The organism is Sphingomonas sp. P3_C5 (assembly GCF_056402635.1).
On sequence record NZ_JBFUHA010000002.1, the window covers coordinates 223464 to 279749 of the forward strand.

The window sequence follows — 56286 nt, forward strand, 5'->3', positions numbered from 1 at the left end:
CGGTGCCACCACGATCCTGGCGAAAAGGAAAAACAGCAGGAAGAGCGGCCCGGCCACGAGCGAAGCGATCATCCTGCCAATGATCGGAGAAGAGAAGCGGCGCATGCCAGTCGGCTAACATGCGAGTCCAGCCCTGCCGATAGTGCCGGGCGTCCTGCACCGGAATTCCATCAAAGCCGCACCGGCCCTGCGCCGGCGCTGCACAATCGCCGCAGCAGGATCATTGAGGCGATGGCTCAAACGAAACATGGCGTCGACACGTCAGCGCGCAACAGGTGCCGGTGATGATCAGCACCATCGACGTCGGTACGGGCGTCGAGACGTCGATGAACACTATGGATATGGCCATCACCATGCCACCGCTGAGCGCCCACGCGGCCGGGTGGCGGGCCGGTGTGAAGCGTTTGCCCAGCCACGTCATTGCCGCAGCGCCGGCCAGATTGATCGGCAGCGAGATGATCACACGCATCACCATCGCCACCGCGGCAATCATAAGTAACGAAACGCCATCAATGGACAATGGACGGCTTGGGAATGGCTCGCTCAACACAGTGAGCGTGGAGCCGCAGAATGCGCAGAGCGGTCCCGCCAGCACCGTTGCCATGGCGACGCTGACAAGCCAGATGCGGCTCCGCGACACGCGTGGCCACGCCACCATCCACATCATGATGAGAAGGCCGGAGAACACCGGCACCGCCATTTCCGCGTTCATGCAAAACGCTCCCTTGCGAGCCGCCGCCGGCAGATCAATGCACAACAGGCACCGGTGAAGACGAACGGCACGAGGTTATCGGGCGATGTTTCAGCCCAATCGACATTCAATGCAGCGATCGGAGCCGCAAAGGCGGTGGCACCGGCCAGCGCCCAGAAGACCGGAAGCCGCGCGCCGGCGTTGCGGTCACTCAGCCAGGTCATCGCCGCCGCGCCGACCGCGTTGGGCGGAAAGGCGATAATGCTGCCGAAGACCGACACCGCGATGAGTGAGACGGGTAACCCCACCACCATCATGCCGATGCTGGCCCCACCGACGTCGATATCGATCGGTATTGCGGCTGCGGGATTGCCGATCAGCACGCTGATCGCCGCACCCAGGACGAAGAGCGGGCCGGCCGCCAGCGTCGCTGCCACGACACCACCGAAGCGAATGGTCGTCCGTGCCATGGCCCGCTCCTCTCGCGCCATTTTATGCGGCCACGCCAGTCCGCAGACCGCGATCGTCAAGCCAGCCATTCACCTTGCGGCCGAACTGCGCGATCGCGCCCATGTTGAAGAAGTGCATCGCCCCGAGCACGATCACTGCGAGCCCCACCTTGCCGCTGAGGAAACGGATTGCGCCGGTGATCGTGGTCGGCTCGTTGCCGAGGCTGAGCGTCAGGGTGATGAAGCCGATATTGACGAGGTAGAAGCCAACCACGAGCAGGTGATTGGTGGAGCGTGCCAGCGTCTCGTTCTGGCCGAAGCATTGGATCAGGAACACCACGCCGTTCGTCGACAAGGTTCGCGCGACCCAGATCGTGATCGCCAGGGCGATCGCGAGGTAGAGGATATAGGCGGTCTCAACCATGTTCGTATCCTTTTGTACCTGAAATTACTGGAATTAGAGAAATCGATGAACATGCGCAGGCAGGTGGGGTAGCGGCATCAAGCCTCATTTCTCAGCTCTGGTCGGTCTTGGGCTTCGCCCCGGGAATGAACCGCGCGACCTTGGCGCCGAGCTTCATCAGCGTGACGAGGGTAGGCTTGGGCAGGGTGCGGACCTGATCATACCAGCCGCCGAGCGTCGCAATGAACTCGTGCATCCGCGTCACCCGCTCGCGGACATGCGCGGGAGCGGCCGTGTCGTTCTTCAACCGCTCCGAAAGCTCGGCGAGAAGTGCGAGGGTCGGGTCGATCTCACGGCGCTTGCGCTCTGCGGTGATGCGCATCAGCATCTCCCACAGATCGGTTTCCGCCACGAAATGATCGCGCCGGTCGCCCTCGACATGGACTCTGCGGACGATGCCGTAACCCTGCAGCTCCTTCAGCGCAGTCGAAACGTTCGAGCGGGCGAGGCCGAGCGCCTCGACGATCGCCTCGGCGTCGATCGGCCGGTCGGAAAGATAAAGCAGCGCATGGACCTGCGCGACTGAGCGGTTGACGCCCCATTGCGTCCCCATCTCGCCCCAATGGAGGATGAAAGCCTTAACGTCGGGATGATCCATCAAAGTCATATGTTTCTCGTTTCTGTAAAAACAGAAATAGGAGATATGGCGCGCTGCGTCAATGGGGTCGTTCACGCGTTGTAGCGCCACCATATCGGGAGAGGAGTGCAACATGCTCGATCATATCGGCCTGGCGGTGACGGACCTCGCCAGGTCCCGCGCCTTTTACGAGGCCGCGTTGGCGCCGCTCGGCATCACCGTTTTGCAGGTGATCGACGGAGCCGAGACCGAAAGCGGCGGCACCGCAGTGATGATGGGAGACAGCGAGCCGTTCTTCGTGTTCGCCGACAATGAACAGCCGGGCGAGGGCACGCATGTCGCGTTTCGCGCGGATTCGCGCGCGCAGGTCGATCGCTTCTACGAGGCCGCGATGGCGGCGGGCGGCAAGGACAATGGCGCGCCGGGCATCAGGCCGCACTATCATCCGACCTATTATGCTGCGTTCGTGCATGATCCCGACGGAATCAACGTCGAAGCGGTCTGTCACAAGCCCGGCTGATGCGGGTGGATTGCGCGATCTTTCGTCGGGCGCGATACCGTCATCATGACCGAGACCAGATTGCCGCCATTCCAGCATTTCCGGCTCTTCGTCGCGTCGGTCGTTGTGGGCATGACCTTTTGGGCGGCAAGCCATACGGGCGTGTCAGGCCCGCTCTTCATTGTCTGGAAGGGCGCGGGCGTGGGATTGCTGACGCTCTTCGCCGGCCTCGCCGCGCGCGAGCGCAACGGCTGGTTGATCACGGCGGTGTTTGCGCTTGGTATGCTGGGCGATGTGCTGCTCGAGACCTCCGGCATCGTCATCGGCGCGGCCGCCTTCCTGGCGGGGCATCTCGTTGCGATCCTCCTCTATCTGTTAAATCGCCGGCGTGATGGCGGGGCGGTGGCGATCGCAATCGCGGTGGCGGTTCCCGTTGCGGCCTTTGCCATCACGCATGATGTTACCGCGACATTCTATGCCGCCGGGCTGGGCGGGATGGCGGGTGCCGCATGGTATAGCCGTTTTCCAAGGAAGATCGTCGCGGTTGGGGCGTTGATGTTCGTCGCGTCCGATCTGTTGATCTTCGCCAGTCTCGGGCCGCTGAAGGGCTCCGCCCTGCCGGGCCTGACGATATGGCCGCTCTATTTCGCGGGTCAGGCACTAATCGCCTATGGGGTGGTCCGCACGCTTGAGGCGAGGAAACGCAATGAAGATCTTCACCATCGGTTATGAAGGCGCGACGATGGCCGATTTCCTTGCCGCACTCACCGCGGCGGGAGTCGAGCGGGTGATCGACGTCCGCGCGCTGCCATTGTCGCGTCGGCCCGGTTTCTCCAAATCAACGCTTGCCGCGTCGCTGGCCGAGGTCGGGATTGGCTATGTTCATCTGAAAGCGCTCGGTACGCCCAAACCGGGCCGCGACGCAGCGAAGAAGGGCGATCGGGCGACTCTCGAGGCCGTCTATGCCGGGCAACTCGAATTGCCGGAGGCCCAGGCGCAGGCGGCGCAGATGCTCGATCTGGCTGCCGAGAAACCGAGCGCGCTGCTCTGCTTCGAACGTGATCCGTGCCTCTGCCATCGGAGCTTGCTATTGAAGGCGGTGGGCCAGGGGGATGTGATCGATCTGTACGCCTGACTTTTACCGGGGGATAAGCGTGAGAAATCCGACGTTGACGATGGTGCTCGCCACAATGCTGGCGGCCTGCGGACAGACAGGAAGCGCGGGGCAGGCTGGTCCGACTCTGGCTGAGGCGCGCAAAGGCCATGTGACGGTGCTGGCGCAACGCACTCAGGACGGGCGAGAGGCCCCGCTACCGCCGAAAGATGTGCTCCAGCGAATCCACTATCCCGGGCCGCTCGGTTCCAACGTCGCCTATCTCACGCCTGCGCCCAAGACAGCTGGACGGCTCCCGGCGATCATCTGGATATCGGGCGGCGACAGCAACACGATCGATGATTTCTGGCATCCGGCGGATCCTGCCAACGACCAGACGGCATCGGCCTTTCGCGAGGCTGGGATCGTCACTTTATATCCCGCATTGCGCGGCGGCGATGACAATCCCGGGGTGCGCGAGGGTTTCTATGGAGAGATCGATGATATCCTCGCGGCGGCCGACTATCTCGCCAAGCTGGATTATGTCGATCCGGACCGCATCTACCTGGCCGGACACAGCACCGGCGGCACGATGGTGTTGTTGACTGCCGAGCTGAGTTCCCGCTTCCGCGACGTCTTCGCGTTCGGGCCGGTCTCGGACGTGCGCAACTATGGTGGCGACTTCCTCTTTTCCGATCTGAACAACGATCTCGAGATGAAGCTGCGCTCGCCGGGCTATTGGCTGAATTCAGTGCGGAGCCCGGTTTTCGTGTTCGAGGGAACCGGGCGCGGCAATATCGATGAGCTGGAGGCAATGCGGAAGACCAACCGCAACCCGAAGATCCAGTTCTTTGCGGTCGAGGGCAGGGACCATTTCAGTATCCTTGCCCCTTTGACGGCGTTGATCGCGAAAAAGATCGTCGCCGATGGAGCCGGAAGCGCAAGCATCAGCTTCGATCAGGCCTCTCTGAACGCCGCCGGGCGCTGATCGTCAGCCCGCTACCGGCAGTCTGATCCTGCCATCATCGTCATATTCGATCGGCCCATAGGCGATCACTGTCTCGAGCAGCAGCGGGCCGTAGATATGTGGGAACAGCGCGCCGCCGCGTGAGGCTTCCCAGCGCAGACAATCGCCCTGCGCCTCGAGATCGACTGCGGCGATATGGAGGTCGGTCTGGCCTGCGAAGTGCTTCGCCGCCGTCTCGTCGAGCTGCTCGTCAGTGGAGAGGTGAATATAGCCGTCGGCGATATCGATCGGCGCTCCGGGAAAGCTGCCGTCGCGTTCCAGAACCGCCATCTCGGCTCCGGTCAGAATCTTGTATGCGATGGTCGCTGCCATGGTTGATCGTCCCGAATGCCGTGCATCGGCCATGCCATGCTGGAGCACCCAGGTTCAAGGCGCTCTATGGCTCAGTCGGGCGCCATTGCGGCCGCCGCCTTATTCGGCGGCGACTGTCTCGGGTTGTTCGTTCCGGGAAAGCGCTTCGGCCCGGCGCTCATATTCCAGCGCAAGGTCGCGGTGCATGTTCGCGGCACAATGATTCCTGGCAGCGCGCGCGCGCTGGCGCTCCTCCGCGGCACGGCGTTCGTAATAAGCCCGGTCAGTCGGGTTCCGCATTTTTTCCGCCCCAATATAGCCCTGAAAGCCCTCCGCTCGCCGATCAAACACAGCGAGGCCCGGTTGGTTCCAATCCTTTTCAATGTTTTGGTAAACTATGCTGCGACGAGTCATCGACCAAAACGACACGTCCGCTGCGCCTCAGCTCGGCGGATCAGCGCCCGATCACGGCAGGCCGAGATCAGTGATCGAGATCGGAGACTCGCCGGGGCCGGCACGATGCTGCACGCTTGCCGCCCACTCGGCCAGCAGCTTGAACGGGAAAGCGATGTCAAACTGAATGCCGGCATGGTCGGCATCGCGCCAGCGGACCACGCCGGCGATCGCGGGCAGGCCTGTGACTGCGAGGACGACCGGTTGCCCCACTTCACCGAGATCGGGGGGCTGTATCTTCGCGCCGCCCTGCGAGATGTCGCACAGGGTGGCGGCGCGGTAGAAACCGCCGACCCGGACACGCGCTCGCAGCTTGATGCCGAGGCGCGGCGATCGCGCCTGATAGTTGTTTGACGCGACATCGTCGCCGGACAGAATTTTCTCCGCGTCCACCGGGGCGTCGAAGCTGATTCCAGCGGTCCCTTCACGGCGCCAGGATATAGTGCCAGGCGCAACGTGCCCCGATTTGAATTCGGCCGTCACCGCGTCTCCGACCTTCAGCTCGGAATAGATATGAGCCATGAGCCCGCCGGTGGAAATATCGCGGACGAGGCACAATTCCTCGCCATGCGGCGTGATAAGCTTGGCCACCCGCAGCACCGTGACGTGGCGCGCCTGCGTACGCCGGTCGGACGAGGGGGCGTCGTCCGATAGCGAGACGGCGGTTAATTCGCCTTTTTCAAACTGTTCGACCACATGGTGCCCCTGCAACTGGCAACCAGCCTGTCATCTGAATTGTCGGTCGTGCCGATCGCCCCGGAATCAACAGGTAGTTAATAGCATTGCTAATCATCTAAATTGATTACTCAAACGCTAAAAATGGCGGGAATCCTCGGTCGGCGACGTCAAATAAATCGCCGCCGGGCGCAAATGCGCAGCGGCACAGACCTCGGTTGAACGAGCGAGGCTGACGATCAGCCTTCGCCCGGATCCTGAACCTCGCCACCCTCCGGACCAGCCGCCAGATCCTCACCGGTGTCGCCATCGGGCGTCGGCTCGGTGGCCTGCGGACCGTCGGCCAGATCGACCTCGGCCTCTTCTTCCGATTCCTCGATTCGGGCGGCGGAGACGACATGCTCGTTGTCGGCGACGTCGAACAGCTTCACGCCGGCTGAGCCACGGCCGATCACGCGCAGATCGCCGAGCGACATGCGGATCAGCTTGGCCTGATCGGTCACCAGCATCAGCTGATGGCCCTTCGACGCAGGGAAGCTCGCGACCACCGGGCCGTTGCGCTTGATATTGTCGATATTGGTGATGCCCTGGCCACCGCGATTGGTGCGGCGATATTCATAGGCGCTCGACAGCTTGCCATAGCCGTTCGAGCAGACCGTCAGGATGAACTGCTCGCGCGCCATCAGCTCCTCGAAGCGCGCCTGCTCCATGCTCGGCTCGCCTTCCTTCTCCGGCTTCCAGGGGGCGAAGCGGAGATAATCCTCGCGCTCTTCCTGGCTGGTGCCGACACGGTGGAGGATCGACAGCGACATGACTTCGTCGCCGTCCTTGAGCGTCATGCCGCGCACGCCGGTCGAGGTGCGGCTCTGGAATTCGCGGACGTCATCGCCGGCGAAGCGGATCGCCTTGCCCTGGCGGGTGGCGAGCAGCACGTCGTCATGCTCGCTGAGCAGCGCGACGCCGATCAGCCGGTCATCGCTCTCGTCATCGAAGCGCATCGCGATCTTGCCGTTCGACGGCACGTTGGTGAACGCGTCCATCGAGTTGCGGCGGACCGTGCCACGAGCGGTCGCGAACATTACGTGGAGCGCACCCCATTCGGCCTCGTCCTCAGGCAAAGCGAGCACGGTCGAGATCGTCTCACCTTCCGCCAATGGCAGCAGGTTGACCATCGGCCGGCCACGGGTAGCGGCGCCGCCCTCGGGCAGGCGCCAGACCTTCATGCGGTAGACCTTGCCCGCGGTCGAGAAGAAGAGAACGGGCGTGTGCGTCGAGGTGACGAACAGCTCGGTGACGATATCCTCGTCCTTGGTCGCCATGCCGGCGCGGCCCTTGCCGCCGCGGCGCTGGGCGCGGAAGGTGTCGAGCGTGGTGCGCTTGATATAGCCCTGCATGGTCACCGTCACGACCATGTCCTCGCGCTCGATCAGGTCCTCGTCGTCGATGCCGTCAGCGGCAGCGGCGATCTCGGTCTTGCGCGGAGTGGCGAAGGCGAGGCGGACGGCGGCGAGCTCGTCCTTCATCACCGCATAAAGCTTCACCCGGTCAGCCAGGATCGCGAGCAATTCGGTGATCGATTCGGCGAGCGTCTTGAGCTCGTCGCCGATCTCGTCGCGGCCGAGCGCGGTGAGGCGGTGCAGGCGCAGATCCAGGATCGCGCGAACCTGGATATCGGAGAGGCGATAGCTATCGCCCTCGATCTCCTTTTCGACCGCTTCGACAAGCTTGATGTAGGGCGCGATCTCGGCGATCGGCCATTCGCGCGCCATCAGGGCGGCGCGGGCGACCGGCGGGCTCGACGAACCGCGGATGATCTTCACCATCTCGTCGAGATTGGTCGTCGCGACGACGAGGCCGAGCAAGATGTGCGCGCGCTCTCGGGCCTTGGCGAGCTCGAACTTCGAGCGTCTTGTGATGACCTCTTCGCGGAACTTGACGAAGGCCTCGATGATGTCGCGCAGGTTGAGCGTCTCGGGCCGGCCGCCGCGGATCGCGAGCATGTTGGCGGGGAAGCTCGATTGCGCCGGCGTGTGCCGCCAGAGCTGGTTGAGAACGACTTCCGGAGTGGCGTCGCGCTTCAGGTCGATGACGATGCGCACGCCGTGGCGGTTCGATTCATCGCGGATATCCGCGACGCCTTCGATGCGCTTGTCCTTGGCAGCTTCGGCGATCTTCTCGACAAGCGCGTTCTTGCCGGTCTGATAGGGGATTTCGGTCAGCACGATCGAGCGCTTGTCGCCCCGCGCTTCCTCGACGACGTGGCGCGAGCGCACCATGATCGAGCCGCGGCCCTCATGATAGGCGTTCTTGCAGCCGGTGCGGCCGAGGATGATGCCCCCGGTCGGGAAATCCGGACCCGGCACGATCTCCATCAGCTCGTCGATCGTGATCCCACCGTTCTCGATATAGGCGAGGCAGGCATCGACGACTTCGCCGAGATTGTGCGGGGGGATGTTGGTCGCCATGCCGACGGCGATACCGCCCGCGCCGTTGACGAGGATGTTCGGGAAGCGCGCCGGCAACACCAGCGGCTCCTGGCGCGAGCCATCATAGTTCGGCCCGAAATCGACCGTGTCCTTCTCGATATCCTCGAGCAGGGCCATCGCCGCCTTGGTCAGCCGCGCCTCGGTGTACCGCATCGAAGCCGGCATGTCGGGATCCATCGATCCGAAATTGCCCTGGCCGTCCATCAGCATCACGCGCATCGCCCAATCCTGGGCGAGGCGGGCGAGCGCCATATAGATCGAGCTGTCGCCGTGCGGATGGTAATTGCCCATCACGTCGCCGACGATCTTGGCGCATTTGCGATATGGCCGGCCGGGGACGAAGCCGCCTTCCTGGCTGGCATAGAGGATGCGGCGATGCACCGGTTTCAGTCCGTCGCGCACATCAGGCAGCGCACGGCTGACGATCACGCTCATCGCGTAATCGAGGTAGCTCGACCGCATCTCGTCAACGATCGAGATCGGGGAAATATCGGAAGGGTCGGCGAGGATGGTCTCGTCGGTCAAGTTTTCACGCTTTCGGAGTTGTATGTCGGTTGGATGACGGTTCTAGCGGGGCCGGCTGCATTTGTCACGCGTGCGCGCGTACGCGAGGGCGGTAATCGAGACTCTCAGGGCGCAATCTCGATTCCCTCGAAATCGAAGATCTTGCCGCTGTCGGGTGGGCGGAGCTCCTCGATCACATCGAGCAATTGCAGCGCCGCGCGCTCGGTATCGAACAGGCGGCCCGGCTGGACATTGCCCTGGAAGGGCCGCGACAGAGCGGTGTCAACCGTGCCGGGGTGAAGCGCGACGACGATGCCGCGATCATTGCGGCGCTTGTCCTCGATCGCCAGCGTCCTGACGAGCATGTTGAGCGCCGCCTTGGATGCGCGATAGCCGTACCAGCCGCCGAGCTTGTTGTCCGAGATGCTGCCGACCCGCGCGGAAAGGGCGGCGAATACCGACTTGCCGGTGCGGGGCATCAGCGGGAGGAAATGCTTCGCGACGATCGCCGGGCCGATGGCATTGACCGCGAAGTTTCGGGCGAGCCAGGCGGGGTCGAAATCCTTCAGCGATTTCTCGGGGCCATTATCGTCGGCGTGGAGCAACCCGGTCGCGACGATGACGAGCGAGGGGGCCGGGCCCTGCGCGACGATTGCCGCAGCGGCGGCTATGCTTGCCTCATCGGTGATGTCGATATGCTGTGCGTCGGATCGGCTGCGAGCAAAGCCGTGCACCACATCGAACGCAGCCTCGTCGATCAGCGCGGCTTCCAGCGCGCCGCCGATCCCACCGCTGGCGCCGATTATGACAGCGGCGCCGCTCACCTCTTGAACCTTTCTCGTTTCAGCGTTCGCGATGGGCAGGGCGGGGGGCTCGTTGGACTGACCTTCATTGGCCGCATCTGCGCGATCCGTGCTGCGATTTCCAGGCGCATATGGTCCAGCGTGACTGAATCACGGCGATCGATTTTGGGGCAGGGAGACTTCGTCGTCGTGCTCGGAATCGCCAATGCCGTCGTCCGCCAGGCTGATTTCGTTATTTCAACCTGCATGCCGACGGGCAGCTGCCCGCCAAACAGAAGCCTTGATAAGCATTTGAATAGATGATCAAACCAGGGCTTGGTGACATGGCTCGGGATGAAGGATCGTGGTGACTTACACTGGGACCGAGGGTCCAGACGTCTATACAGGCACCCCCGGCAACGATGTCATCAAAGGGTTCGGTGGCAATGATGAGCTGCATGGCGGTGACGGCGACGACCTGATCGAAGGCGATGACGGCGACGATATGCTCTATGGCGATGGCGGCAACGATACTCTCCAAGGCGGTATCGGCAATGATGTGATGTTCGGCGGCGATGGCAACGACACGCTCGTTGACGAAGAGGGAAATGATACGCTCAACGGCGAAGCCGGCAACGATACGGTGATTATCTACCTCCAATCTGGATTCTCCGCACTCGATCATGTCAGTGGCGGGACTGGAATCGATACACTCCAGGTGTTGGACTTTGCCGCCAGCATGGACTTCGACCAGCTGAACATTGCCGATGATTTCGAGCGGCTGAACGCCAGTTTCGTCACTATCGTGATCACCACCGAGCGACTGAGTCATTTCCAGTGGATTGACGTGGACGGTGTGCGGCTGACGACGGCGGGTTCTGTGACGCTCGGCGCCAGTTCCGCAGCCTCCGTCTTCACCCTCAGCGATTTCGGCAATTCGCTCGATTTGAGCGCAGGATCGTCTGCCCATCTCGTGATCGGCGGTGCCGGCAACGACATCATTCATGGCGGCAGCGGTGCCGATGATCTGAGCGGCGGCCGCGGGATGGATCTGATCGATGGCGGGGCCGGGAATGATATCCTGCACGTGCAAAACGGGGAAGTCTCCGCAGCCGGCGATCATTATATCGGCGGTTCCGGCGTCGATACGCTGTTCATCGATTTGCCGGACAATAACGGCATCACTGACATTTCCGCCGCGGTCATCGATAGCGACATCGAAAACCTGGATGGTGCAAACGTCCGGGGGACACGCGCGCAGATCGCCGGCTTCGCAACGATCGCAAATCACGAGGTTTATATCGCCGACGGGGGCGCACTTGACCTGACTGGCAAGTCCTTCGCCGGCAATTTGTATCTCAGCGACGCGGGAAATCAGGTCACCTTATCCAAAACTGCGACCTATGGTCAGGTCAAGGGCGGCAGCGGCGCAGATACGATCATCGGTGGCAATTACGGCACCATATATCGCAGCGTAGGCGGCGATGATCATGTGTATGGCGGCAGTGGCGCTGACTCCTTTTACGATGGGGCCGGCAACGACGTGTACGATGGCGGGGGCGGGAGCGATACTTTCTTCATTACTGCGCAGACGACGGCGGGCGATCAGTTCATCGGGGGCGCCGGAATTGATTTCGTCCAGTTTCTCGGTACCCCGATCGATCTGTCGACGTTCAACATCGGTGCCGATATCGAAGGGATCGCGGGAACCGATCTTCATCTGACCGTTGCGCAGGCCAACCGCTTCACTACGATCAAGAGCGACGTGCTGTCTCTCACGTCGGCAGGCACTGTCACCCTGCATGACGACAGCTTTGTCGGCCGCACGGTCAACCTCAGCGACGCAGGCAACGGCATCGATTTGTCGGGCGGCGGGCGGTCCTACACCGTCAACGGCGGAGCTGGCGCAGACACTATTATCGGCGACTTTGCGGGCAACTTTCTGAACGGCGGCGGCGGCGACGACGTGATCGTGGGCGGTGCAGGCTATGATCATATTGACGGCGGGAGCGGGACGGACAGGCTCTCGGGCGGCGGGGGTAATGACACCTACACCGTGGACAGCCAGGCCGATGTCGTAATCGAAAGCGCGGGGCAGGGGTACGACACGGTGCAAAGCACGGGCCCCGGCTATTATCTCGGTGCCAATATCGAAGCGCTTGCGTTAATGACCGAGGCAGGCGACGCCTTTGGCGTAGGCAACGAGCTCGACAATTTGATCAACGGCAATATTGGTTCGAATCAATTGTCCGGCGGCGCCGGTGCCGACCTGATTTACGGCAACGACGGCGCCGATTCCCTATTTGGTGAAGACGGCAACGACAGGCTCCTTGGCGGCGCGGGCAACGACTCGATCGACAGCGGTGCGGGTAACGACGTGCTCAACGGCCAGACCGGCAATGACGTGCTGTTCGGGGGAAGTGGTGCGGACATCTTCGTGTTCGAAAGCGGCACGGGCAGGGACCTGATCAGGGATTTTGAGACAGGCATCGACAAGATCGATCTGACCGGCCTCGGCTTTACGAGCTTTGCCGATGTCCAGGCACACATGCTCCAGAATAAGCACGCCACAGTGATCGACCTGGGGCATGGCGATACGTTGGTGGTGCAGGGCGTCTTCAATGCTGAATTCAGCCAGGGCGACTTCATCATCTGAGGGCGAAGCCGGGCAACGCCGGCGCGCCTATGCCCGCGAGAAGGTCCAGCGGTCGCCTTCGCTTGCGTGCGGGTCAAAGGCGTATCCGGCGCTGTCGAAGCCCTTCATTGCCTCAACCTCGTCGATACGGTGTTCGCACAGCCAGCGGGCCATCATGCCGCGTGCTTTCTTGGCGTGGAAGCTGACGAAGCGGGGGCCGTCGGGGCCGGGCTCGCGGAAGTCCACATCGATCACGCGGAGGCCGGTCAGTCTGTCGGCGACGGCGTGGAAATATTCCTGGCTGGCGAGGTTCAGCACCACGCCCGATCCCTCTTCGGCGACATCGCCCCGGACTGTCTCAGCGATCCGGTCGCCCCACCAGGCGTAGAGGCTCTTGCGGCGGGGTGCCCAGCGGGTGCCCATTTCGAGGCGATAGGGGCGCATCAGATCGAGCGGGCGAAGCAGGCCGTACAGCCCTGACAGCAGCCGGACATGATCCTGGGCGAAGGCAATGCCGGGTTCGTCAAGGGTGCGGGCTTCGAAGCCGGTGTACACATCGCCGGCAAAGGCAAAGAGCGCGGGCCGCTCGGGCTGCTCTTCGAAACCGCGAAAGCGATCGGTGTTGAGCTTCGCCAACTTGGGCGAAATGTCCATCAGCTCGGCGAGCCGCTTCTGCGTCAGGTTCGCTGCGGCTGCGGCCAGCACGCTCGCCTCGGCGGCGAAGCGCGGGGCGGTCGTGTCGAGCGGTGGAAGGGGCCGCTCATAGTCGAGCGTCTTGGCGGGGGAGAGGAGGGCGATCACCGCTGCCGGGTAGCGGGCAGGCTCGCCGCGGTCAAAGGCGACGGCCCGCTTGTTGGACATTGTGACATAATTCGGAAGCCGGTGCGCGGCAAAACCGCGATTTGGCAAGGGCGTAGCCGCCGAAACCAGCCTCTCTGTTGGATAATTATGTCACACCCTTCGGGGGGTGGCGCGCACCGGCATGGCATCCAGCCCAGCAGTTAGTCGTGCTTTCGTACCGACAAGTCGAACTTTCCTTTTCATATCCCATCAAATCAGTAGGAATAGAGTCGTTCGATGCTGAAGGGCGATAATCGCCTTTCCGCCGATCCGTTTTCACCCAGGCGAGGAGTCCGCAATGAAGCGTATCAGTTGCTTCCATCCGCCACCCGGCTGTCGAAGGACCACTCCGGCCTGATAGGCCACTAACACACTGAGAATAAAGCGTTGCGCCGCCTCCGGCGCCACGGATTCGCGCGCTCTTCAACCCGCGGCCGGTGCGGCTGCGGGAAGGCGGAGCCGTGCGCTCCGGGCCGGCGGCGACCTCTCCATGCAGTCTACCGAAATTATCCAACAAAGGGGCACGACCATAATGAATTCCGGCCATCTCGTTCGACTGACCGCGCTCTCCGGCGCCGCGACGATGGCGCTTCTCGCCCAGCCGGCGCTGGCGCAAATTGCGCCCGCCGGCCAGCAACTCGCCAGCCTCGACACCACCGCCCCCGAAGCCGCGACACCCGATGAGGCGCCGCTCCCGGAGATCCTCGTCACCGCCCGGCGCCGCAGCGAAAATGCGCAGGACGTGCCGATCGCGCTCAGTGTGGTCAGCGAGGATACGCTCAGGGTGCGCGGCGATTATACGCTCGGCGCGATCCAGCAGAGCGTGCCGAGCCTGCAGGTGTTCAGCTTCAACCCGCGCAACACCAATGTGAACATCCGCGGGCTCGGCTCGAACGTGGCGCTGACCAATGACGGGCTCGAGAATGGCGTCGGCATCTATATCGACCAGGTCTATTATGGCCGGCTCGGCCAGAGCCAGTTCGAGCTGGTCGACCTCGACCGGATCGAGGTGCTGCGCGGGCCGCAGGGCACCTTGTTCGGCAAGAACACCACCGCCGGCGCGATCAACATCAGCAGCAAGGCGCCGAGCTTCGACCTCGGCGGTTTCGGCGAGGCGACGCTTGGCGACTATGGCTTCCACCAGGTCCGCGGCTCCATCACCGGCGGGCTGATCGGCGGGCTGCTCGCTGCCCGGCTGAGCATCGGCGACACCCACCGCGACGGCTTCATCCGCAACGTGACCACTGGCCGCAAGGTGCATGATTTCGACAATTTCACCGCGCGCGGACAGCTGCTGCTGACCCCCGCTGCCGGGCTCAGCATCCGGGTGATCGGCGACTATGCCAAGCAGACCCAGAATTGCTGCATCGGCGTGCTCGCCGGCGCGATCACGACCTATGACAATGGCGCGCCGATCGTGAACAGCTTCACGGACAGGGTGACGCGCGCTGGCTATACGCCCTTGCCCTATACGCCCTTTGCCCGGCTGACCGATGCCGACGGGCATTTCCAGGCGAACATGAACAGCTGGGGCGTATCGGCCCAGGCCGACTGGGATGTCGGGCCGGTGACGGTCACCTCGGTTACCGCGTGGCGGCAATGGAACTGGCACCCGGCCAATGACGGCGATTCGATCGTGCTGCCCGAAATGCCAAAGGCGCAGCAGTCCAATTTCCAGCGCCAGTTCAGCCAGGAAGTGCGGATCGCCTCGAACGGCACGCACACCATCGATTATGTCGTCGGCGCCTATTATTTCCGGCAGATCATCAACGGCGAGGGCATTTCGCTTTACGGCCCGGCCGCGCCCAACTGGCTGTTCCCGGCGCAGAATGCCGCGGTTGCCAATGCCGCGGTCAATGGCTTCGAGGCGGATTCCACCTCCAACCCGGAGACGCACAGCTATGCGCTGTTCGGCCAGAGCGTCTGGCACATCAGCGATGCGCTGAGCCTGACCGCAGGTCTGCGCTACACGCACGAGAAAAAGGCCGGCAGCTTCACCCAGACCCAGGTGGCGGGGCCATCGCTCGCCGCGCTTTCGCCCGCGCAGCAGGCGGCGGCGCAGGGGCTTCGCAACCTGCTCAACCCCAATGTCTCGTACAGCGCGCAGACCAGCGACAACAGCCTGTCAGGCCTCGCCACGTTCAGCTGGAAGGCGGGCAGGGACGTGCTGCTCTACGCGACCTATGCCCGCGGCAATAAATCGGGCGGGCTCAATCTCTCGAACCTGCCGGCTGGGATCAGCGCTGTGGTCGCGCCCGAAAAGGTCGACAATTACGAGATCGGCCTGAAGACCCAGCTCTTCGACCGCGCCGTGACATTGAACGCAGCCGCCTTCTGGACCGACGTCGCCAATTACCAGACGGCGATCACGCAACAGATCGTCGGCACCACCAATTTCCGCAACTACATCACCAACATCCCGCTCGCGCGCTCGCGCGGCTTCGAGGCTGACGCGACCTGGTCAGTGACCAGCCGGGTCAGCCTGAATGTCTCAGGCGCCTATACCGACGCTTATTATGTCGATTATCGGGAGGGCCCGACGCCGGTCGAGGCGCTGAACCCGACCGCCGCCCAACCGGCCGGCTTCGCCTCGAGCGACCTGTCGGGCAGGCCGCTCGCCGGGGTGCCGAAATGGGCCTTTACCGGCCGCGTCGATGCGAGCCAGCCGCTTGCATTGCGTACCGAGCTTTACCTGCACGCCGATTATAGCTGGCGCTCGCCCTTCTACACAGCGGTCAGCGACAGCCGCTTCACGCTCGTGCCCTCCTACGGGGTCGGCAATGCGCGGCTCGGCGTGCGGTTCGATGACGGGCGCTACGACCTGTCGGTCTGGGCGAAGAACATCTTCGACAAACACTATTTCCAGACCCTGTCGATCGCCGCGACCGGCCTGATCACCGCCAATCTCGGTGACCCCCGCACCTTCGGCGCAACCTTCCGCGTGCGGATCTGAGGAGCTTCCTATGGCAACTCTCGCTTTCCATGATTTCCCGGCTGCAAAAGCAGAGAGAGCGGCGCCGGTATCGGACCGACCGGCCGCGCTCAGGCTGATCGGTTTCGCCTCGATGGCGGTTCCGATCGCCGGCGCCGGGCTGCCGCTCGCGCTGTTCGTGCCGCAGCTTTACGCGACGCATTTCGGCATGTCGCTCGCGACGATCGGGTTCATCTTCCTGCTCGGCCGGCTCTGGGATGTCGTTTCCGACCCGATCGTCGGGGTGCTGAGCGACCGCACCCGCAGCCGCTTCGGGCGCAGGCGGCCCTGGATAGCAGGTGGCGGCGTGCTGTTCGGGCTGGGATCGGCGCTGCTGTTCTTTCCGCCCGCGGCTTTGGTCGGGCCGCTCTATCTCGGGATCGTCCTGTTCGTCTTTTATCTGGGCTGGACGATGATCGGCGTGCCCTTCTCCGCCTGGGCGGGGGAGATCGACCGCGATTATCACGGCCGAACGCGCGTGGTGACCTATCAGCTCACGCTTCAATCGATCGGCCTGTTGCTGGTGCTGGTGCTGCCGACCCTGCTCGATCAGGTCCGGCCGGGCGATGCCGCGCTGAAGCTCCAAGTCGTCGGCGGGTTCATCCTCGCGACGCTGGTGCCTGCGCTTGTCGCCAGCCTGCTCGCCTTTCGCGAACCACCGCCGCCGGTGACGGTGAAGGCGCGGGTCGGCATCTGGCGCACGACGAAGATCGTCTTCTCCGACCGCCTGCTGCTGCGCGTGCTCGCTTCGGATGTCGCGGTGACGGCGGGGCAGAGCATCCGCGCCGGGCTGATCGTGTTCTTCGCGGTCAATTATATGCGCCTGCCGGGCTGGGCGAGCGGGCTCTATCTGCTGCAATTCGTGTTCGGCGTACTGGCCGGGCCGATCTGGCTGCGGATCGGCTATCGCCTCGGCAAGCGCCGCACCGCGATTGCCGGAGAGCTGACTCAGGCCGCGATTAATTTCGGGCTGCTGTTCGTCTTCCCCGGGATGCTCGCAGCGATGATCGCGCTCACCATCGCGCAGGGGCTGACGCAAGGGTCCGGCAACCTCATGCTGCGCGCGATGGTCGGCGATGTCGCTGACGTGCACCGGGCCGAGACCGGCCATGATCGCACCGGGCTGTTCTTCTCGGTGTTCAGCCTGTCGATGAAGCTCGGGCCTGCGCTCGGCATCGGCCTGGCCCTGCCGCTCGTCGCCTGGCTTGGCTTCAATCCCAAGGCGGCGAGCCAGCCCGAAGCGCTCGAAGCCTTGAAGTACGTCTTCGCGCTCGGTCCGGCGACTGCCCATGTCATTGCCGCATCGCTGATCTGGCGCTTCCCGCTCGACGAGGCGGCCCATGCCGACGTCGCCCGCACCCTTTCCACGCAATCCGCAACCTGAATTTACCACGAGGAGACCTGCCATGACTGCACTGATCCATCATTTCGACAATGTGACCGATGCTGAGAGCCCGCTCGATATCGTGCCCGTAGCGGGGCGGATCGGCGCCGAGATCCGCGATGTGCGGCTGGGCGGCGATCTCGACGATGACACGATCGCCGCGATCCGGGCGGCGCTGGCGCGGCACAAGGTGATCTTCTTCCGCCACCAGAACCAGCTCGACGATGAATCGCACGAAGCCTTCGCAGCGCGGCTCGGCGAGCCGATCGCGCACCCGACCGTGCCGGTCGCCGACGGATCGCGCTTCCTGCTCGAGCTGAACTCGCGCGAGGGCGAGGCGGCCTCGGCCTGGCACACCGACGTCACCTTCCTGCCGGCCTATCCTTCCGCTTCGATCCTGCGCGCGCTCGTCATTCCGCCGGCGGGGGGCGACACCCTTTGGGCGAATTGCGCGACGGCTTATTCGGATCTCTCGCCGCCGCTGAAGGCGCTGGTCGAGCGGCTGCGGGCGGTCCACACCAACGCCTATGATTATGCCGCGACGCGGCCCGAGGCATCGAACGACGAGATCAGGCGGCACCGCGAGATCTTCGCCTCGACGGTGTACGAGACCGAGCATCCGGTGGTGCATATTCATCCCGAGACTCAGGAGCGGGTGCTGCTGCTCGGCAATTTCGTGAAGTCGTTCGTGGGGATTGGACGCGACGATTTCGCGCGGATCTTCGGGTTGCTCCAGGACCAGATCACGAAGCCGGAGAACACGGTGCGCTGGCGCTGGTCGCCGGGCGACGTGGCGATCTGGGATAACCGCGCGACCCAGCACCGCGCGATCGCCGATTTCGGGAAGCAAAGGCGGTGGCTGCGGCGGGCGACGATTGCGGGCGTGGTGCCGGTTGCGGTGGATGGCGGACGGAGCCGGGTGGTGAAGCCTGAGCCTGAGTTGCTGGCGGCGGAGTAGCCACAATCAAGCCCCTCCCCTTCAGGGGAGGGGTTGGGGTGGGGGAGTCTGTCACCTCCACGACGCCACTTGAGGCACTGCCCCACCCCCAACCCCTCCCCTGAAGGGGAGGGGCTTAAAGAAGAGGTCCCGATGAAACCCACCATTATCCTCTCAGCAGCAATCGTCGCGATGGCGCCGTTGTTGCTGACTCACCCGGGCAGCCCGCTTCCAGCCGCGCTCGAAGAGCCCGCCGCGCCAAAGCCCAATATCCTGATCATCGTCGCCGACGATCTCGGCTATTCGGATGTCGGCGCGTTCGGGGGTGAGATCCGCACCCCGAACCTCGATGCGCTCGCCGCGCGGGGGCTCAGGCTTACCGGCTTCCACGCGGCGCCGACCTGCTCGCCGACGCGGTCGATGCTGCTCAGCGGTACCGACAATCATCTCGCCGGTCTCGGCAATATGGCCGAGATGCTTGCGCCCAATCAGAAAGGTCAGCGCGGATACGAGGGCTATCTGCCCGGCGATATCGTGACGCTCGCCGATCGGCTGCATGATCTTGGCTATGCCACGCTGATGGCGGGCAAATGGCATCTCGGCACGCGGCCAGAGGATACGCCGGCACGCCACGGGTTCGACCAGAGCTTCGATCTCGCCCAGGGTGGCGGCAATCATTATGGGCTCGATATCTCCAAAGCGCCGGGCGGCGCGGTTGGTAAGGGGGGCACGACCTATTGGGAGAATGGCGCGCAGTTGAAGACGCTGCCGGCCAATTTCTATTCGTCCGACACCTATGCCTCCAAGCTGATCGAGTTTCTCGGCAAGGCCGACAAGTCCAAGCCCTTCTTCGCTTATCTGACCTTCACCGCGCCGCATTGGCCGCTCCAGGCGCCCGAAGAGGATGTGGCGCGCTATCGCGGGAAATATGACGCCGGCTTCGAGGCGCTGCGCGAGCAGAGACTGGCGCGGATGAAGCAGCTCGGGCTGATCCCGGCCAATGTGTCGCCGCACCCGCTCGAGCTGAAAAAGGGCGCTGACTGGGCGAGTCTGACCCCCGAGCAAAAGCGCGAGCAGTCGCGCGCGATGGAGGTCTATGCGGCGATGGTCGACCGGATGGATCAGAATGTCGGCCGCGTGATCGCTCAGCTCAAGGCGAGCGGGCAGTATGATAACACGATCATCCTGTTCACCGCCGACAATGGCGCCGAGGGACTGGATGTCGCGCATGCCGAAATCCCGGGGATGACCGAGCGTGTGAAGGCGGCCGATAATCGTTTCGACAATATCGGCCGGCCCACATCCTATGTGGGTTACGGCCCGGGCTGGGCACAGGCGGCGACCGCGCCGTCCTGGCTCTACAAGGGCTATACGACCGAGGGCGGCACCCGCGTTGCCGCCTTCATCGACTGGCCGAACGGTGCGCGGACCGGCGTCTCCAACGTCTATGGCACCGTGATGGATGTGGTGCCGACGCTCGTCGAGGCGGCGGGCGGAGACTGGCGCGGCGCGACCTATGCCGGTCGCGCGGTGCAGCCGGTGCGCGGGGTGAGCTGGCTGCCCTTTCTGCTTGGCGCCAGTGAGCGCATCCATGCGCCTGACGAGCAAATCGGCAGCGAATTGTTCGGGCGGCGGGCAATCCGGCAGGGCGACTGGAAAGCCGTCAATCTCGGCGATGGCTGGAAGCTGTTCGATGTCGCCCATGATCCCGGCGAGACCAATGACCTTGCTAAGCGCGAGCCCAAAAGGGCGGCAACGCTCGCCGCTGCCTGGGACGCCTACGGCAAGCAGGTCGGCGTCGTGATGGCTTCGACGCCCGCCACCTACCCCTGAACTTCAAGGAGCAGACCCATGGCAACCATCCTCCGGCGCACGGTCGCGACCGATGATCCGCTCGTTCCCGTGATTTCCGGCCTTCGCGAGGCGCGGGAGGACTGGCGTGACGGCCATCAGCGCCACGCCGCCGCCGGCACCGCGCGCTTTCCGTCGAGCGTTGCGCTGAGCTTCATGCTCGAGCATCTCGAGGCGGCGCTCTATCCGCAGCGGCTCGGCCATTATGAGGGGACCGGCGAGGATGTCTTCGTCCGGCTGCGGCTCGATCAGGCGCTGGCGATCCTTAGCGACGAGGTCGCGCGCGAGCTGCGCTATTGGGAAGCCGAAGCCGGCGACAGCTTCGATGCCGACCATGGGCCGACCATCGTCCGGCTGTTCGCGGCGGCGCTGCCCGCGATCCGGCGGCTGATCGACAGCGATGTCGCCGCCGCCTTTCAGGGCGATCCGGCCGCGCGAAGCGTCGACGAGATATTGATCTGCTATCCGTGCGCGCTCGCGATCACCTATCACCGCTTCGCGCACCAGCTTTACGCGCTCGGCGCGCCGCTCGTGGCGCGGGTGATCTCCGAGATCGCCAATGGCCGGACGGGGATCGATATCCATCCCGGCGCGACGATCGGCCCGGGCTTCTTCATCGACCATGGCACTGGCGTGGTGATCGGCGAGACGACAATCATCGGCGCACGGGTGCGGCTCTATCAGCATGTGACGCTCGGCGCGCGGCGGCTGCCGCCCGAGCATGGCCACGGCGTTCGCGAGCGGTTCGCGCGGCATCCGATCGTCGAGGACGATGTCGTGATCTATGCCGGCGCGACGATCCTGGGCCGGGTCAGGATCGGCCGCGGCGCGACGGTGGGCGGGAATGTCTGGGTGACTGAGGATGTGCCCGCGGGCGGTCTCGTCATGCAGCCGCCGGCGTTGCAATTCGCAGCGGCTGCAGCGCCGGCGCTGTTTCGGGACGGGTGAGCTTGGCGGACGGTCCCGTCACCCGCGCGCATCCGGATTGAAACCGCTGGCATCGGCAGCATTGTAAAAGGTGCGAACGAGATCGCGTTCGGTGGCGTCGAGATGAGGGTTCCACACGTCGAAGATCAGGATGATGCGCGGCGAGTCACTGTCGTTCCAGGCTTCGTGTTCGATCGTATCGTCGAACGCAAAGGCCTCGCCCTCACGCCATTCGCGCGTTTCGCCGCCGACCCGGAAGCCGCAGCCGGGCGGCACGACCAATGGCAGATGCACGATCGCGCGCGTGTTGCTCACCCCGGTATGCGGTGGGATGCGGGTGTGCGGCTTGAGGATCGAGAAAAAGGCCGTCGGTGCCCGGTGTGGGAAATCCGCAAGCGGCAACAGGTCGAGCGCGGCCGCGGTGGCCGGGCAGGTTCGGCAGCCTTCCATCCGCTCGCCATATTTCCACAGATAATAGGCGCTCCAGTCAGTCGACCGATCAAGCGCGGTCCATTTGTTCGGCGGCGTGCCCGGCATCTGCTCGACATAGGGGGTGAGGCTGTGCTGTGAGTCGCTGAGCAGCCTCTCAACCTCGGCGCGGATCCGAGGGGCGTGCGCCTCGAGCGTTGCGAGCCAGGGGAAATGCTCGCGATCGAAAAATTCGTCGGCGGGCAGGAAGGGGTAGTGAAGCCCCTCGCAGATATTGTGGTGGATCGTCCGGCGCCCGAGTGCGGCGTCGAGACAGGCATCGAAGCGGCGTTTGGCGCGGCCATGCGTTGCCACCCGGGCTGCGGCGAGTTGTTCTTCGACCACATCGGCGAAGCGCCGCATATGGCGATCGACAAAGCCGCGTGCGCTCGCCAGCACGGCTTCGAGCTCGGCGCTACGGCTCGGCAGATGGGCAGCGAGCGTCAGCACCGAGGACCAGCGCGCCGAGGCCTGGGCGTCCTCGCCGAGGCGCTGGTGGAGCTCGGCGAGGCGGATCAGCGCCATGAAATCGGTCTGATCGATCCGCAGTGCGCCGAGGAGGCTTTCGCGTTCGCCCTCCGCGTCGCCTGCTCCGCGCTGGGCCTTGGCGAGATTCATCCATAACGGAATTGCGTGAGGGTCGGCGGCGACGGCTCTCGCGAGCAGGGCCTGCGCCGTGGCGAAATCTCCCGCCTCCATCGCCTTGATGCCGAGGGAATTCAGTGCGGCCGGATTGGCGGCCTGCGGGTTCTGCGATTTGGCATCAACGACACGCCCCGTGCTGCGAGCGTCGATTGCGACGTCCGTGCCCGCTGATATGCTTTTCATCCTGCCCATCCCCTGTGAGGCTCGCGGACCGCGACATGATGTTTTCCAGCGATGTCGCCGCGATCGCTCGCGATCCGCACTGGCTGCCGCATCGCTATGACCCGCAGTTCGATGCGGTCCATTTCGTGAAGCTGAGCCGGCACGATCACCGCGCTGCGACGTTCCTGATCGATGCGGAGCTGCCGGCGGATGCCGCCGCGCTCGTGCTGGAGCGCGGGCCGAGCCTGGCGGCAGCGCGGAGTACCGCCGCGCCCCTGCATTTCGTCTTTCATTCGGCTTATTGCTGCTCGACCCTGCTTGCCCGTGCGCTCGACCAGCCGGGCGTGTCGATGGCGTTGAAGGAGCCGGTCATCCTCAACGACATTGTCGGCTGGCGGAGGCGTGGCGGCGAGCCGGCGCGCGTCGTAGAGATGCTGGACAGCGCGATGACCTTGCTCGCCCAGCCCTTTTCGCCGGGGGAGGCGGTGGTGGTGAAGCCCTCCAACATCGTCAACGGCATGGCGCGCGCCGTGCTCGGGATGCGGCCGGACACCAACGCGCTGCTGCTCCACGCGCCGCTGCGCGTCTATCTCGCCTCGATCGCGAAGAAGGGGATGTGGGGCCGATTGTGGGTTCGCGAGTTCTTCGTCGCCCTGCTGCAGGACGGGATGGTCGATCTCGGCTTCGACGAGGCGCAATATCTCGGCCAGACCGATCTCCAGATCGCCGCCGCCGGCTGGCTTGCCCAGCATCATCTGTTTGCTTTGCTGGTACGCGAATTCGGGCCGGAGCGGGTGCGGGTGCTCGACAGCGAGACGCTGATGGCGCGGCCGGCGCCGGCGATGCGTGCGCTTGCCGATCTGTTCGGGCTGAACCTGAATGGCCCGATGATCGAGGATATCGTCGCGGGACCGGCTTTCTCGCGGCATTCGAAGTTCGACAAGGCGTTCAGCGCTGATGCCCGGATCGGGGAGCAGCGGGCGTCCGAAGCACTGCATGCCGAGGAGATCGAAAAGGTCGTCGTCTGGGCCGAGAAGGTCGCCGAGAGTCGCGGCATTTCGCTGGAACTCGAGGCGCCGTTGCTGGTTTGAGGCAGCGACCGGATTCATGCATTGCTGGGGCGCCTTCTTCCCCTCTCCTTTTAGGAGAGGGGCAAGCTGCGCAGCAGCGCGGGGTGAGGTTGAGCGCGAGACGCTCATATTCTGGTCACCCTCACCCTTCCCGTGCTTCGCACGGGCCCCTTCCCTCTCCCGCTGGGAGAGGGAGAAACAGAAAGGGCGGCGCCGGAGCGCCACCCTTTCCGATATCGAGCCCGATCGGACATCGGGCTTCGTCCTAGAATTTCAGCCTGCCGCTTACCCCGAAGCGGCGCCCGAGGGCGTCATAGGTGGAGGGGTAGGTGTTGCCGCTGTTGAAGGCAGTCGCACCGATATCGTTGCCGACGATCGGCGGCTTGCGGTTGAGCACATTGTCCACCGTGATGGTGAGGGTGAAGTGCTCGCCGACCTGGAAGCGCGTCGCCAGATCGAAATAATCCGCTGCCTTGATGTGCCGGAACTGCGGATCGAAGACGCAGGCGCCCGGATCGGCGCCCGTCGGGCTTGGGCAATTGACCGGATCGCCGAGCGCGGTCTGGATCTGGTCGGCCAGCGCGGCTGGCTCGAAATCGACTGCGTCGATATGGCGCCATAGCAGCGAAAGGTCGATCTTCCCGAAGCTCAGCGTGGTGCGCTGGGTCCACTGGAATTTCGGCTGGATCGAGCCGGTGAAGCTGCAATTGACGCTGTAATAGCCGACGCATTCGCGATTGACCGATGTCGGCGTTGCCTGGAACTTCGATTCCAGCGTGTAATTGCCCTGGAAGTTCAGGCTCAGTTTCGCAAAGCCGAGATCGCGGCGATAATTGAGCGCGACATCGATGCCGCTGGTTTGCAGCGTGCCCAGATTGGAGAGGACAGCGAACAGGCCGGGCGTGGTGGCGACATCGCCATCGAGCCCGCCGGTGCCGGGGTCTCGCCGGATCGAGGTACAGGCAGGGCTGGTTGCGGCGCTCGCCGGGGGTGCTGTCGTGTTCGATCCGAAACAGGCGAAGATCACGTCACCCGGCGTGGGCGTCGTGATCGCGCCGTTGACCTTGATATGGTAGTAATCGACCGATGCCGAGAAGCCCGAGAGCAGGTGCGGCGAGAGAACCGCGCCGAACGTGTAGCTGTCCGCCCGTTCCGGCTTGACGTTCAGGTTGCCGCCCGTAGTCGCGTTGGGCTGGCCCGCGGCAGGGTTCTGGATGTTGCCGATGGTGAAGGCCGGTGCGCCCTGAGCCAGGCAGACCGCGCGCAGATTGGCGTTGTTGAGCGGGGCGGAACCAGCGCAGGGATCGTTGCCGAGATTGGTCAGCGATGTGTTCAGCGGTGCGAACAGCTCCCCGATATTGGGCGCGCGGACCGCGTGGGAGAAATTGCCTCTGAACTTCACGCCGTCGACCGGCTCCCATGAAGCACCCGCTTTCCAGGTGGTGGTGCTGTAGGTCGGCTTGGAGGGTGCCTGGACCTGGTAATGCGATTGGCGGATGCCGCCCTCGAAGGTCAGGCTCTTGAAGAAGGGTTTGTCCTGGACCAGCGGGGCGACGAGTTCGCCGAACCCTTCATAGACGCTGTAGCCGCCCTTGAACGGCAGGATGGCAGCGCCGCTGCCGCCGAGATCGCCCGGATCCTGCGCGACGAGATCGGCATTCTGCTCGCCCGTGTAGCGGCGATATTCGCCACCGAGCGCGAAGCTGATCGGATCGCTCGCAAACGGGCTGGCGACGCCGACATCGCCCGAGATCTGGCCGTGTGCCTGACCGAGGGTGGTGCGGACGTCAGTCGTGCTCTGGACGTTGAGGAAAGCGGCTTGCGCTGGGGTGATGCTGCCTGGAGGCCCGAAGAAATTGACCGGCACGCAGGTGGTGAGCGTGCCGGGCAGGCAGCTGGTGGTATTGGTGGCGAGCAGCGACTGCCGCGCGCGCTGCACTGAGGTGTAGCCGGTCAGGACCTGATAATTTTCGCTTTCGCCGTACGAACCCCACAGATCCCATTTCAGGGTGCTGGTGAGCGAGCCGCGGACGCCGAAGCGGTAATCGAAGAAGGTGGTCTGGAAGTCGCTGGTGCGGTTGCCGACCTCGAGCGTGCGGCGGCGCAGATTGGTGGTGAAAGTGCGGTAATTCGGATCGGACGGGCTCGTCGCGAGCGCCGCGGCGCTGCACTGTGCCGGCGTGAGCGTCTGGACGCCAGGTGCGTTCGCATCGAAATCATTGTTTGCGCAGAAGGTCGCGCGCGCACCGGCCGGAAGATAGGGATTGCTGACCGGGATGGTCACCGACTGGTTGAACACGCCCGATGCGGCGGCGATGGTCGACACATGGTTCTTCGAGAACATGCCGCGGCCATAGACCTCGATCCCGTCGCTGACCTCGTAATGCGCGGCGCCGTAGATGTTGAACCGTTTGAACGGCGTCTGGAAGATATTGAACGGATTGAAGTTGAAGGTCGCGAAGGCGGGGACGAGGTTGCCCGAGGCGTCGATCTGGGGCTGGCCGAGGCCGGGTACGCTGAACGCCGATGGCGTCGCGGTCGGCGAGCCGCCGCCGGCTTCGACTTGCAAGGATTCCAGGGCGTTCTCGGAATAGGCGCGTTGCCCGCCTTGATAGACCGGGTCAGCGTGCTGATAGCCGATGCTGAACACTGCGTTGCCGCGGCCATCGTCGAAATTGGCGCCGAACGTCGCGTCGGCACGGTAGGTGTGCCCGTCGCCGAGTCCGGTGATCTGGTTGTCGACTGTCAGCTCGACGCCGGAGAAATCGCGCCTTGTGATGAAGTTGATGACGCCGGTGATTGCGTCCGCGCCATAGGTCGTGCTGGCGGCGCCGGTCAGGGCGTCGACGCGGTCGATCAGTGCGAGCGGGATATTGTTGAGATCGACGCGGCCTGCGAGGCCGGCGATGCTGCCGGGCGTGCCGGCCGGCGTGATCCTGACGCCGTCGAGCAGGACGATGTTGCGGTTGGAGCCAAGGCCGCGAAGATCGACGAAGGACGCGCCGTTGTTGCCGTTGTTCACGGCCGAGCCGAGGTTGGGAACCACGCCGGGAAGATCGCGGATGACTTCCTCCGCGACATTCGATTGGCGCAGCTGGATTTCGTCCGAGCCGACGAAAATGACCGGTGTTGAGCGCTCGAGATTGGGATTGCTGATCAGCGAGCCCGTCACGACGATGTCGGGTGCCTGCGCGCCCTCCTGCGTGTCGGTCGATACTGGCGTCTGCGCTGTCGCTTGAGCTGCGTCCTGCGCGAAAGCGGGCGCGCTCAGGGCGAGCAAGAGGCTGGTGGCCGACGCGCCGGCGAAGAGCCGGCTGCGATGGATGTGCAAGATCCTGGTCATATGGGCGGTCCTTGTTCTTCGGCTCGCACGCATGGTGCCGAGCCCCCTATTTGCCGGACGCCGTCGGCGCAGGCCGGGGCGTTCCATGCTTTCAGGCTGGAAGTTAAACAGGCTCAAGTAAATGCCATTATGAATGAAGCATATACGGCGAAAAGGCTCTGTTGTAGTTTTGATACAAGGCCAATTTACGATGATGTGAAGTGAATGTAAGCTAATCTACCATTGCAGTTTGGAGTAGCAATTTGCATAGCAGGGCATGTGGTATGGATATCGCACCGAACGTCGAGAGGTTTGGTTGAAGATTACAATTTCATGCGTGGGTTGGACATCGCCAGCCTTGCGGAGAGCTCTTTCGATCTGCCCAACCTTGCCGTTTCCTTACCGCGCGCGCCGTTGAACGACATGGAAGCGCCGACGAACGGCACGCGGTGTCGTTCACAGGCTGTGTTATGTCGCCGGCACACCGTTCGTCGTTCGGCTTAGGAGGGAGACGGCCCGCTGCTTTGGGCTTGGGTCGCGGCGGTGCCGGACTAGCCTCGCCATCATGAACGCGAACAGCCTTTCCAGCTTCACGGGTGCCACGCCGAACGGAAGCGTCGCGACTGGTGATCTGCGGACTCTGGTCAGCCGGCGCAGCATTCTCGGCGCCGCGCGCACGTTGCTGCAAGGGGAGGGCTATCGGACGTTCAGCATGGAAGCTGTTGCGAGCCTGGCAGGTGTGACACGGCGGACCGTGTACAACCTCTTCCCTGACCGCGACGCGCTGTACCGCGCCTCCCGCGCCGACCTGCTGCGCGAATTCGAGCCTCTGCTCCTGCGCGAGGTGGCGTCGCTGGGGCGGTTGCGGGACGATCTGGAAGCGTTTGGCCGGGATGCGCTCGCTGCGCTCGCTATGGATGCGCACCGGGAATTGCTCGGCTCGGTCCGGCGAGACGCCGGTATGGCGTGGCTGGCCGATTTCTATCGCGAGCGTGTCGAACAGCCCCTGTGCCGCGCGCTCGAAGAAGTGCTGATGCGCTATCCCGGTGGAGATGACGCGGCTGCGCGGGCCTACCACGCGGCGGGCGGTGTCGCGCTGCTCCGCGCGGCCGTCGGCGAGGGTGCGGCGCCGGTGGCTCTGGCTGCGCGTGAATTCGCCTGGATCATGGCGGCGCGGCTCGGCGTGTCCGATGACGGTGCTTTCCAGCAGTCGAGGGTTACGGAATCCGCCCCTGAGCCCGTGGCCGGGCTCGCAGACACGGAGCGCCGCCCGATGATCCGGCGCGGTGCGGTGACGATCACTTTCGATCCGGTCGATGTTCGCTGGAACGGCATCCGTGTCCCGCTGTCGCCGCTTGAAGGTCAGTTGTTCGCGCTGGTGGCGCGGCGCGGGCGGGTGTCCTGGGCCGAAATCGACTGCGTGCTCGACGCTCGCCATGCGCGCGCCAATACCCGCGAGGTGCTGCTGTTTCGCCTTCGCCGCAAATTCGCCGATATCGGTGCCGGCGACCCGCTGGAGACGGTGCGCGGCTGGGGACTGCGCTTCCGCGTCGAGCCGGACACGCGGGGCTCGCGCACCTTGTGGATCGGCGTCAGCGAGGCCGAAGACGCTCCGGGTTGATCGAGTTGTGTGCTCTCCGGAAGGAGAGGACGAATATTGCGGATTCACGATGCTGCGCCACGAACGGCACGGCCCGCACCACCAGTGACCCGCGCGCGCCGTTTACCGCAGCTTAGCGTGCGCGCTAGGGTGCGCCATGCAAGCTGACTCCGATCCGGCCACAAAGCCATGGGCGATCCGTCGCGGTACAGGCGGGTTCATCGTGCTGTTCTGGGCGACCCAGTTCTCTCTGCTCACCGTCCAGAGCATCATGATGATGCCGGAAGACAGCAACCTGCCTTATATCCTTCCGCGGCTGTGTGTGACCTTGCTCGGCATCATCCTGTCGTTCGGCATCGCGGCGATCAGCCAGCGCTTCAAGGGCCGGCCGATCCGGGTGCGGATCCTGCTCGCCTTCGGGCTGGCGGCGCTCGGCGCCATGCTCCACGCGACCGGCAACTTCACGATCTTCAACCACTTCATGCCACAGGCGAACGCCGACAAATTCAGCGTCTTCAGCTATATGGTCGCGAGCGTCCAATGGTTCTGGGCCTATCTCGCGCTGTCCTCGCTGTTGCTTGCCTTCTGGTACGCGCTCGAATCCGCCGAGCGTGAACGCCGCATCGCTCAGCTTCGCGGCATCGCCGACGCGGCGCAGCTTCGCGCGCTCCGCTATCAGCTCAACCCGCATTTCATGTTCAACACGCTTAACTCGATCGCTGCCCTGATCGCGCGGCGCGAGGTCGAGCCGGCCGAACTGATGGTCGAGAATCTCGCCGATTTCCTTCGCGCGTGCCTATCGCTCGATCCGCAGGCGGACATCCCGCTCGACCGCGAGATAGAGCTCCAGGCGCTCTATCTCGCAATCGAAGCAGTGCGTTTCGCTGACCGGCTCGAGGTGCGGATCGATATTCCCGACGAAGCCCGCAGCGCACTGGTGCCGAGCCTCGTGCTCCAGCCGCTGATCGAGAATGTCGTGAAACATTCGGTCTCGACCAGCACGACCCCGGTCACGCTCGATATCTCCGCTCGGATCGAAGGCGAGCGATTGCATGTCTGCGTCCGCAACGGTGCGGGCGACGGGCCGGGGCAGGGAGCGCGTGGCACCGGCGTCGGGCTCAACAATGTCGCCGAGCGGCTGCGGGCGCGGTTCGGAGAGGACTGCGCGTTCCGGGCCGAGCCGCAGCCGGGTGGCGGCTTCGCGGTCAGCTTCGCGGTCCCCTGGTCTACGGGCACCGCGTCATGATCCGGGCAATCCTCTGCGATGACGAGATGCTCGCGCTCGAGCGGCTGGCGGATATGATCCACCGGATCGACGGCATCGAGATCGTCGGCACTGCGGGCAATGGTGTCGCGGCGCTCGATATGGTCGCCGAGGAGCAGCCCGATCTCATCTTCCTCGATATCGAGATGCCGGCGCTTGACGGATTCGACGTGGTCGAGGAGCTCAATCGGCGTGGTGGGGCGGCGCCGCTGATCGTCTTCGTCACTGCCTATCCTCAATTCGCGGCGCACGCCTTCGATACCGGCGCGATCGATTTCCTCACCAAACCAGTCCGGCTCGGGCGGCTCGAAACCGCGATCGAGCGAGCCCGCGCCGCGATCGAGAGCCGGGATGCGCGAGCGCGGCTCGGTGATCTCGCGCTGCAGCTCCAGGCATTGCGCGACGAGCGCGGAAGCGATTTTCGCGCGGGCAATTATCTCTGGGTGCAACGGCGCGGCGAGACGGTGCGGGTCGATCTCGACCTGGTCGACTGGATCCAGGCCGAGGGTGAATATGTCCGGCTTCATGTCGACGCCGCGAGCTATCTCCACCGCGAGCCGCTGAGCGCGATCCTGCAGCGGCTCGATGTCCGGCGTTTCGTACGCATCCACCGTTCGCATATCGTCAATCGCGACCGCATCGTTGCGGTGCGGCGGCGCGCGACGGGCGGCTACAAGATCGTCATCAGCGGCGAGCGCGAGCTTCCGGTCGGGCGCAGCTATCGCAGCCTGGTGAACATCGTCATCGCCGAGCGCGACCCCGGGGTTTGACCCGCGCGGCGAGCCGGCAGGCGCCGGTCCCGAGATTCTCCGAAAATAGCGCGTTCAAAGGCATCCGGGACCAATGGAGCCGGGCGCGCGTTCAATCGTTGTTCAGCGCGCATGTCGCACTCGAGAGGGGAACCGCCGCCGCTTGTACGCGGTGCGGCGCATGGGTAGAGGGACGCGGCAAATTCAGCGGCCGCACCGCAAGATGGAGATTCCGGCATGAAGATGATTTCGAAGGTCGCGCTCGCCGCGGCATTGGTGACTGGCATAGGCAGCACGGCGTTCGTCGCGCCGGCCTATGCCAAGAAGGACAAGCCCGCGGCGCCCGCTGGCGACAGCTTTAACCTGTCGAAGGAATTCCGCGTTCCGGCGGTCGCTGCGCAGACTGCGATCGACGCCAAGGATTTCACCACCGCCGCGACCCAGCTTGCCGCCGCCGACGCGCTGGCCAAGAATGATGACGAGCGTTACATCGCAGCGACCCTGCGCTTCAAGATGATCGCCGGGCAACCGCAGACTGCGGCGACCACGGCAGCGATGGCCGGCCCGATCGATTCGCTGCTCGCCAATCCACGCTCGCCCAAGGCTGATCTGGCGCGCTATCATTATATTCGCGGCGACATTTATTATAACCTTCAGCAATATCCCCAGGCGCTGCAGCATTACACCCAGGCGCGCGACGGCGGCCTGCAGGACGATGAGCTGACCTATCAGCTCGTTCGCACGAACATGGAGAGCGGCAACGTCGCTGCCGGTGCCAAAGCGCTCGAAGGGCTGGTCGCGTCGCAGATCGCGGCTGGCAAGAAGCCGCCGGAAAACTGGTATCGTTATGCGATTTCGCGTCTGTACAAGGCGAACGACACGGCCGGGACCGAGGCTTGGACCGCCCGCTGGCTGGCTGCCTACGGCACCAAGGCGAACTGGCACGACGCAATCTACACCTTCGGCTTTCAGGGCCCCGGCGTAAAGCGCCTTACTGACCGGGACCGGGTCGATCTTTATCGCCTGATGAGCGTCACCCACAGCCTTGCGGGGCAGCGCGACTATATCGATTATGCCCAGGCCTCGATCCAGATCGGTCTGCCGACCGAGGGAAAATCGGTGATCGAGGAAGGTCGCACCGTCTCCGCGATCCCCGCCACCAACAAGACCGCGACCGACCTGCTTGCCCAGGCGAACACCGATATCGCGGGCGACAAGTCCTTCGCGGTCCAGGAAAAGACCGCCGCCGCTGCGCCCAAGGGCGATGCCGCCTCGCAGACCGGCGACGCGTATCTGGGCGCACGTAACTATGCCAAGGCAATCGCGATGTATGATCTCGCGCTGACCAAAGGTGTGGCCAACGCCGATATCGTCCATCTCCATCGCGGGATCGCTTACGCGATGTCGGGCGACAAGGAGAAGGCACGGGCCGATTTCGCCCCGATCACCTCGGTGCCGCAGGTCGAGATCGCCAAACTGTGGATCGTGTGGCTGGACTCGCCGGCCGTTACGAGCTGAGTTCAAACCGCCATGGATCAGGAAAGGGCGGCAGCGATGCCGCCCTTTTTTCTGCGCCCCCTAAGCCGCCCGCACTGGAATCCCCGGCAACGCCTTGGCGGTGCGAATCGTCAGCGAGGTCTTCACGCTCGCGACATTGGGCGCCGGCGTCAGATGCGTCGTCAGGATTTCCTGGAAGCTTTTCAGGTCGGTCGCGACGATCTTCAGGATAAAATCGATCTCGCCATTGAGCATATGGCATTCGCGGATTTCGGGAATCTGCGCGACATGGTCTTCGAAAGCGGCAAGATCATGCTCGGCCTGGCTGCGCAGGCTTACCATTGCGAACACAGTGATCGGGTAGCCAAGTGTCGCGGCGTCGAGCTCGGCATGATAGCCGCGAATCGCGCCGCCCTCCTCAAGGGAGCGCACCCGGCGCAGGCACGGAGGGGCGGTGAGGCCGACCCGTTCGGCGAGATCGACGTTCGTCATTCGGCCGTCTTCCTGTAGCAGTCCCAAAATCTGACGGTCGATAGAATCAAAAGCCATTGCGCAATGCTCCCCCGGGCGCGAATTTTCAGTCGGGCTGCCGTGCTTCAACATAAGATAATTGCTGGCGAACGCAATTGTCCCACATTGCTACGTGTCAAAATCTCTTGTTTCCGTGGCGAGCTCAGCCAGTTAAGAAATCGTTACGGCGCGGCTATCGCGACCTGCCCGGGGGGCCAACTCAATTGCGCTTCGATGACAGTCTCGAAACGGTTCTCTCGGCAGATATGTCGACCCCTTTCGGCGCCCAATCGACATGGCGGCAGCTGGTCGATCTGATCGGCCGCGGCCGGGTTCCGCCGAGCGCGGATGCGATCGAGAAGCTGAGGACGATCCGCGGGCACGTGCCGATGCCAGTCCGCGCCGCCAGCGCGCGCGGCGCGGCGATGGCTGATCCGCCCGCTGCGCTCGTCCAGCTTTTCGCTGAGGACGAGCTGAGTATTGCTGCGCCGGTCGTGCGCATGGCGCGGCTGCGTACGCAGGAATGGATCGACATGCTGCCGGCGATGTCGCCCTCGACTCGATCGATCCTGCGCCATCGCCGCGATCTGCCGCCTGCGGTTTCGCGCGCGCTGGAAAGCTTTGGCAGTGTCGATTTCGTGTTGCCGGCGGCGAGAGCTGCTCCGGTCGTCGAGGAGGTCGCTCCTGCTCCTGAGTTCGCCTACGCCGACGGAGTCGAATCGGTGCCCGATGCCGCACGGGTGGAAACGGGGGCGCTCTTTGCCAGCACGGCCGGTACCGGTATCGACTGGACTGAGGATGCCGGCCCGAGCGTCGAAGAGGCGGATGTCGCCGTGGCGCCTGTGCCGGCAATCGAATCAGTCGTCCACGAGTCTGACATATTCGCGCCAGTCGCGCTGTCTCCCGAAACCTCGGTCGAGCACGCGGAATCGGGCTTCGTTTCGATCGCCAGCGTAGCGCTCGCCTTGCCAGTCGTCGCGGAGGCGCTGCGCCACGGCGATGCTGAAGCGGCCACGCCTGGTGACGCGGAACCCGTTATAGACGCGCCCATTGCCGATGAAGTCGCCATCCAGGATGGACCCGCGCAGGCGCAGGAAACTGCCATCGCGGCCGAACCTACCGAGCCAATCATCGCACCTGAGCCATTGCCGACCGCTGAAATCGCCATCCTGCGCCCACCGCCCGCTGAAGCGGCAAGCGGCGTGTTCCAGATCGCCGAACTGGTCGCGCGGATCGATGCCTATCAGCGCCAGCGCGAGGAATCGCCCGCACCACCGATCGACTCACTCGAAATCCAGCCCGAGCTGTTCGAGTTCGACCAGGCTCAGGCGCGCAGCTTCCGTTTCGAGACGGACGCGAGTGGCATGGTGCGCTGGATCGAGGGCGCAGCACGGGCGCCGCTGATCGGGCTCTCGCTCGATCTCGCAGCGACGCGAGGCGGCTCGCGGGTGGATGGTGTCGCGGCCGGGGCGTTCCGCAGGCGGGCCGGCTTCGCCAATGCCCGGCTCGTGGTCGATGGCAATTCCGATGCGGCGGGGCACTGGCGGATCACGGGCGTTCCGGTGTTCGATCGCGAGACCGGGCGCTTCACCGGCTATCGCGGCACCGCCCGGCGCCCGCGCCCCGACGAATCCGCCGAGCCGGTGCGGGATGGCCGCAACCCAGCCTCGGACGCGCTACGTCAGCTCGTGCACGAACTGCGCACCCCGACAAATGCGATCGCCGGCTTTGCCGAGATGATCGAATCGCAGATTCTCGGCCCAGTGCCGCAGGCCTATCGCGCGCACGCCGCGGCGATCCGGGCGCAGGCCGGCGACCTGCTGATCGCGATCGACGATATCGACATGGCGACACGGATCGAATCCAACGCGCTCGATCTGCGTGCGACCGAAGTGCCGGTGGCGCCGCTGCTCGAGCGGATCGCTGACGACCTCAAGCCGCTTGCCCGGCTGCGTGGCACCAATATCGACCTCTTCACAGGCGATGCGGATCTCGCGATCGACGGCGATGATCGCGCGGTCGAGCGGTTGATCGCGCGCCTGATGGCGACGCTCGTCGCCTCGGGCAGCCCGGGCGAACGGATCGGCATTTCGGCGACCAGCGACGTCGATGGGATGGTCGCGATCATGTTCGATCGCCCGCGCTCGCTCGACGCTTATGCGGGCGATGCGCTTCTCTCGATCGACGCCGAGACCGAATCCGATCGCGAGGGTGCACCGCTGCTCGGCACCGGCTTCGCCCTGCGGCTTGCGCGGAACCTGGCGGCCGAGCTGCGCGGCACGCTCACCATCGGCGACAATGCCTTGACTTTGCGGCTGCCGGCCGCCGTTATCGAGCCTGTGGAGCAGGTTTTTTCCAGCTGATCGTGGCCGTGTCCACATCATCCGTCCCCGCGGTGCCGGGCTACCGCGTTCCGCCGCCTGCCGCCGCCGATCTGATCGCCTGGCCCGAGAGCTTCGGCACGCGCTTCACCATCCTGGTCGATACCGAGGAGGAGTTCGACTGGAACGCGCCGCTCGAGCGCGACAACCATAGCGTCTCGGCCATCGCTGCGCTGCCCGAGGCACACCGCCGCTTCGCCGATCGTGGCGTGCCGCTCACCTATATGGTCGATTATCCGATCGCGACCGACCCACAGGCCGTCGACATTTTGCGGGGTGTGACGGCTGACGGCGTTTCGGCGATCGGGACTCAGCTCCATCCCTGGGTCAATCCGCCGTTCGACGAGGCATTGACGCAGGCCAACAGCTTTGCCGGCAATCTGCCCCCGAACCTGGAAGCGGCGAAGATCGATGTGCTGACCGAGACGATCACCCGCAGCTTCGGCACAGCGCCGCGCGCCTTTCGGGCCGGACGGTACGGCATCGGCCCAGCGACGCTCGGCCTGCTTGCCGCGCGTGGCTATCGGCTCGATAGTTCGGTCAGGCCCGGTTACGAGTATCTTACCGAGGGCGGCCCCGATTTCGGCGCGATCGGCGCCCACGCCTATCGCGCGGGCCCCGGCGGCGTGATCATCGAACTGCCGCTGACCACGGTCTTCACCGGCCTTGCCCGTCGCGGCGGCGTCGGCCTGTACCGGGCACTGGGCCGTGTCCCGAAGGGGAAGGGCGTGTTCGCCCGCGCGCATCTGCTGTCGCGCGTAGCGCTCACGCCGGAGGAAATGCCGCTGGCGGAGGTGCTGGAGGCGATCGCGGTGGCGGTGGGGGAGGGGCTGCGGCTGCTCAACTTCTCCTTCCACTCGCCCTCGGTCGCGCCCGGCCACACCCCTTATGTGCGCGACGCGGCGGATCTGGCGGCGTTCCATCATTGGTGGGACCGGGTGCTCGGCGATCTCGAACGGCGCGATGTTGCCCCCGCGTCGCTCGATGCGATCATCGCGGCGGGGTCGGGCGGCTAACTTCCCTCACCTGGACGCGGATGAATTCGGATCGAGTCCACCTACTCCCTGAACAACATCACCGAAACACGATGCTCGCAGCTCTGGCGTGGCGGTGCGTCGGGCGGCGTCGCCGGATCATCGACGGCAGTGTGGAAGCAGGCGCGATACTCCTGCGGTTCTTCATCTCGCATCAGCTGGAACAGTTTGAAGACGAGCACTTCGTTCGGCGTCATGTCGGGATAATAAAACCAGCGCTGGCCGGGATTGTAGCGTAGCGAGACGTGATCGGTGACAGCACCGCCCGGCGCTATTCCCTCAAGCGCGGTCGGCACGAGATCGCTAGGGTCGACGCTGGTCGGATCGCACAGGGCGAGCGGCATATGTTTGAGCGGCTCGGGCATGGTGATGCGCCAGAAATCGAGCATGACGAAACCTTCGACATCGTCTTGCTCGAACCTCGTGCGCCACCCGGCGCCAGCCTCGGTTCCGCCATAAGCCGCTACACTTCGCTGGAATTCGTCGGCAGTGGTCCCGTAATCCTGATGAACGCCGGTGCCATATTGCGGGATATCAGTACCGGCGCCGCGCCGAAGGACGTTGGGCGGCTGCATGATGGCGATCTTGCGCTCGGGATAGAGGTGGGTGCGGATCAATGTCTCGACCTCGGGAATGTAGGTCGCGCCGACATCAGCCGCATCGCCCCAATCGGTGACGCCGGTCGGGGCATCCAGCAGCACGAAGCCGTGGCGGTCGAAGAATTCGCGCTCGGACGCGGCCGCCGCCTGGACAGGACGGGCATCGACGATTTGCGTGGGTGGGTTGGCAACCCGCCTAACGGCCGGATTCGCGCCAGCACCCCTCATGAACCGGGTCAGATTGATCCGCTCGCCCACCACATAGTCGGAGGGAAACTGGCCATTGAGCCGTGTTTCGATCATTTGCCTCTCCCGCGATGCCGCTTGGCCACGCTGTTGATTGCGCACGGTATCCCCATAGCGAAAACTGCGGCGCCGCGCATCAATGGCAATCTCAAGCACGATCTGTTCGACCTGCCCTTGCCACCGCCGCCGCCCCTCCGCTAACGAGCGGGACGGTGGGGCCTGTAGCTCAACTGGTTAGAGCTGCCCGCTCATAACGGGTAGGTTGCGGGTTCAAGTCCTGCCGGGCCCACCAAATTTCTTCCAGATTTCGAGATACACATTGTGTATCTTTCGTGCTATATCCAAAGGCACGGAGACAATGGTGACGAAAGCTGCAACCGATCCCGAGAGCCAGGCAAGGCCGGTCAATCTGCGTGTCCGCACGGACATCCGCGCCTTGATCGACACTGCGGCGCGGATTCAGGGCAAGACCCGTTCCGACTTCATGATCGACGCATCCCGCCGCGCGGCCGAGGAAGCCCTGCTAGACCAGACTCTGCTTCGGGTGGATCAGGAAACCTATGACCATTTTGTCGCTGTGCTCGACCAGCCTCCCGGCGGCTCCGGTTTCGAAAGGCTGATGCGGGCGCCCAAGCCATGGAGCCAGTGAGCGTCGGTGCTTCGCCTTTATCCGCGCCGGAACCGTTGCACGACAATCACGATCTCGAGCAATTTGAATGTGGTATTGCCAGCCTGAACGATTGGCTGAAGCGGCGCGCGTGGGCCAACCAGGCAGGCGGTGCGTCGCGCACTTACGTCATCGCCGCTGGTAGACGCGTGATCGGCTATTATTGCCTGTCTTCGGGGGCGATTGCCGCGATCGAGGCACCCGGCAATGTCCGCCGCAATATGCCTGATCCGGTCCCCATGGCGGTCATGGGGCGCCTGGCGATCGATCATCTTTGGCAGAGGAAAGGGATCGGCGTCGCCTTGCTGCAGGATGCGGTGCTCCGCGCCGCGCAGGCAGCGGAGATCATCGGCATCCGGGGTATCCTCGTCCATGCGATTTCAATCGAGGCAAAAGCTTTTTACGATCATCATGGCTTCGTGCCGTCTTCCTCCAATCCAATGACGTTGTTGTTGTCCCTCAAGGGCGTTGTTCTCCGTTGAAGCGGTCCGCTCACTGAATTCGCTCCAGTCCATAGCTCGTCAGCCGAAACGGCGCGGCCCCGAACTCCGCATCGCGCGCTGCCTTGGCTGCGGCTCGCCCGTCATGGTCGAGCCGCCAGCCGATATCCGCATCGGCGCGGGCGAGTTGCTCGTCGGTCACGGTCAGTAGCGGGCTCGCAAAGCCCGCACCGGTCTGCCGGCGCCGGGCCGTAGCGAGATAATGCCCATAAGTCCGCGGCTGTCGATCCCATTGGGTGCGTATGATCGTGTCTGCGACCTTGCTGGCCTGGCGCGTCGACAGCGTGGTGTCGCGAACCAGCTCCGTGACGATGATTTGAGCGACAAGGGTCATTGGCAATACTACGATTATCGTAGCGATATGTCAATCGGAAAGTCGTGCGGCGCAGGCCTGCCGGGTATAGGGGATGGCTGCACGCGGGAGGGGCACATGCACGATCCGGATCTTCAGCCGACCCTGTCAGGCGAGCATGTCGTGCTTCGGCCAATCGCGGCAGGCGACTGGGAGGAGATGTTCGCGGCCGCGGCCGATCCGCTGATCTGGGCGGTCCATCCGGCACCCGATCGCTACACTGAACCTATGTTCCGCGAATATTTTGATGGCGCGCTCACGAGCGGCGCGGCGTTCGCCATTCTCGATCGTGAGACTGGCCGGATCATCGGGTCGAGCCGCTATCACGGTTATGACGCGGCGCTGGGCGAGATCGAGATCGGCTGGAGCTTCCTCGCCCGTAATTATTGGGGCGGCGCCTTTAACCGCGAGATCAAGACGCTGATGCTCGATCACGCCTTCGGCTTTGCGGAAACCGCGATCTTCATGGTCGGCGAGCGCAATTACCGGTCGCAGCGGGCGATGGAGAAGATCGGCGGCGTTCGCAGGCCCGAGCTGCTCGATCGCGCCTATAAGGATGTGGTCGTACGGCATGTCGTGTTCGAGATCCGCAAGGGCGGATAGCGGATCGGCTCGGCCGGCCATCGGCGCCATCGCCTCATGGAGCCTATCCTAACGGCAGCACCCGCCACGCCGTCGCCAGAAGCAGCACCACCAGCAACGGTGCCATGCTCCAACCGACCCGCCGCCACGGCACCACCGGCATTCCGAACAGATCGCCCCCCGCCAGCACCGCCGCAATCAGCGCCGCGATCATCGTCCACAGGTGATAGCGGAGCTCAGCCGCGACGCTGAACACGCCGTAGCCGAGGCCGTAGAGCAATGCCGACAGCGCAAGAGGCACGATCAGCCGGCGTGAGGGTAGGGCAGGACTCAGCGTTAACAGCCCGAATGCAAGCGCGATCCAGGCGATCGGCCAGCCAAGCGGTGTGTGTGCGCTGGCGCGGGCAGCCCAGTCGATCGCCGACAGGATCGGATTGGGTGTGACCTTGTAGTTCCAGTCATTGGGCGCTGCCACGACCTGGATCGGGCGCTCGACCTGATTGTGGATGAGGAAGCGGGTGTTGATGTTGAAATGCGCGAGCCGGTGCTCGGCATAGGCGATTGGGTGCGCCAGGATCGCGCCGGCCAGGAAGCGGTAGGGCTTGATTCCCTGCGCTTTCACCACCGCCTTCATTGGATCGAAGCCGAGCGGGCATAGCGGATCGACCCAGAAGCTGTAGGAGTCCCATTTGACCGGTGAATAGCAGATGTGATTGGTCTTGACCGGATCGGCCACGTCCATCGGCGGGAAGACATTGACGCCGCTATGCTCAGTGATGCCGCCGAGATCGAAGATGACCAGCGAGAGTTCGACACCGCTGGGTTCGGCGCCGATCGCCCGGTTGGCGAGGGGCAGTGCCAGCATCAGCAAGAGGGTGGCGACGATCGCCGAGGCGCCCATCCGCAGCCAGCTGCTGCGCCAACGCACCGGCAGCAGCGCGACGAACAGGGGCAGGGCGGCGAGAAAGGCGTTGAAGCGTAGCATCGMCGCGAACAGCAGCAGCGCGATGCCCAGCGTGCGGAGCAACCAGCGCCGCCGCGTTTCGCTGTCGTCGCTCCAGAACAACAGCCCGGTCGTGGTGAGCAGCGCGCCCGCCATCAGGCAATCCTTCAGCACCGCCCCCATCAGCGCCATGGAGAGCGGCAGCAGCCCGCAGGCAGCGAGGGATACCGCCAGCCAGTGCCGCCGCCTGCGCAGAGCCCATCCAGCGATCAGCGCGAACCCGCCCCAATAAAGCGTGAGCTGCAGGATCAGCATGGGTGCCGGGCCGGTGTGGATCGGGATCAGCTGCCGCCAGAGCCATTCCATCACCGGCGGATGCCAGTCATCGAAATCGCCGTCGATCGCCTGGCCATATTGGCGGATCGCGTCCCAGGTCATCAGCCCGGGCCAGTAAGCGAGCGCCGTCAGCGACGCGGCGGCCAGGATGCCGAGTGCCAGCAACGCGATGGTGCCCTTGTCGCGCAGCTGCATTTTCGGCGAGGATGCTGTCTCATTCATGGCGCTGCTCGTCCGCGATGCTGGGCGGCGGGTCAAGCGCTCCGGCGACGGGATGCTCAGGCCGGCTGATTGTACGGCCGATAACCCTCCCATTGCCATGGCAGGTTCACTGGCCCGAGCAGGCGCTCGACCAGCGGCAGGAAAATCCCCTCGGCGTGGTTGTCGTTCGCGAGCAACAGGATGCAGTCGCGTCGCCGGTCGATGCACAAGGCGTAGTTGGAGGTGCCGTCGTCATGGCCTTCCTTGAAGAAGGCGTGACCATATGGCGTCTCGAACACGCCCCAGCCGATCCCATAGCCCAGGCCGATCTTCTGCCATTGGTCGGTTCGGGCGTCGAGGAGGGTCGGAAACTGGGACGGGCTGTCGATCGCGATCGAGCGGCGGACCATTTCGGCCCGGGCCTTGCGGCTGAGCCCTTCGCCGCGCACCATCGCGGCGAGGAAGCGCGACCAGTCGTCGAGTGTGGTCGCCATCGATCCCGCAGCGTCGGCACGGGTGCGGTGCTTGAACACGCGGCCCGGCTCGTCCTCGGGATAGACCAGGGCGACATTCGCGCCGAAATCGTCGTGCCAGGTCATGCCGGTGCGGTGCATGCCGAAGCGACCGAAGATGCGGCGCTGCATCTCGGTGGCGGTATCCAGGCCAAGGCCCTTTTCGAGGACGAACTGCGCGAGCTCGAGTCCCTCGCCGGAATAGCCATAGCGGGTGCCGGGATCGCGGTGGATGTGGAGCTTCTTGTCGGGCTCGAAACGACGGAGATTGGCAAAACCGCTGCTATGATCGAGCAGGATGCGCAAGGTCAGCTGGTGCCAGCGGGGATCGCTGGCAAGATCCGCATAGTCCTCATATTCGGGCAGCGGCTTGGGGAGATAGGCAGCGATCGGTCGGTCGAGGTCAACGCGCCCCTCATCGACGAGCTGCATCACATACCAGGCGAAGGTCGCCTTGGTCAGCGAGGCGCCGTACATCACAGTGCTGGTCTCGAGCGGCAGGTCCTGCGCTGTGTCACGCTTGCCATAGCTTTTAGCGAAGACGACCCGGCCATTGCGGATCAGCGCGAGGCCGAGGCCGGTCACCTTTGCTTCGGTCATCAGCCTCCCGACCTCGCCATCGATTGCGGCGGGCGTCAGGCGGTGACCATCAAGCGTTGCGATAGGCGCCGACTCGGTCGTCGCGGCGGTGCAGGCGAGCAGGGCCAGGGCTGCAAAGAGCTTGCGCATGTGATGGTTTCCTCGGTGATGGAGGCAGGATAGGGCGGCTTGCTCGACGGGCAAGTACGGAAAGTTCATCGCCCAGGCGATCGGCGCGCGCATCTTCTTGCGTCACCCTTGCGTCATGGCAAAGCCTTTCCCGCAGCGCTTTACGCTACGGATCGCTAGCATTCGGTTCAAACAATGGCCATTTTTCCCATTGCGGCGCGCTCGATTCCGTTCCGACGATTGCAGTAAACGCAATCCACCTATCATTTTTCGCACTTGCAGCAATTTATGCTGCAGCGCACAAGGATCAGGCCTTTCAGGCATCCTCTCCTAAAACTTTCCAAGGCCGGCCCTTTAGGGGGCTGGCCCTTTTTTTTGTCCGCGATTTGGGTTAGGAAGTTCTCGCTACAGCGTCGCTGACATAATAAAAGTTCGTGGAGCGGAGCCAGCCGGAGAACCCGGCAACGGCGGGGTTGGAGCATGGGGGATTGAGCAGCCATCGGCGCTCTCCCCCAACTTTCTGTAAAACATGGCGGATTTTTCTGGGCGCATTTGAACGCCGCGTCAGAGGATGGTCGTGTCCGGCGCGAGCAGTTAGGCTGCGGCCATGCTTCGCCGATTCGCAATGCTCGCCCTGATCTGGTCCTGCTTCGGAGTCGCGGCCGCTCAGACCGCCACACCCGCTGTCCCGGCGCCCGCGCCTATGGAGGCTCCGGTGACCGTGAATGTGGTGATCACCACCAGCGAAGGACCAATCACGGTCGCGCTGGAAAAGAGCCGCGCGCCCAAGACGACGGCGAATTTCCTCCGTTATGTCGATGCGAAGCGGTTCGACGGCATCACCATCTATCGCGCCATGAAGCTTGGCGAAGGGCTCGGGCTGATCCAGGGCGGCGCTCAGAATGACCCCAAACGCCTGTTCCCGCCGGTCGCGCATGAGCCGACCACCCAGACCGGGCTCAGCAACAAGGACGGCGCGATCGCGATGGCGCGCGATGCGCCGGGCACCGCCACCGCCGACTTCTTCATCGCGGTCGGCGACATCTCGACGCTCGACGCGCAGCCCAGCCAGCCCGGCGACAATCTCGGCTATGCAGCCTTTGGGCACGTGACCGCCGGCATGGACCTGGTCCGGCGGATCCTGGAGGCGCCCACCTCGCCGACCACCGGGCCGCCCGGGATGGTCGGACAAATGCTGACGCCTCCGATCAAGATCCTCACCGTCCGCCGGGCGCCCTGAGCCTGAACCCAGGGCCTTCATAAGTCCGCACTGCATTGCCTCGCTCCAGTTCGTGATTGCGGCTCCACAGCGCGCGCTTGCTGTCGGCGCTGCCCTGGCGCCGCCGCTCATCGAAGAGCATGGCGAGCTTCAGCCGCGCAATCTTCTTGTTGGCGAATTGCGAGCGCTGATCCTGTGACACGGTGGCGAGGCCGGTCGGGATGTGCGTCGCGCGGACGGCGCTGTCGGTGGTGTTGACGTGCTGCCCGCCCGGACCCGAGGAACGGAATGCCTGATACTGGACATCGGCATCGCGGAACTCGGCGACGCTCTCGACCTCGGGCGCTCTGGTCACAGCCACGAACCAGTTCTTGCGCTTGTGCGTCGGGCGGAAGGGGCTGGTGCCGATCCAGCGGATCGTGCCCGTCCGCGCCGCGACGAACGCCTCACTGCCGGCGCCGATGACGCGGAGCAGCGCTGAGCTGCTTGGTCCGTTGACGGGCTCGACCGGTTCGCACGCCAGGCCATGGACGATGGCTTCCCGTGCGAACGCCGTCGCCAGTTGAGCGACGACCCATTGGCACTCCTCCGGACCCTGGCCTGACGAGAGATGAAGGATGATCTCGCTCATGTCCGCCTCGTCTTGTAGGTGATGAGGGGACGCAGCGTCGCGACGATGTCGATCAGGCCGGCCTGGTGGAGGTCGGCGATCACCTGGTGGATGTCCTTGTACGCTTGCGGCGCCTCCTCGTAGATCAGGGCGCGATCCTCGCAGATCACGCGGCTGCCGAGCCCGGTCCGCTCGAGCTCGGCGATGGTAAAGCGGCGCTTGAGCTTGTCCCGCGCCTCGCTGCGGCCCCATTTGCGTCCCGCGCCATGGGCGAGCGACTGCAGCGCATCTCCCGCCAGCTCAGACCGTGGTTGTACCAGATAGGTGAGATCTCCGCGCGAGCCTGGGATCACGATCGGCCCGCGATCGGCGGGCGCCGCACCTTTGCGGTGGAGCCACCCGCCATGATGCGGCGTCACGCTATTGTGGCAGATATCGAGCAGCCGCCGTCCCTTCATGCCGAGCTTTTCGAAGAAGCGCGTGGCGATGACCTCGCGGTTCAACACCGCCCAATCGATCGCCTGGTCATGCTCTGCCAGATAGGCCGTGCAGGCATCATCGCCGGCCATAAGGGCCTGCACATTCTGCCGGGCAAGCTGCCGCTCCAGGATCGCATGGCCGAGTCCGCGCGAACCGCTATGGATCATGAGGAAGACATTCGCCGTGTCGAGCTCGAGCGTGTCGAAAGCGTGCCCGTCAGCCACGGCATCGATGCGGAGCAGCTCGGCGAAGTGATTGCCGCCGCCGATGCTGCCGAGCGCTTCGCCCATCAGCGACGCGGGCAAACCGGCGCCGGTGAGGCTTGCGGCGTGATCGCCCTCCCATGCTTCTTCGAGGCCGTGGAGCTTGCGGTCCGCGGCATCGAGCCTGAACTTGCGGACCGCAGTCTCCGTTTCCCACAAGGCCATGCCGCAGCCGATGTCGCTACCGACAAGGTGCGGATAGACATGGCTGCGCGACCAGAAAGCCGCGCCGACCGCGATGCCGCGGCCGGCGTGGAGATCGGGCAGGCCGACAATCTCGTCGATTCCGTCCAGCGCCGCCGTCTGGCGAAGCTGGTCGATCGCGACCGGATCGATCCAGCTTTCGTCGGACGCGATGATGCGGATGCTGGCGCCGGTCATGCCGCCGTACCTTCATCCCTCAGCCCGAACCATCTCAGCTCACGCTTTGAGAGCTGGTGGTGCCGGACCACAGACCAGGTACCTGCATAGCGCCAGTTTCCGGTCGACAGCGCCTCGCGCAGCGCGTCGTCATCAATCCTCGGCCGGACATCCAGCTCGTAGAAGAACCAGCAGCCGTTCCGCCGGAACAGAAGCTCGGTGTCATTGATCTGGCGCAGATCGGGGTTGCCTTGCGGCTGCGCATTTTTGCGCTTCGCCGCGCGGCGCCCATGCCGCTCCTCTCCACGTGCGCGCCAAAATGCGACGCTATCCTTCAGCAAGCCGTCTTCGGGATCCACATAGAATTCGGGCCAGTAGAAGTTGCGTCGGTCGACCTCGATCGGATGCCCCTTGTGCAGCAATTCGCCGTGCCGCCCATAGGAGATGCCAAACAAGACAAAGTCCTTCAGATGAGTCCGGACATGCATCTTGACGGTGCTGCCGGTGTCGAGATGGGCGCAAATCTCGCTAAAGACATCGTCCCAGCGGCGCCCCACCTGCTTGCGGATGAAACGGACGAGCGGGGCGAGGTTCTCGTTGAGCGATTTGTAGTAGGGGGCCTGCTCAATGGCATGCCGCTTGAGTCCGATGAACTTGCGGTCCGTATCGCGGTCTTTCTTGAGCTTTACGGGCGGTGCGTGGCTGGCGCCCCAGCGTGGGCGCTCTACGATGACCTTGAACATGTCAGCGCGCATGACGAGTCTCCCCGGAAACGAGGAGAGACGCAGGCGATGCCGATCGCCGGGATGGCGATGCAGTCAGTGCGATAACTTCAGTCGAAAACGCAGCGCAGTGGCTGCGGAAGATCAGGCGAGCGGGCTCGCCATTGCAGGAAGTGCCCATGCAATATGGTCCTGAACAGGAAGGAATATGGGAGTGATCGAGCTGGTTGCGGTTGCGGGTCGCATGGGAGCACTCCTTTCCTGATCAGGCGTTGGAACAATCGCCGAAAATCGGCGAGCGCGGGCGTTACGCTGATTGCATGCGGTGTTCAAGTGGTATCGTGTGAAACGGAATTGCAAATTAACTACAATGATATACGCCGTCTGCCATAAGCTTGGGCGGGGGCGCATGCGATTGGAAGGCGTGAAGCTCTCGCTCGGGATCGGGGAGCATAAGCGATGCCGATTTATCATTTCAACGTGCATGATGGCGTGGATTGTCCTGATCGGGTCGGCAGCGACCTTCCCGATCTGGCCGCCGCGCGAACCGAGGCAGTACGGCGGATCACCGACATATTGAATCAAGGCGCGGCCGATTTCTGGACGGGTACGCCGTGGAATATAAACGTATCCGACGCCAACGGACTCACGCTGTTCACGATCATGTTCCTGGCGACGACGTCGCCGCTTGCGCCCGCCGGCTGAGTTTTTTTTCGTCGCATTTGTGCAGGATTATGCTTGCCGAAACCGCCGCTTAGCGGAATAAGGCCGGCCGCGCCCGGCGATCTGGAGCCGCTGCCGGCGTGGGCCGCGTGGAACGTTTCACGCCGGTCAGCGGTTTCGCGACAACGGGCCCCGGACTTGAGCTCGAACATCGGGCGTCGAGCATTGGGGATTCCACAAAGGGATGATGCTTATGAACAAGAAACTTCTTCTCCTCGCCGGTGCCGGCCTGTTCGCCCTGAGCGCGTGCGACCACAAGACGCCCGCCGCCGAGAACGTGGCCGCGGCTGCCGACAACGCCGCAGATTCGATGGACGCAATGGCGTCCAATGTTCATGACGAGGCCGACAATGCCGGCGCTGCCGTCACGGACGCACTGGACAACAAGGCGGAAGCAATCAGCAACAAGGCTGATGCGGTTCGCGAGGCCGGCGAGAACAAGGCCGACGCAATCGACAAGGCCGCCAAGAAATAACCCGAAAATCGGGTCGCACCGAAGGGCGTCGGGCAACCGGCGCCCTTCTAGCATCCAGCACTATTTCCGCGCTTCGGCGAGCGCCTTCATGGTTTCGATCGCGCCCTGGAAGCGCGTGTTGATACGCGTATATTGCGCGCGGCGGACGTCGTCCGAGGACATCAAAGCTGCGTCGTAGACCAAGGTGTAGATGATCCGCGACCTTTTCGGCCCGACCCACTCGACCGCGAGCGTGCCGTGATAGGCGAAGCCCGCCATGCCGCCCGCTGTCTGCGCATAGGTGTAGGAGAGGGGCGTGTTGCCGACCATCGGCTCGATCGTGGTGCCGTTCAGCTGCCGCACCGTGCCGACGCCGCCCTTGCCGGCGATGATCTCGCACTTGACCTTGAGCCACTCGGCGATTGCGCAGAAACCGCCGACCCGCAGCCACACCGCATCGGCCGGACGATCGACCATGATCTCCTTGTGGACGACGACATAGTCGGACGCGGTCGCCGGCGATGCAGCCAGCCCCAGAGCGAGAGCGAACAGGCTTCGAGCTATCCTCATGGTTTCCCCCCGACCGCCGCGACATTTTCGCAGGCAGGCTGCGCGTTACCTGTCCGGCGCCACTGGGAATGTCCAGAGGTGACGTCATGACGCCGCTTCGCTGTTGGGACGAGGAATCGCAACGCCGGGCAATTTGTGTCATCCTGGACACTGCATGACCATGACCAATCCCTATTATCAGGGCCCGCCGAGCGACCATTTCGATGGCACGCGTTTCTTCAATCCAGGCCAGAGGGCCCCAGACGCCGGTTTTGGCGCCTTCATGCGGTGGAAGCGGAGTGCGCAACCTGCACCATGGCCGCAATCGGTGCCGGTGGCCGAGGCAGTGCCCGAGGCGCGGGTGGACGGCTTGCGGATCACCATGGTGGGCCATGCCACGCTGCTGCTCCAGGCGACGGGGCTCAACATCCTGACCGATCCGGTGTGGTCGAACCGGGCCAGCCCCTTCAGTTTTGCCGGCCCGAAACGGGTAACGCGGCCGGGCATCGACTTTGCCACGCTGCCGCCAATCCATGTCGTGCTGCTCTCGCACAATCATTACGACCATCTCGATGTGGCGACGCTGAAGCGGCTTCAGGCCGCGCACCGGCCGCTGTTCGTGATGCCGCTCGGCAACGACGCGATCGTGCGGCGGGCGGTACCCGATGCGCGGATCGTGACGGGTGACTGGGGGGACACGGTCGATCTTGGCGAGGGCGTGGAGGCGCATCTCGTTCCCGCCAATCACTGGTCGTCGCGTGGTGTGCGGGACGGGCGGATGGCGCTGTGGTGCGGGTACATGATCCGCACCGGCACCGGCCTCGTCTATTTCGCGGGTGATACCGGCTATGGCGGCGGCACCATCTTCCGCGACATGCGCGAACGCTTCGGGGCGCCTGACATGTCGCTGATCCCGATCGGCGCCTATGAGCCGCGCTGGTTTATGGAGCCGCAGCACGTCAATCCGGAAGAGGCAGTGCGGATCATGCTCGATACGGGCACGAAGCAGGCGATCGGCATTCATTGGGGGACGTTCCAGCTTACCGACGAGGCGCGGGATGCGCCGGCGATCGGCCTGGAGGCAGCGCTGGCGGCGAACGGGATCGATCCCGCGCGGTTCGTGGCGGGGGTGCCGGGCGGGGTTTACGAGCTGCCCTGAGCTGTCGCCCTGGTGCTGCCGAGCGTGGATGGCGGGGCGTAAATCCATCACGAATACTTGGCGAATGTTGGAGAATCCGGGGCGAAAACGCGCAAAAAAGCGGTGAAACGGGCGTAATTCTCCATCAATTTAGCCACTTTCTCCAAAGATATTAACAGGTTGGAACCTCGCATAATTCGTTCGCAATCGTTCCGAGGGTGCTCTCAATATTTCTGTAACATTCATTTTCCGAGCGCCGGATTTTGATGGCTAATGAGCGCCCATTTGCGACCTCATGTCAGTACCGTGAATGGCGAAACGGCATTTTTGCGAGCCACCGTGTAGGTGTGAATTTTAACGCGATCCGGAGATTTTTCGACGTTATAAGCCGCAACATGTCGATATTCCAACATCTGTTCGTGAATGCATCTCGCACCCCGATGGATGAAAACTGAGTGTTTTCTTGATTCCGAAGTATTGAATTTTGCGAGTCACGTGAATTCTGTCCTTTTTTTCTTGATCCAGCGATTTCGCGCGGTGAGCGCCCGCGATCACCGCTGCCCGAACGGCGGCGTTGCGATCGCCCCGCCAATGAAAAAATCGGGCATCGGATCGGGCAGGAGCATAGCAGAGGCCGGCAAGGGTTGAATTCACTCCACACCCGCCGCCCGTCCCATTGCGAAGATCCGCACGGCCGTGCCAGGGTCCATGCGCGAATATCCAGGATGCTGTGACTGTCAGCTTGGGAGCCGACCCGCCAATGAAGAATATTCAGATTGTCGATGGCGCGCGGAACGCGACGTTCAGTATCTTTCAGGCGACCGATGAAGCGTTCGAAGCGATCTTTCCGGATGGCCGGGACATGGAGGTGGCCGAAGACCTGATCGCGCGACTGGGCGAGGATCAGGCCGGCGCCGTGCTTTCGCCGCTCTGGGATCGGCCCGTGCTGAAGCGAGATGCTCAGGGCATCCACGGCACACTCTTTTACGATTATGCCGAACGACGCGACATATTTCCCGCAACCATGCGGGAGATTGATTGGGATGAGGGTTCCATCAACGCGGCACAACGACGGCTATTCGCTTCGCATCGGTAGCCTTGTGTGATCGGCCGTTGGCAGACACATAAGGCCGAGCAAGGACTCGTCAGTGCCGGCACTGCCCGTCGTCCCACGCCCCGCCACTATCAAGGCACGCGTCCTGTCCAACGAAGGGCGAGAGCCAGATAAAGGCGATCGTGCCGATGCCGGCCAAGAGCACCGTCGCCAACACCACTTGCCTGAACCGGATCCGCATCAGCCTTGCGTATCAGCTATTATCTGATCCGAACACTCATGGCCTCGCTCCGGTGCCGACATCCTCAGCGTAAAGCGCCCAGGCGCTGGCGAGATCCTGCACGACATGGCCGAGCGACTTGTAGACGGTGATTTCGTCGTGCGATGTGCGGCCCGGGATGGTACCGGCAAGCACCTCGCCGATCTCGGCGACGAGATGGGCGTCAGTGATCAGGCCGGCGCGTTTGGCGCGGAGGAATTCGCCACCCTGGGCGAGCACGCCTTCGCGGCTGTCGGCGATGAAGCGGGCGCGGACGACCAGATCATTGTCGACCTCGGCTGGGCCCGCATGGCTCGATCCGACCAGATTGAGATGCGTGCCGGGGCGTACCCAGGCGCCGTGCAGGATCGGCTCGGCCGCGCCGGTGACGGTGCAGACGATGTCCGCCTCAGCGACTGTATGTTCGACCGAAATCGCGACGGAGATCGGCACGTCGAGCTCAGCGGCCATGCGATCGACAAACCCGGCCGCGCGTTCCGACGAGCGGCCCCAGATGCTGACGTGGCTCAACGGCCGGACTTCGGCGATGGCGCGGATATGGGTCGCGGCCTGCTCGCCATAGCCGAGGATCGCGAGCCGCGTCGCATCGGCCCTGGCAAGCGCGTCGGTGGCAACGGCGCTCGCCGCCGCGGTGCGGATCGCGGTGACTTCGCCGGCATGGACGACGCAGACCGGCGCGTCGGTCTCGGGATCGAACAGGACGATCAGGCCTTGGTGGGACTGGAGGCCCTTCGCGAAATTGTCCGGGCTGACGCTGATCAGCTTGGCGCCGTAGGGCCCGTCCGCCGCCATCGCGCCGGGCATGATGCCGAACAGCCTGGGGCCGGAGAGCGGAATGATCGAGCGCAGATGCTGCCGCGTCTCGCCGCGCGAAAAGGCGATCATCGCCTCGCGGACGATCGGGATACAGACGGGATAGGTGAGGCGCTCTGCGACTTCTTCACGATCGATCAGACGCATGGCTGTCCTCCGTTGGTGACGGAGGTTCTAGCAGTGATATGCGCAATCTCGAACGGCGGATTGGCGCGATTGGGCTGAGCGGGAGAGGTCCCGCTCAGCCATGTTCAATCAGCGATTGGCGACCTTCACCCTGGTGTAGGGCACGAACTCACCGAGCCCGACAAAGCCGCGCGAAAAGTTCGAGCCGCGATCGATCAGGTTGACCGTGTCGAGGCTGCACAGTTCGGAGCCATAGGTCTTGGTGACGAGGATATCGTCGCTGTCGAGCGATTCAGCACCGATGCGAGGCCGGTTGACGAACAACCGGCCGCCGCCTGTGTCGTAAACGATCGCGGTATCGTCGATGATCTGGCTCGAGCGGACGTCGCGCAGGTTGATGCAGCTGACCGGCTTGCCGGCGACACGGCCGGCGATGGCGGCGGTGAGCTTTGCTTCATTCTTGCTGTTGTCGCGGTCCGCCGCAAGCGCGGAAGCGCTCGCGCCGATCAGCGCGGCGCCGATAATGAGTGAGGGGAACAGGCGCATGACACAATCTCCCGGTTCAAATGCTGAGGGCGTGCATAGCATGCTCCGGCTGAACGGGATATGAGCGGGCGGGCACCAGTTTCTGTCCCATGCGGCAGTCTTCGACCTAGCGCGCGCCTTTGCATCCAAGCGCCAGTAATTCGGACAGCCGCAAGTCGATGTCTTGATCATTGCCCTTCAGGTACAGAACGTCGTCCACGAGAGGCCGGCCGTTTTCCCGCACCACGACCGCCGCCACACGCCATGTCACTCTGTTCGACGCGTCTTCCCAGGCGAGTTTCACATGTACACGGTAAGAGCCGTCCGGGTCGGATTCGGTTCGCTCGATGCGGAAAGTCTGCGCATCCGAGTCCTTCTTGCCGCCCGAGAAGACGGCATAGTCGGCCAGGTTGACCGGAGGCTTCAGTTTTGGGTCCGGATTCTCGCGTCGCCAGTCTTCGAGACAGGTCCTGGTCAGATCGAATTCGTGAAGCAATTTCTTGCTGAGATAGGGGCCGAAGACGTTCAGGTCCGGTATGCCGGACGGATGACGGGCGACCACCATTTTGTAGAAATGATCGACCACCGCATCGGGCTGATCAGGCAGGGCGGGTGGCGTTCCTTGCGGAGCGCCCTGGCCCCATGCCGAGATCATCAGCAACGGCATAAGACAGACGCACCATAGACGCTTCATATCTCTACCTAAGGGAGCGGTGCCGGGGGCAAACGACGTAAATTCAGCTCATTGTGGACGACTCTATCGAAGCGCAGTCAATACCAACGCAGTCCTGTACCGTCCAACGGTTGTAGTCCGGCCTGCTGGGCGCGCGCCAATCCGATCTGGCGTACCCTGGAGAACCAGATTCGGTAGGCCCGATAGGCTTTGTGAACTGCGCCGGCGTTCGTCACATAGAAGTGACGGGCATCGCTATGAGAAGCATTGTCGCCTCTGAGGGCAATAGCCGACGCATGGTTGAAACGGCCGCTATACACATACGAGATGGCGTATAACGCTGCGAGGTTCGCGCGTGTCGGCGCGAATAATTGCGACACGTCGAGCCGGGTTACGCCGCTGAATGCACCGGGTCGCAGGTCGTGCTCCTCAGCAAGGAGGCACCGGATGGCATCCAATTTGTCGGTTTCGGTAAGCGATGCCACGTTCCACGGATCGGACGCAAAGAGCGCTGCCACTTCCGCGTCCGCAGGCGCTTTTGCCGGCGCTGATTCTTTTGCCGGTGCGGGCTTCACGTCCCGGGCTACTCTTTCCAGCCATTGTCCGCAGCTTGGCGACTCGCTGGCATAGGCCATGTCGTGCGGCCACAGACACGCAAGCATGACGGCCAACAGCCATCCGCCGGGGCGGCGGAGCCCAGGAACGCGCATAATGGACGAGTTTACCATTGGCCCCCTGCTTTCGGACGGTGTCAGTCAGTCATAATCCAGGCTCGGATACCAATGCGGATCGCGCCCCGCAGGCGTCGTGTCCAGCACATTCCACAAGGGAATCATCTCCGGCGCGCCGCGCGGATCCTGGCCGGGATCGGCGGTTTCGCCACTCATTTCGCCGCCCCAGAAATGGCGGATCACGCCGTCGCGCTTCGTGAAGACATTGTAGCCGGGATTGTCACCCTTATCGGTCCAGGCGAGATAGTCGCGGCCATAGTGCTCGGTCTTGTCCTGATAGAGCGGAAGATGCCGCCAGCCACGTTCGCGCTTGAAGGCGAGCAGGCGCTCGATCGGCGCGCGTGCGACTACCGCAAGGGCGACGCGCTGCTGGAGATCAGCGCCATTGGCATCGAGCGGGCCGAGAAAGGCAGTGCACATCGGGCAGGGGCGCTCGCGCTCGGGCCCGAACATAAAGCTGTAGATGACGAGCGTATCGTGGCTGCCGAACAGATCGGCGAAATGGACCTTTCCCTGCTCGCCTTCGAACAGATAGTCCTTCGTCACTTCGCCTCCCGGCGGCAAGGCGCGGCGATGCTCGGCGACGCGCTCGATCTCACGGCGAAGCGCGATCTCCTCAGCCAGCAGGGCGGTGCGGGCGGCGCGGTACTCAGCGCTTTCGTTTGGGAAGCGGTAAAAGCTCCGCGCGGCGAGATCCGCAGGGGTGGGGAGCGGTGGTGCTGCATCGGCCATGGCGAACCTCCTGGCGGGGAAATACCAAGCGTGTCGCATGGCGCAAGGTTCCGGAGAGGGGCGGATCGACATTGCGGGACTCCCCAAAGCGTCGCACCCGTGCCACGATCGGCGATCGATCCAGGGGAGAGATCATGCACGTGTTTTTGACCGGGCGCGCCGCCTGATGGCTGACGATCCGACACCGCCGTCCAATGAGGGGGCGTCCAGTGGCGATACGTCCAGCGCGGGCCGCGAAGCATTGATGGTCTGGGTGAAGATGCTCGGCCTGATCGCGGGCCTTGCGCTGTTCTGCCTGGTGATCTTCCGGCTGACACGGATGCTCGCCTAGCGTTCGGCGCGTGGCGGGGACGTGCTTGTGGCCGCCGAGTCAACGCGGCCCATAAAAAGATGCCCGGCACCCTGAGGGGGCCGAGCACCAGGTTAGCGCATCTGCGCTGATATCCATCGAGGGAATCGGCTAGATATCAACGCAGTATGAGGTTTCCCTCATCGCGCAGCTCGAAAACCTTTCACGCCGGGCCCGGTTCCGTGTGGCCGTTGCGCCCCCCGGAACCAGGCCCGGCTGCGATCAGAAGTCCACCTTCGCGCCGACGCGGAACGAGCGGCCGATGATGCCCGCTTCGCTGACGACCGGGTTGTAGAGATAGGCGCCATAGGTGGCCGCATCGATCGATGCCTTGCGGTCAGCGACATTCAGCACGTCCATGTACAGGGTGAACCTGTCGGCCACCTTGACCGCCCCGTGCAGATCGACGCTGACGAACGACTTCACATTGCACGACTGATACGCGTCGCCGTCATTGTTCGTGGGAACGAGACCGCAATCACCGGCCACATTGCCCTGGTCCTCAGCCGAGTAGTTGTAGCCGCTCGTATAATAAGCGGTTGCCGAAAGTGACCACGGACCCATGTCGAGCGTGTTCTGCCAGCTGCCGCGCCAGCGCTGCGTGCCCGAACCTGCCGTCAGGTTGTAGTTGCCCAGCGTGCCGGCATAATGTTCGACATGCCCGTCCGGGAAGCTGGTATCGAGATTGATGACATAGGTCGCATCCGCCGAAGTGGTGAACCGGACATTGTCGCCCAGTTTGAACCGCCCCTTGATACCGAAATCCAGACCCGAGGTGTTGATCTTGTTGGCGTTGATGAAGGTGCCCTGCGCGAAAGCGACGCGCGCCTGCGAGGTCGGATGCTCCGTATCGACCTGGTCGGGCGTGATGACGACATTATTGTACGTCAGATCGCCAGTGGCATAGTAATTGTTGATCGCCGCCTGGAAGTTGACCGCGGTGATCGCGTTGGTCTTCTCGATATTATAATAATCGACCGTGAAGCTGAGGTTCGGAATCGGCTCGATGATCGCGCCGACCGTGAAGTTGCGCGACTTTTCCGGCTTCAGATTGGGGTTGCCCACCGTGGTTTGACCAATGGTGTAGGTGGTGAGGTACTGGTTTGGCCCGCCGCCGGTGGTCAGATGCGAATTATAAAAGTCCGGTGCGTTTTGCAGCAGCGAGCTTGGGCTCACGGTGACATAGCCCGTCGTCGGCAGCGCGCCGCTTTCCGCGAAGCTCGGGATACGGAAGCCCTTCGAGAAGGTGCCGCGCAATGCGATCTGCTTGATCGGGGTGAACTTCACGCCGACCTTTGGCGAGAAGTTGCTCTGGCCCGAGGAGTAATGGTCATACCGGCCCGACCCGTTGATTTCGAGGACGTTGAGGACTGGTGCGTTGATCTCGAAATAGGCCGACTCGACCTCGCGCTTGCCGATCGCGCCGAACGCGTTGAGCCGGAAGTAGCGCTCGGTCGGGCCGTTCGCGTCCGGGTTGCCGCTCGGATCGTACAGCGACTCATGCCGGAACGCGCCACCGACAGCGACCTGCAGCGGGCCGCCGGGAAGCTGGAATACGTCCTTCGATACGCTGCCCTGGATCTGGTACAGATGCGAGTTCTGCTTCAGCCGCTGAGTGGGCGTCAGATAATCGAGCGCCGCCTGACTGGTCTGCGACGGGTTCACGAAATTATAGGATCCGTCGTTGATCTCGTCGAGCAGGTGCTGGATGTAAACATAGCCCTTCGCGGTCGTCTCGAGGTTGCTGACCATCGCAGTGCCGTCCACCGCATAGTTCCAGCCCTCGCCGAAGGTGCCGTGCACCCCCATCGCCGCGCGATAAACCTGGCTGAGCGATGCGTTGAACTCAGTGCTGGTCGGCAGGCGGCCGGCGATGCGGGCGACCTGGCCTTGCGCCGCGAAGGGGTTGTTCGGGTTCAGCGTACCATTCGCGGCGGTGCAGGCGACCGTGGTGCCACGGGGGCACACATAGACCGGCAGGGTCAGGACGTTGGGGCCAGGCAATGTGCTGTAAGCCGGAAAATTGATGCCGGCCGGAGCGTTGGCGTAGATGATGCTGGCGAGGCCGGTATAGGAGGAATAGCTCCGCTCATAGTTCAGCTCGGTATAGAATTCGGTGTCGCTGCCGAGGGCGACGGTGCCGCGCGCCGAGCCGCCCCAGCGATACTGCCTCGGCAGGATCTGGCCGAAGTCATGGGTGATGTCCTGCTGGCAGACGGTCCGCGCGGCGCCGGCAGAGGCGTTGTTTGGATCGTTATATTCAGCGTCGCTCAGCGTGTAGGACGTCAGGTTGCCGCAGCCGTTCAGCAGTTGGTAGCGGCCCAGCGCGGTCGTGTTGGTCGCATCATAAGGCCGCACCAGCAGGCCGGTCGTGCGGAACGACAGGCCGTTATAGACGCCGTTGGTCACGCCATTCTGGATGTTGTTCGGCCCGCAGACGCCTTGATAGCAAAGGCCGGTCTGGTTGTCGGTGTTGAAGGGATAGTCGCGATCCCGGTTATACAGCGCCGCACTCTCGATATAATGGCCGCTGACATAGACGTTGAAGCCCTGTGAGGCGAGATCGCCAAAGCCATAGGTCGCGCTCAGGCGATAGTTGGAG

General features: G+C 63.8%; 58 protein-coding genes and 1 tRNA gene (2 of these 59 running past the window's edge). 29 read left to right on the forward strand and 30 right to left on the reverse strand.

The features are described 5' to 3' along the window. The 5 genes from AC1DVS_RS07220 to AC1DVS_RS07240 form a co-directional block, all read right to left on the reverse strand. On the reverse strand, positions 1-72 hold the beginning of the coding sequence (locus AC1DVS_RS07220; RefSeq protein ID WP_478021646.1) for a hypothetical protein. The gene continues 336 nt to the left of window position 1, outside the view; the window shows 72 of its 408 coding nt (coding positions 1-72); its start codon is at positions 70-72; the stop codon falls past the left edge of the window. Between the two features lie 148 nt (positions 73-220). Then, a complete protein-coding gene (locus AC1DVS_RS07225; protein WP_478021647.1) occupies positions 221-712 on the reverse strand; it encodes a hypothetical protein in 492 nt (163 codons plus the stop codon). Beyond that, entirely contained in the window at positions 709-1161 is a 453-nt protein-coding gene (locus AC1DVS_RS07230; protein WP_478021649.1) for a hypothetical protein, read from the reverse strand. The genes AC1DVS_RS07225 and AC1DVS_RS07230 overlap by 4 nt, the downstream gene beginning before the upstream one ends. Positions 1162-1183: 22 nt before the next feature. Then, positions 1184-1564, reverse strand: a complete 381-nt coding sequence (locus tag AC1DVS_RS07235) for a hypothetical protein (protein ID WP_478021650.1) — start codon at positions 1562-1564, stop codon at positions 1184-1186. Positions 1565-1655: 91 nt separating this feature from the next. Next, the gene (locus tag AC1DVS_RS07240) at positions 1656-2210 is read right to left on the reverse strand and encodes a GbsR/MarR family transcriptional regulator (protein ID WP_478022101.1); all 555 of its coding nucleotides are present in this window, start codon (positions 2208-2210) and stop codon (positions 1656-1658) included. Between the two features lie 103 nt (positions 2211-2313). On the opposite strand from AC1DVS_RS07240, the gene AC1DVS_RS07245 reads away from it, so the two are divergent. Genes AC1DVS_RS07245 through AC1DVS_RS07260 form a run of 4 tightly spaced genes read left to right on the forward strand, consistent with a single transcriptional unit; the run spans position 2314 to position 4760 of the window. After that, positions 2314-2700 (forward strand): VOC family protein, encoded by a 387-nt coding sequence (locus AC1DVS_RS07245; protein WP_478021652.1) that lies wholly within the window; start codon positions 2314-2316, stop codon positions 2698-2700. Positions 2701-2745: 45 nt separating this feature from the next. Beyond that, entirely contained in the window at positions 2746-3411 is a 666-nt protein-coding gene (locus tag AC1DVS_RS07250; protein ID WP_478021653.1) for a lysoplasmalogenase family protein, read from the forward strand. Next, positions 3386-3814, forward strand: coding sequence for a DUF488 domain-containing protein (locus AC1DVS_RS07255; protein ID WP_478021654.1), 429 nt, complete (start codon positions 3386-3388; stop codon positions 3812-3814). The genes AC1DVS_RS07250 and AC1DVS_RS07255 overlap by 26 nt, the downstream gene beginning before the upstream one ends. A gap of 19 nt (positions 3815-3833) precedes the next feature. Further along, positions 3834-4760, forward strand: a complete 927-nt coding sequence (locus AC1DVS_RS07260) for an alpha/beta hydrolase family protein (protein ID WP_478021656.1) — start codon at positions 3834-3836, stop codon at positions 4758-4760. A gap of 3 nt (positions 4761-4763) precedes the next feature. Here AC1DVS_RS07260 and AC1DVS_RS07265 read toward each other — a convergent pair whose 3' ends face one another. The 6 genes from AC1DVS_RS07265 to AC1DVS_RS07290 form a co-directional block, all read right to left on the reverse strand. Further along, on the reverse strand, positions 4764-5111 hold the full coding sequence (locus AC1DVS_RS07265; RefSeq protein ID WP_478021657.1) for a DUF952 domain-containing protein: 348 nt from the start codon (positions 5109-5111) through the stop codon (positions 4764-4766). Between the two features lie 99 nt (positions 5112-5210). Further along, the gene (locus tag AC1DVS_RS07270) at positions 5211-5390 is read right to left on the reverse strand and encodes a hypothetical protein (RefSeq protein WP_478021659.1); all 180 of its coding nucleotides are present in this window, start codon (positions 5388-5390) and stop codon (positions 5211-5213) included. A 165-nt stretch (positions 5391-5555) separates the two neighbouring features. After that, positions 5556-6239 carry a PilZ domain-containing protein gene (locus AC1DVS_RS07275; RefSeq protein WP_478021661.1) on the reverse strand — a complete coding sequence of 228 codons (684 nt, stop codon included), beginning with the start codon at positions 6237-6239 and terminating at the stop codon, positions 5556-5558. Between the two features lie 218 nt (positions 6240-6457). Then, positions 6458-9229 carry a DNA gyrase subunit A gene (gene gyrA / locus AC1DVS_RS07280; protein WP_478021663.1) on the reverse strand — a complete coding sequence of 924 codons (2772 nt, stop codon included), beginning with the start codon at positions 9227-9229 and terminating at the stop codon, positions 6458-6460. 104 nt (positions 9230-9333) lie between these two features. After that, positions 9334-10032, reverse strand: a complete 699-nt coding sequence (locus AC1DVS_RS07285; RefSeq protein WP_478021665.1) for an SDR family oxidoreductase — start codon at positions 10030-10032, stop codon at positions 9334-9336. Positions 10033-10243: 211 nt separating this feature from the next. Beyond that, the gene (locus tag AC1DVS_RS07290) at positions 10244-10531 is read right to left on the reverse strand and encodes a hypothetical protein (RefSeq protein ID WP_478022116.1); all 288 of its coding nucleotides are present in this window, start codon (positions 10529-10531) and stop codon (positions 10244-10246) included. On the opposite strand from AC1DVS_RS07290, the gene AC1DVS_RS07295 reads away from it, so the two are divergent. Continuing rightward, positions 10418-12646, forward strand: a complete 2229-nt coding sequence (locus AC1DVS_RS07295; protein WP_478022103.1) for a hypothetical protein — start codon at positions 10418-10420, stop codon at positions 12644-12646. The two genes, AC1DVS_RS07290 and AC1DVS_RS07295, sit on opposite strands and share 114 nt — an antisense overlap. 27 nt (positions 12647-12673) lie before the next feature. On the opposite strand, the gene yaaA is transcribed toward AC1DVS_RS07295, so the two are convergent. Then, on the reverse strand, positions 12674-13426 hold the full coding sequence (gene yaaA, locus AC1DVS_RS07300) for a peroxide stress protein YaaA (RefSeq protein ID WP_478022105.1): 753 nt from the start codon (positions 13424-13426) through the stop codon (positions 12674-12676). 571 nt (positions 13427-13997) lie between these two features. Here yaaA and AC1DVS_RS07305 point away from each other — a divergent pair. From AC1DVS_RS07305 to epsC, 5 genes are all read left to right on the forward strand, one after another. Continuing rightward, a complete protein-coding gene (locus AC1DVS_RS07305; RefSeq protein WP_478021667.1) occupies positions 13998-16418 on the forward strand; it encodes a TonB-dependent receptor in 2421 nt (806 codons plus the stop codon). A gap of 10 nt (positions 16419-16428) precedes the next feature. Continuing rightward, positions 16429-17820 carry an MFS transporter gene (locus AC1DVS_RS07310; RefSeq protein WP_478021669.1) on the forward strand — a complete coding sequence of 464 codons (1392 nt, stop codon included), beginning with the start codon at positions 16429-16431 and terminating at the stop codon, positions 17818-17820. A 22-nt stretch (positions 17821-17842) separates the two neighbouring features. Further along, positions 17843-18778 (forward strand): TauD/TfdA dioxygenase family protein, encoded by a 936-nt coding sequence (locus AC1DVS_RS07315; protein WP_478021671.1) that lies wholly within the window; start codon positions 17843-17845, stop codon positions 18776-18778. A 171-nt stretch (positions 18779-18949) separates the two neighbouring features. After that, the gene (locus tag AC1DVS_RS07320) at positions 18950-20590 is read left to right on the forward strand and encodes an arylsulfatase (protein WP_478022107.1); all 1641 of its coding nucleotides are present in this window, start codon (positions 18950-18952) and stop codon (positions 20588-20590) included. Positions 20591-20608: 18 nt separating this feature from the next. Further along, complete coding sequence (gene epsC / locus AC1DVS_RS07325; RefSeq protein ID WP_478021673.1) at positions 20609-21556, forward strand: serine O-acetyltransferase EpsC; 948 nt, start codon at positions 20609-20611, stop codon at positions 21554-21556. A gap of 18 nt (positions 21557-21574) precedes the next feature. Here the strand turns inward: epsC and AC1DVS_RS07330 are convergent, their stop codons facing one another. Next, entirely contained in the window at positions 21575-22831 is a 1257-nt protein-coding gene (locus AC1DVS_RS07330; protein ID WP_478021675.1) for an aspartyl/asparaginyl beta-hydroxylase domain-containing protein, read from the reverse strand. Between the two features lie 35 nt (positions 22832-22866). Here AC1DVS_RS07330 and AC1DVS_RS07335 point away from each other — a divergent pair, with 35 nt between their 5' ends. Further along, positions 22867-23901 carry a hypothetical protein gene (locus AC1DVS_RS07335; protein WP_478021677.1) on the forward strand — a complete coding sequence of 345 codons (1035 nt, stop codon included), beginning with the start codon at positions 22867-22869 and terminating at the stop codon, positions 23899-23901. A 244-nt stretch (positions 23902-24145) separates the two neighbouring features. Here the strand turns inward: AC1DVS_RS07335 and AC1DVS_RS07340 are convergent, their stop codons facing one another. Further along, positions 24146-27223: a TonB-dependent receptor domain-containing protein gene (locus AC1DVS_RS07340; RefSeq protein WP_478021679.1), complete on the reverse strand. Its 3078-nt coding sequence runs from the start codon at positions 27221-27223 to the stop codon at positions 24146-24148. A 544-nt stretch (positions 27224-27767) separates the two neighbouring features. Between AC1DVS_RS07340 and AC1DVS_RS07345 the strand changes: the two genes are divergently transcribed. The 4 genes from AC1DVS_RS07345 (at position 27768) to AC1DVS_RS07360 (ending at position 32333) form a co-directional block, all read left to right on the forward strand. Continuing rightward, on the forward strand, positions 27768-28823 hold the full coding sequence (locus AC1DVS_RS07345) for a TetR family transcriptional regulator (RefSeq protein ID WP_478021681.1): 1056 nt from the start codon (positions 27768-27770) through the stop codon (positions 28821-28823). A 136-nt stretch (positions 28824-28959) separates the two neighbouring features. After that, entirely contained in the window at positions 28960-30048 is a 1089-nt protein-coding gene (locus AC1DVS_RS07350; RefSeq protein WP_478021682.1) for a sensor histidine kinase, read from the forward strand. Continuing rightward, positions 30045-30836 carry a LytR/AlgR family response regulator transcription factor gene (locus AC1DVS_RS07355; protein ID WP_478021684.1) on the forward strand — a complete coding sequence of 264 codons (792 nt, stop codon included), beginning with the start codon at positions 30045-30047 and terminating at the stop codon, positions 30834-30836. Before AC1DVS_RS07350 ends, AC1DVS_RS07355 begins: the two co-directional genes overlap by 4 nt. 216 nt (positions 30837-31052) lie before the next feature. Beyond that, on the forward strand, positions 31053-32333 hold the full coding sequence (locus tag AC1DVS_RS07360) for a tetratricopeptide repeat protein (protein ID WP_478021686.1): 1281 nt from the start codon (positions 31053-31055) through the stop codon (positions 32331-32333). A gap of 60 nt (positions 32334-32393) precedes the next feature. Here AC1DVS_RS07360 and AC1DVS_RS07365 read toward each other — a convergent pair whose 3' ends face one another. Continuing rightward, the gene (locus AC1DVS_RS07365; RefSeq protein WP_478021688.1) at positions 32394-32861 is read right to left on the reverse strand and encodes an Lrp/AsnC family transcriptional regulator; all 468 of its coding nucleotides are present in this window, start codon (positions 32859-32861) and stop codon (positions 32394-32396) included. Between the two features lie 227 nt (positions 32862-33088). On the opposite strand from AC1DVS_RS07365, the gene AC1DVS_RS07370 reads away from it, so the two are divergent. Beyond that, complete coding sequence (locus AC1DVS_RS07370) at positions 33089-35185, forward strand: sensor histidine kinase (protein WP_478021690.1); 2097 nt, start codon at positions 33089-33091, stop codon at positions 35183-35185. 2 nt (positions 35186-35187) lie between these two features. Then, positions 35188-36219, forward strand: a complete 1032-nt coding sequence (locus AC1DVS_RS07375; protein ID WP_478021691.1) for a polysaccharide deacetylase family protein — start codon at positions 35188-35190, stop codon at positions 36217-36219. A gap of 41 nt (positions 36220-36260) precedes the next feature. On the opposite strand, the gene AC1DVS_RS07380 is transcribed toward AC1DVS_RS07375, so the two are convergent. Beyond that, positions 36261-37139, reverse strand: coding sequence for a CmcJ/NvfI family oxidoreductase (locus tag AC1DVS_RS07380; RefSeq protein ID WP_478021693.1), 879 nt, complete (start codon positions 37137-37139; stop codon positions 36261-36263). A gap of 21 nt (positions 37140-37160) precedes the next feature. On the opposite strand from AC1DVS_RS07380, the gene AC1DVS_RS07385 reads away from it, so the two are divergent. The 4 genes from AC1DVS_RS07385 (at position 37161) to AC1DVS_RS07400 (ending at position 38231) form a co-directional block, all read left to right on the forward strand. After that, complete coding sequence (locus AC1DVS_RS07385; RefSeq protein ID WP_478021694.1) at positions 37161-37283, forward strand: hypothetical protein; 123 nt, start codon at positions 37161-37163, stop codon at positions 37281-37283. A 14-nt stretch (positions 37284-37297) separates the two neighbouring features. Continuing rightward, positions 37298-37374, forward strand: a tRNA-Ile gene (locus AC1DVS_RS07390). Positions 37375-37443: 69 nt separating this feature from the next. Continuing rightward, complete coding sequence (locus AC1DVS_RS07395; RefSeq protein ID WP_478021696.1) at positions 37444-37731, forward strand: type II toxin-antitoxin system TacA family antitoxin; 288 nt, start codon at positions 37444-37446, stop codon at positions 37729-37731. Then, positions 37719-38231 (forward strand): GNAT family N-acetyltransferase, encoded by a 513-nt coding sequence (locus AC1DVS_RS07400; RefSeq protein ID WP_478021697.1) that lies wholly within the window; start codon positions 37719-37721, stop codon positions 38229-38231. The genes AC1DVS_RS07395 and AC1DVS_RS07400 overlap by 13 nt, the downstream gene beginning before the upstream one ends. Before the next feature lie 10 nt (positions 38232-38241). On the opposite strand, the gene AC1DVS_RS07405 is transcribed toward AC1DVS_RS07400, so the two are convergent. After that, complete coding sequence (locus tag AC1DVS_RS07405) at positions 38242-38583, reverse strand: hypothetical protein (protein ID WP_478021698.1); 342 nt, start codon at positions 38581-38583, stop codon at positions 38242-38244. A gap of 96 nt (positions 38584-38679) precedes the next feature. Here AC1DVS_RS07405 and AC1DVS_RS07410 point away from each other — a divergent pair, with 96 nt between their 5' ends. Then, positions 38680-39204: a GNAT family N-acetyltransferase gene (locus AC1DVS_RS07410; RefSeq protein WP_478021700.1), complete on the forward strand. Its 525-nt coding sequence runs from the start codon at positions 38680-38682 to the stop codon at positions 39202-39204. 43 nt (positions 39205-39247) lie between these two features. Here the strand turns inward: AC1DVS_RS07410 and AC1DVS_RS07415 are convergent, their stop codons facing one another. Both AC1DVS_RS07415 and AC1DVS_RS07420 read right to left on the reverse strand, forming a co-directional pair. Beyond that, a complete protein-coding gene (locus AC1DVS_RS07415; RefSeq protein WP_478021702.1) occupies positions 39248-40684 on the reverse strand; it encodes a hypothetical protein in 1437 nt (478 codons plus the stop codon). Between the two features lie 56 nt (positions 40685-40740). Further along, complete coding sequence (locus tag AC1DVS_RS07420) at positions 40741-41904, reverse strand: serine hydrolase domain-containing protein (RefSeq protein WP_478021704.1); 1164 nt, start codon at positions 41902-41904, stop codon at positions 40741-40743. A gap of 586 nt (positions 41905-42490) precedes the next feature. Between AC1DVS_RS07420 and AC1DVS_RS07425 the strand changes: the two genes are divergently transcribed. Next, the gene (locus AC1DVS_RS07425) at positions 42491-43123 is read left to right on the forward strand and encodes a peptidylprolyl isomerase (RefSeq protein ID WP_478021706.1); all 633 of its coding nucleotides are present in this window, start codon (positions 42491-42493) and stop codon (positions 43121-43123) included. On the opposite strand, the gene prfH is transcribed toward AC1DVS_RS07425, so the two are convergent. Genes prfH through AC1DVS_RS07440 form a run of 3 tightly spaced genes read right to left on the reverse strand, consistent with a single transcriptional unit; the run spans position 43101 to position 45558 of the window. Next, complete coding sequence (gene prfH, locus AC1DVS_RS07430; protein ID WP_478021707.1) at positions 43101-43733, reverse strand: peptide chain release factor H; 633 nt, start codon at positions 43731-43733, stop codon at positions 43101-43103. The genes AC1DVS_RS07425 and prfH overlap by 23 nt on opposite strands. Next, entirely contained in the window at positions 43730-44836 is a 1107-nt protein-coding gene (locus tag AC1DVS_RS07435; protein WP_478021709.1) for an RNA ligase RtcB family protein, read from the reverse strand. The genes prfH and AC1DVS_RS07435 overlap by 4 nt, the downstream gene beginning before the upstream one ends. Next, complete coding sequence (locus tag AC1DVS_RS07440; RefSeq protein WP_478021710.1) at positions 44833-45558, reverse strand: hypothetical protein; 726 nt, start codon at positions 45556-45558, stop codon at positions 44833-44835. The genes AC1DVS_RS07435 and AC1DVS_RS07440 overlap by 4 nt, the downstream gene beginning before the upstream one ends. A 438-nt stretch (positions 45559-45996) precedes the next feature. Between AC1DVS_RS07440 and AC1DVS_RS07445 the strand changes: the two genes are divergently transcribed. Then, entirely contained in the window at positions 45997-46242 is a 246-nt protein-coding gene (locus tag AC1DVS_RS07445) for a DUF6894 family protein (protein ID WP_478021711.1), read from the forward strand. Positions 46243-46453: 211 nt separating this feature from the next. Beyond that, positions 46454-46735, forward strand: a complete 282-nt coding sequence (locus AC1DVS_RS07450; protein WP_478021713.1) for a hypothetical protein — start codon at positions 46454-46456, stop codon at positions 46733-46735. 60 nt (positions 46736-46795) lie between these two features. On the opposite strand, the gene AC1DVS_RS07455 is transcribed toward AC1DVS_RS07450, so the two are convergent. Continuing rightward, positions 46796-47284 carry an SRPBCC family protein gene (locus AC1DVS_RS07455; protein WP_478021715.1) on the reverse strand — a complete coding sequence of 163 codons (489 nt, stop codon included), beginning with the start codon at positions 47282-47284 and terminating at the stop codon, positions 46796-46798. 154 nt (positions 47285-47438) lie between these two features. On the opposite strand from AC1DVS_RS07455, the gene AC1DVS_RS07460 reads away from it, so the two are divergent. The 3 genes from AC1DVS_RS07460 (at position 47439) to AC1DVS_RS07470 (ending at position 49497) form a co-directional block, all read left to right on the forward strand. Then, entirely contained in the window at positions 47439-48422 is a 984-nt protein-coding gene (locus tag AC1DVS_RS07460) for an MBL fold metallo-hydrolase (protein WP_478021716.1), read from the forward strand. 402 nt (positions 48423-48824) lie between these two features. Further along, positions 48825-49049, forward strand: a complete 225-nt coding sequence (locus tag AC1DVS_RS07465) for a hypothetical protein (protein WP_478021718.1) — start codon at positions 48825-48827, stop codon at positions 49047-49049. A gap of 94 nt (positions 49050-49143) precedes the next feature. Beyond that, positions 49144-49497, forward strand: a complete 354-nt coding sequence (locus AC1DVS_RS07470; RefSeq protein ID WP_478021719.1) for a hypothetical protein — start codon at positions 49144-49146, stop codon at positions 49495-49497. A gap of 49 nt (positions 49498-49546) precedes the next feature. Here AC1DVS_RS07470 and AC1DVS_RS07475 read toward each other — a convergent pair whose 3' ends face one another. The 6 genes from AC1DVS_RS07475 to AC1DVS_RS07500 all read right to left on the reverse strand — a co-directional run bounded on the left by AC1DVS_RS07475 (position 49547) and on the right by AC1DVS_RS07500 (position 53335). After that, positions 49547-49669 carry a hypothetical protein gene (locus tag AC1DVS_RS07475; protein WP_478021721.1) on the reverse strand — a complete coding sequence of 41 codons (123 nt, stop codon included), beginning with the start codon at positions 49667-49669 and terminating at the stop codon, positions 49547-49549. Between the two features lie 63 nt (positions 49670-49732). Then, complete coding sequence (locus AC1DVS_RS07480; RefSeq protein WP_478021723.1) at positions 49733-50695, reverse strand: ornithine cyclodeaminase family protein; 963 nt, start codon at positions 50693-50695, stop codon at positions 49733-49735. Between the two features lie 108 nt (positions 50696-50803). Beyond that, positions 50804-51220, reverse strand: a complete 417-nt coding sequence (locus AC1DVS_RS07485; RefSeq protein WP_478021724.1) for a hypothetical protein — start codon at positions 51218-51220, stop codon at positions 50804-50806. A gap of 106 nt (positions 51221-51326) precedes the next feature. Beyond that, entirely contained in the window at positions 51327-51866 is a 540-nt protein-coding gene (locus AC1DVS_RS07490) for a hypothetical protein (RefSeq protein ID WP_478021726.1), read from the reverse strand. 104 nt (positions 51867-51970) lie between these two features. Then, complete coding sequence (locus tag AC1DVS_RS07495) at positions 51971-52507, reverse strand: hypothetical protein (RefSeq protein ID WP_478021727.1); 537 nt, start codon at positions 52505-52507, stop codon at positions 51971-51973. 120 nt (positions 52508-52627) lie between these two features. Further along, positions 52628-53335: a DUF899 family protein gene (locus AC1DVS_RS07500; protein WP_478021728.1), complete on the reverse strand. Its 708-nt coding sequence runs from the start codon at positions 53333-53335 to the stop codon at positions 52628-52630. A gap of 166 nt (positions 53336-53501) precedes the next feature. Here AC1DVS_RS07500 and AC1DVS_RS07505 point away from each other — a divergent pair, with 166 nt between their 5' ends. Then, the gene (locus AC1DVS_RS07505) at positions 53502-53666 is read left to right on the forward strand and encodes a hypothetical protein (RefSeq protein ID WP_478021730.1); all 165 of its coding nucleotides are present in this window, start codon (positions 53502-53504) and stop codon (positions 53664-53666) included. Between the two features lie 240 nt (positions 53667-53906). On the opposite strand, the gene AC1DVS_RS07510 is transcribed toward AC1DVS_RS07505, so the two are convergent. Next, on the reverse strand, positions 53907-56286 hold the 3' portion of the coding sequence (locus AC1DVS_RS07510) for a TonB-dependent receptor domain-containing protein (protein ID WP_478021731.1). 647 nt of this gene lie beyond the right edge of the window; only the last 2380 of its 3027 coding nucleotides appear in the window; its start codon lies off the right edge, out of view; its stop codon occupies positions 53907-53909.

Coding starts and splice junctions, on each gene's coding strand:
- AC1DVS_RS07225 (WP_478021647.1), bottom strand. CDS start 712: ATGAACGCGGAAATGGCGGTGCCGGTGTTCTCCGGCCTTCTCATCATG.
- AC1DVS_RS07230 (WP_478021649.1), bottom strand. CDS start 1,161: ATGGCACGGACGACCATTCGCTTCGGTGGTGTCGTGGCAGCGACGCTG.
- AC1DVS_RS07235 (WP_478021650.1), bottom strand. CDS start 1,564: ATGGTTGAGACCGCCTATATCCTCTACCTCGCGATCGCCCTGGCGATC.
- AC1DVS_RS07240 (WP_478022101.1), bottom strand. CDS start 2,210: ATGACTTTGATGGATCATCCCGACGTTAAGGCTTTCATCCTCCATTGG.
- AC1DVS_RS07245 (WP_478021652.1), top strand. CDS start 2,314: ATGCTCGATCATATCGGCCTGGCGGTGACGGACCTCGCCAGGTCCCGC.
- AC1DVS_RS07250 (WP_478021653.1), top strand. CDS start 2,746: ATGACCGAGACCAGATTGCCGCCATTCCAGCATTTCCGGCTCTTCGTC.
- AC1DVS_RS07255 (WP_478021654.1), top strand. CDS start 3,386: ATGAAGATCTTCACCATCGGTTATGAAGGCGCGACGATGGCCGATTTC.
- AC1DVS_RS07265 (WP_478021657.1), bottom strand. CDS start 5,111: ATGGCAGCGACCATCGCATACAAGATTCTGACCGGAGCCGAGATGGCG.
- AC1DVS_RS07270 (WP_478021659.1), bottom strand. CDS start 5,390: ATGCGGAACCCGACTGACCGGGCTTATTACGAACGCCGTGCCGCGGAG.
- AC1DVS_RS07305 (WP_478021667.1), top strand. CDS start 13,998: ATGAATTCCGGCCATCTCGTTCGACTGACCGCGCTCTCCGGCGCCGCG.
- AC1DVS_RS07310 (WP_478021669.1), top strand. CDS start 16,429: ATGGCAACTCTCGCTTTCCATGATTTCCCGGCTGCAAAAGCAGAGAGA.
- AC1DVS_RS07315 (WP_478021671.1), top strand. CDS start 17,843: ATGACTGCACTGATCCATCATTTCGACAATGTGACCGATGCTGAGAGC.
- AC1DVS_RS07320 (WP_478022107.1), top strand. CDS start 18,950: ATGGCGCCGTTGTTGCTGACTCACCCGGGCAGCCCGCTTCCAGCCGCG.
- epsC (WP_478021673.1), top strand. CDS start 20,609: ATGGCAACCATCCTCCGGCGCACGGTCGCGACCGATGATCCGCTCGTT.
- AC1DVS_RS07330 (WP_478021675.1), bottom strand. CDS start 22,831: ATGAAAAGCATATCAGCGGGCACGGACGTCGCAATCGACGCTCGCAGC.
- AC1DVS_RS07335 (WP_478021677.1), top strand. CDS start 22,867: ATGATGTTTTCCAGCGATGTCGCCGCGATCGCTCGCGATCCGCACTGG.
- AC1DVS_RS07340 (WP_478021679.1), bottom strand. CDS start 27,223: ATGACCAGGATCTTGCACATCCATCGCAGCCGGCTCTTCGCCGGCGCG.
- AC1DVS_RS07345 (WP_478021681.1), top strand. CDS start 27,768: ATGAACGCGAACAGCCTTTCCAGCTTCACGGGTGCCACGCCGAACGGA.
- AC1DVS_RS07350 (WP_478021682.1), top strand. CDS start 28,960: ATGCAAGCTGACTCCGATCCGGCCACAAAGCCATGGGCGATCCGTCGC.
- AC1DVS_RS07355 (WP_478021684.1), top strand. CDS start 30,045: ATGATCCGGGCAATCCTCTGCGATGACGAGATGCTCGCGCTCGAGCGG.
- AC1DVS_RS07360 (WP_478021686.1), top strand. CDS start 31,053: ATGAAGATGATTTCGAAGGTCGCGCTCGCCGCGGCATTGGTGACTGGC.
- AC1DVS_RS07365 (WP_478021688.1), bottom strand. CDS start 32,861: ATGGCTTTTGATTCTATCGACCGTCAGATTTTGGGACTGCTACAGGAA.
- AC1DVS_RS07370 (WP_478021690.1), top strand. CDS start 33,089: ATGTCGACCCCTTTCGGCGCCCAATCGACATGGCGGCAGCTGGTCGAT.
- AC1DVS_RS07380 (WP_478021693.1), bottom strand. CDS start 37,139: ATGATCGAAACACGGCTCAATGGCCAGTTTCCCTCCGACTATGTGGTG.
- AC1DVS_RS07400 (WP_478021697.1), top strand. CDS start 37,719: ATGGAGCCAGTGAGCGTCGGTGCTTCGCCTTTATCCGCGCCGGAACCG.
- AC1DVS_RS07405 (WP_478021698.1), bottom strand. CDS start 38,583: ATGACCCTTGTCGCTCAAATCATCGTCACGGAGCTGGTTCGCGACACC.
- AC1DVS_RS07410 (WP_478021700.1), top strand. CDS start 38,680: ATGCACGATCCGGATCTTCAGCCGACCCTGTCAGGCGAGCATGTCGTG.
- AC1DVS_RS07420 (WP_478021704.1), bottom strand. CDS start 41,904: ATGCGCAAGCTCTTTGCAGCCCTGGCCCTGCTCGCCTGCACCGCCGCG.
- AC1DVS_RS07425 (WP_478021706.1), top strand. CDS start 42,491: ATGCTTCGCCGATTCGCAATGCTCGCCCTGATCTGGTCCTGCTTCGGA.
- prfH (WP_478021707.1), bottom strand. CDS start 43,733: ATGAGCGAGATCATCCTTCATCTCTCGTCAGGCCAGGGTCCGGAGGAG.
- AC1DVS_RS07435 (WP_478021709.1), bottom strand. CDS start 44,836: ATGACCGGCGCCAGCATCCGCATCATCGCGTCCGACGAAAGCTGGATC.
- AC1DVS_RS07440 (WP_478021710.1), bottom strand. CDS start 45,558: ATGTTCAAGGTCATCGTAGAGCGCCCACGCTGGGGCGCCAGCCACGCA.
- AC1DVS_RS07445 (WP_478021711.1), top strand. CDS start 45,997: ATGCCGATTTATCATTTCAACGTGCATGATGGCGTGGATTGTCCTGAT.
- AC1DVS_RS07450 (WP_478021713.1), top strand. CDS start 46,454: ATGAACAAGAAACTTCTTCTCCTCGCCGGTGCCGGCCTGTTCGCCCTG.
- AC1DVS_RS07455 (WP_478021715.1), bottom strand. CDS start 47,284: ATGAGGATAGCTCGAAGCCTGTTCGCTCTCGCTCTGGGGCTGGCTGCA.
- AC1DVS_RS07460 (WP_478021716.1), top strand. CDS start 47,439: ATGACCATGACCAATCCCTATTATCAGGGCCCGCCGAGCGACCATTTC.
- AC1DVS_RS07465 (WP_478021718.1), top strand. CDS start 48,825: ATGCATCTCGCACCCCGATGGATGAAAACTGAGTGTTTTCTTGATTCC.
- AC1DVS_RS07480 (WP_478021723.1), bottom strand. CDS start 50,695: ATGCGTCTGATCGATCGTGAAGAAGTCGCAGAGCGCCTCACCTATCCC.
- AC1DVS_RS07485 (WP_478021724.1), bottom strand. CDS start 51,220: ATGCGCCTGTTCCCCTCACTCATTATCGGCGCCGCGCTGATCGGCGCG.
- AC1DVS_RS07490 (WP_478021726.1), bottom strand. CDS start 51,866: ATGCCGTTGCTGATGATCTCGGCATGGGGCCAGGGCGCTCCGCAAGGA.
- AC1DVS_RS07495 (WP_478021727.1), bottom strand. CDS start 52,507: ATGGCCTATGCCAGCGAGTCGCCAAGCTGCGGACAATGGCTGGAAAGA.
- AC1DVS_RS07500 (WP_478021728.1), bottom strand. CDS start 53,335: ATGGCCGATGCAGCACCACCGCTCCCCACCCCTGCGGATCTCGCCGCG.
- AC1DVS_RS07505 (WP_478021730.1), top strand. CDS start 53,502: ATGGCTGACGATCCGACACCGCCGTCCAATGAGGGGGCGTCCAGTGGC.